We start from the raw sequence: 56,391 nt of genomic DNA on the forward strand, positions 1-56,391 counted from the left end.
GACGTTGCCGACGACCGCGCCCGCCCCGAAGTCGAGTTGCACGAACGAGTTCTGGTAGGTCAGCGTGCCCAGGGTCTGGGTGGCGTCGGCCGGTCCGCCGTCGGTGAGCGCGAGGATCAGGTCGAGGATCTTCACCGTCGACATGAAGCCCAGGACCAGGACGACGGTGATCACCGGCCTGAGCATCGGCAGGGTGACGGAACGGAACGTCCGCCAGGCCGAGGCACCGTCCAGCGAGGCCGCCTCGTACAGCTCCGCGGGAATCTCCTGGAGACCGCCGTAGAGGATGACCATGTTGAACGGGACACCGATCCAGATGTTGACCAGGATCACCGACAGCAGGGCCAGGTGGGGGCTGGTCAGCCACGGGGTGTGGCCGCCGAGGCCGAGCGTGTCCAGGAACGAGTTCAGTACGCCCGTGTCCTGGTCGAGGATCCGCCGCCACACGATGCCGGACACCACCATGGGCACCAGCCAGGGCAACAGGATCAGCGACCGCAGGACGCCGTTGAGCGGGAACCGCCGGCTGAAGAACACCGCGAGCGCGAGACCGGCGCAGAACTGCCCGAGCAACGATCCGGCGGTGAACAGGAGCGTGTGCCACAGCGCCTTGCCGAACAGGGCGTCCCGCAGGACGTGCGACCAGTTGTCGACGCCGTTGAACGGGGCTTTGCCGGTGAAGAACGTCCGCGGCGTGTAGTGCTGGAAGCTCATCACGACGTTGCGGACGAGCGGGTAGCCGAAGAAGAGCAGCATGAAGACGACCGCGGGGGCGACGAACCCCCACTGGGCGAGGTGGCGGCGCAGGCGCAGCCGTCCCGGATCGGGGGCGCCGGCCGCCCGGCTCGCCGTGGGGGCGGCCGGGACGGTGACGGTGGACGTGGTCATGTGCGCGTACCTCGGTTCCCGCTCGTGGCCCGCTGCTGGGCGCGTGTCAGGGCGGCCTTGCTGGACTCGCCGGTCAGTGCGGACTGGAAGGCGCTCTGGAGGGCGAGTGACACGCCCGGCCAGCCTGCGCCCAGCTCGGCCGTGCGGGAACGGGCCGTGGCCACCTGGCCGGCGAGGGCGTCCAGCTCGGGCACCCGCTCGCGCCACACGGCGGCGGCCTTCTCGGCGGCCGGCACCATCCAGCTGTTGAGCGCGTACGTCAGCTGTTCCTTCTCACCGGACAGACAGGCGACGATTCGCCCGGCCATTCTCTCCCGCACCCTGTTTCCGGTGTTCGGGACCGTGAGAACCGCACCGCCGAGGGGTCCCACCGACCTGTCCCCGGGCTTCGGCACAGGGATCCGCGCGATGCCCCAGTGCAGTGACTTGTCGGTGTTCAGCGTCTCCACCTGCCACGGGCCGTTGATCATCATAGCCGCGTTGCCCGCCATGAACTGGTCGTTGACGTCCGCCTGCGTCCAGCCGACCGTCGACCTCGACAGCGAACCGTCGTGCAGCAGGTCTTTCCAGAAGTCCAGCGCCTCGACGACCCGCGGCCCGTCGAGGTGTCTCTCGTCGCCGCCGTTGGACCACATGAACGGCGTGAACTGGAAGACGCCGTCCTCGGCGCCGCCCGCGCTGAGCGCCAGGCCGTACCGCTTGCCGTGGGTCAGTTTCTTCGCCGTCGCACGCAGCTCGGCCCAGGTGCCCGGGACGTCGAGGCCGGCCCTGGCGAGGGCGTCCTTGTCGTAGAACAGCGCGAGCGTGTTCACCGAGCGGGCCGCGCCGTAGTACGTGCCTTCGTAGGAGCCGAAGTCGACGATGCCCCGGGGGACGCCGTCGGTGCGCAGGCCCAGGGTCCTGAGGTCGGTCAGCCCGCCGGCCTCGGCGAACGTCGGCATCTCGGAGGCGTCGAACTGGACGATGTCGGGCAGCGACCTGGAGGACGCCATGCGCAGCGCCTTCGTCATCACCTGCGCGGCCGGGACGCTCCGCTGCTCGACGGTGACGCCCAGCCGACGGCCGCAGCGGGCCATCGCCTGGGCGTCCCAGCGGTGGTAGGTCTCGTCGGTCGAGGAGTTCATCACGGTGTAGACGCCGCTGTCGCGCGGCGAGCCGCATCCGGCCAGGGCCGCCCCGGCGACCAGGACGCAGACGGCGGCGAGCGGCGGCACGGCCCTGCGGGAACGTCCGCGGCGCGCCGCAGCCGGAGTGGTTGCTGTCACGGTGGGTGCCCTTGCGTGGGAGAGGGGAGGACGGCGTCAGCGGGCGTCGCGGAGCTGGCGACGGACTGCGTTGAAGCGCTTCGACATGGTGTGGTCCTTGCTGTCGTGTCGTCGGCGTCCTCGCCGGTGCTTTTGTTTGCTGCGATGACTAATACGTCAGAACTCTGCCGTCCCGCTAGTCCCGTGCAGGCATCCTTTTTCCTGGCCTCCGCGGTGACGTCTCTCGCGCAAATGCGCATAAGGCCAGCTCAGTGCGGGTGTCAGAGGTGTCGTACGCCGACGGGGCCCGTCCGCCCTGTGTACGATCCCCACGCCGGGACGACAGTCTCCGCAGTCCCCGCCGAACAGCCCTGCTCCCCCGAGGAAGACCATGAAGTTCACCAACGGGTTCTGGCGCGTCCGCGATGGCGTTCAGATCGCCTACGCCACCGAGACACGCGACGTACGCATGGAATCGAAGCGCTTCACCGTCTACGCCGCCACGCAGAAGGTGACGCGCAGGGGGGACACGCTCAACGCGCCGCTCCTCACCGTCGACTGCTTCTCGCCCGCCGAGGGCGTCATCGGTGTGCGCGTCACCCACCACGCCGGCCGGACGCGCCCGGGCCCCGACTTCGACCTCGCGGCCGGCCCCGGCGGCGCGGACCCGGGCGAGGTCCGGCAGGACGGCACCGTCACCGAGCTGACCAGCGGCCCGCTGACCCTGCGCCTGGACCGGGCCGCCCCCTGGGCCCTGACCTTCCACGACGCGGACGGACGGGAGCTGACCCGCGCCGGCCGCAAGGGCACCGCGTTCGCCACCACCGACGACGGCGCCCACCACGTCCTCGCCCAGCTCGCGCTCGGCGTCGGTGAGCAGGTCTACGGCCTCGGCGAGCGATTCACCCCGTTCGTCAAGAACGGCCAGAGCGTGGACATCTGGCAGGCCGACGGCGGCACCAGCAGCGAACAGGCCTACAAGAACATCCCGTTCTACCTGTCCTCACGCGGCTACGGCGTCTTCGTCAACCACCCCGGCAGGGTCTCCTTCGAGGTCGGCTCCGAATCCGTCGGGCAGGTCCAGTTCAGCGTCGAGGACCAGACGCTGGAGTACCACATCGTCGCCGGTCCCACCCCGAAGGACGTCCTCACCCGCTACACCGCCCTCACGGGCCGCCCGGCCCTGCCACCCGCCTGGTCCTTCGGCCTGTGGCTGACCACCTCCTTCACCACGGACTACGACGAGCCGACGGTGATGTCGTTCGTCGACGGCATGGCCGAGCGCGGCATCCCGCTGTCCGTCTTCCACTTCGACTGCTTCTGGATGCGCGAGTACCAGTGGTGCGACTTCGCGTGGGACCCCGAGGTCTTCCCCGACCCGGAGGGAATGCTCGCCCGGCTGAAGGCCAGAGGGCTGCGGGTCAGCGCCTGGATCAACCCGTACATCGCCCAGAAGTCCCCGCTGTTCGAGGAGGCCGCCGCGCTCGGCCACCTGGTACGCCGCCCCGACGGAGACGTGTGGCAGTGGGACCTGTGGCAGGCCGGTATGGGACTGGTCGACTTCACCAGCCCCGACGCCCGCGCCTGGTTCCGGTCGAAGCTGAAACCGCTGCTGGACCAGGGCGTGGACTGCTTCAAGACCGACTTCGGCGAGCGCGTCCCGACCGACGTCGTCTGGCACGACGGCTCCGACCCGGAGCGGATGCACAACTACTACACCCACCTGTACAACCGGACCGTGTTCGAACTCCTCGAGAAGGAGCGCGGACAGGGCGAGGCCGTGCTCTTCGCCCGCTCCGCGACCGCCGGCGGCCAGCAGTACCCCGTGCACTGGGGCGGCGACTGCTGGGCGTCCTTCGAGGCCATGGCCGAGTCACTCAGAGGCGGTCTGTCCCTCTCCCTGAGCGGCTTCGGTTTCTGGAGCCATGACATCGGAGGCTTCGAGGGCACCCCCGACCCGGCGGTCTTCAAACGCTGGCTCGCCTTCGGGCTGCTGTCCTCCCACAGCCGCCTGCACGGCTCGTCGTCGTACCGGGTGCCGTGGGAGTTCGGTGCCGAAGCCGTCGACGTCGCCCGGCGGTTCACGCTGCTCAAACACCGCCTCATGCCCTACCTGTACGGTGCCGCCGCCGAGGCCCACCACACCGGCGTACCCGTGATGCGGCCCATGGTCCTTGAGTTCCCGCACGATCCGGCATGCCGCCCGCTCGACCGCCAGTACCTGCTCGGCGCGGACCTCCTGGTCGCCCCGGTGTTCACCGAGGACGGCCGGGTCGAGGTCTATCTCCCCGAGGGCACCTGGACCCACCTGCTCAGCGGCGAGCGGGTCACCGGCCCGCTCTGGCGCACCGAACGGCACGGCTACGACAGTCTTCCGCTCTACGTCCGCGACGGCGCCGTCCTGCCGCTGGCCACCGACGACCAGCGGCCCGACGGCGACTGGCTGGACAACCCCACGCTTCTCGTCCACCCGCCGGCCACCGCCGAGTACACCCATCAGGTCAGCGTCCCCGACCTGACCGGCGCGCCGGCCGCGCGGTTCCGCGTCCGGCGCGAGGGCGGCCTCCTGCGCGTCACCGCGGAGGGCTCCGGCCGGCCCTTCACCGTGCGCGTCGCCGGCGGCGCACAGGGCGAGGGCACGGGCGAGGTCACCGTCCCGCTGCGCTGACCGGCGGGGCCCGGGGGCACTCTGCCGGCGTCGGCCAAGGCCGATTTTCGGTTACGGGTTACCGGCTATCGGGGCAGGGCGCAGGCCGCCGTACCGCCGGGCAGGCGGTGCCGGTTGTGGGCGACGAGGCGGTAGGCGCCGTGGGCGATCCAGCGGACCGGGGGGAGCCGCAGCAGGGCGCCGGGAACGCGCCAGGCGCCGCCCGCGCTCGTCAGCAGCCGGGCGACTGCCTGGGCGCCCCCGTACACGGTTCCGTCCGGGGTAACCCACAGCGCCTCGTACGCGGCTCGCCGAGGGGTGACGCCCAGTTCGTCCAGCGGCGCGCGCTGCTGGGCCACCACCTCGCAGCGAGGCTTGATCCACTTCTGGGCGAAGGCCAGGGAGGCCGTGCAGAAGCCGCAGTCACCGTCGTAGACCAGTACAGGTTGTGTCCGCATGCACCCCATGGTGCCGCACCACCGATCCGTCCCCCCACGGCCACCGGCGGACGGAGCCCGCCGGGTTGGGGGGCCGCTGGTTGGGAGGCGTTCCGCCGGGTTGGGGAGCTGTGCCGGTTCGGGGGAGGCCGATGGTCGGGTGGAGCCCGCCGGGTCGGGGGGAGCTGTGCCGGTTCGGGGGAGGCCGATGGTCGGGTGGAGCCCGCCGGGTCGGGGGAGGCCGATGGTCGGGTGGAGCCCGCCGGGTCGGGGGAAGTTGTGCCGGTTCGGGGGAGGCGGTTGGCCGGGAGGCGCTCCGCCGGTTGGAGGAAAACCTTGGCCGGGAGGAGCCCCGCCGGTTCGGGGAGCCTCGCTGGTCCGGGATCCTCCCGGTTCGGGGCGGTTGCTGCGCGGGGGCCCTGCCGGTTCAGGGGGTCTCCGGCCTGGGGAGTCGACGACCTGGGGAGGCATCCGGCCCGGGGGAGGCATCCGGCCCGGGGGAAGCCACCCGCCCGGGGGAGCCACCGGCCCGGGGGAGGCATCCGGCCCGGGGGAGGCATCCGGCCCGGGAGAAGCCTCCGGCCCGGGGGAAGCCCTCGGTCCTTCGGAAGTTCCCCGGCCCAAGGGAAGCCTCCGGCCCGGGGGAGGCATCCGGCCCGGGGGAAGCCACCCGCCCGGGGGAGCCACCGGCCCGGGGGAGGCATCCGGCCCGGGGGAGGCATGCGGCCCGGGAGAAGCCTCCGGCCCGGGGGAAGCCCTCGGTCCTTCGGAAGTTCCCCGGCCCAAGGGAAGCCTCCGGGCCGGGGAAGCTCCCGCCCGGCAAAGACCGCCGGTTCGGGAGCCCACCGGGTTCGGGGAGCTGTCCGGTCTCATGCCCCGGACCCTCCCCTGACCGTCCCGGCGGAGATGGTTTTCCTCGGTCCCCGAGAAGAACCCTCTCGGTACGCGACCGGGTCGCCCGGCGCCGCTCCGCTCACGCGCGTGGCGCCGCTCCCTCGTCGACGGGCAGGGAGACGGGCTCGTCCGGCGCCGGGGCGTCCGGCCCGCCGGTGCCGGGCGCGGCGCGGTCCTTCCCGGCCGGGGCACCGCGGGGGCCGGTGCGACGCAGGGCCAGGTGGAGCGCCGGCATCAGGACGCAGGTGATCGCGGCGCTGTACCAGAGCAGGGCGTCCAGCCGGCCCGCCGCCAGGCAAGCGCCCGCGGCCACCGCGGCCGCCGCGCACACACCGCGGTCCACGATGCTCTCCACCGACAGCAGCGTGGCCCGCGGCGCGTCGACCGGGATGGCGTCGTTGATGAGCTTGCGCTGCACCGGATAGACGAACCCGGTGATCGCGGCGAACGCGCACAGCAGCGCGACGACGGTCCACGGCCCGCCCACGACGGTGCCCGCCAGCACGGCGGCCAGGGCCACGCTCAGCAGGGACACCCAGCCGGCCGGCGGCAGCCGGCCGCTCAGCCACTGGGGACGGGCCGACGCCACCGCCTCGGCGACCGTCATCGCCGCGAGCACACTGCCGTGCGTGCTCTCCCCGATGCCGTGCTCCAGCAGCACCGGCTGGAACAGGTTGACCTGGCAGATCCGCGACAGCGTGAACACGGCGACGCCCTGCACCATGAGCAGCGCCAGCCACGGTGACGACCACAGGGCACGCAGAGCGGCGCCCGTGTCACGCAGCGGTCCGCCGCCCCGGCGCGCCCGGTCGCGCCGGCGGGTGTCCGTGCCGGGCGTGGCGAGCCGCGGCAGCGCGAGGGCGCAGCCGAGGGAACCGGCCGCGCACACCGCGCTGAGCACGTACGGTGTCTGCGGGGCCAGGGTCATCAGCGGCCCGACGAGCGGCCAGCACACGACCTTGGCGGCGAGCCCGAGGGCGCGCGCCGTGCCCTCCGCCTTCAGATAGTGGCCCTCCGCCCGCTCGGCGCGCAGCCCGTCGTACAGATAGGCGCTCGCCGCGCCCGACGCCAGGGAACGCCCGGCCGCGATGGCGAGGAAGTGCGCGAGGAAGCCGGTGTACGTCGGGGCCAGCACCGGCGCCAGGTTCGCCGCCGTCATGACCACCGCTCCCGCGCGCAGGCAGTTGCGGGCGCCGATGCGGTCGGCGACGATCCCGGTCGGTATCTCGAACAGGCAGAAGGCGATGTAGTAGATGCTCTGGATGCCGAAGATCTGCCCGTCGGACAGGCCCGCGTCCCGCTGGTAGGCGTAGAACACGGGCATCCACCACAGCAGGTTGAACAGCAGCTGGAACCCGTTGTTGAGGCGGATGACGCGGCGCGCGGCCGGGGGCGGTGCCGGTACGGGTGGCGAGGACCGCAGGAGGGACATGCGGCGCCTCACCGGGCGTAGGGGCGGACCTGGACCAGGTGGAAAGCCCCCTCCGCGGTCATGAGCCACTCGATGTCCAGGGCACCGTCGGGATCGTCCTCGCTGAAGTGGGACTGCAACAGGCGCCCCGCGAAGGCGAGTTCGGCCAGTGAGGCGCGTGTCGCCGCCGGGAGGTCCGCGCCCGACGAGCCGATGTCGACCGTACGCCCGCCGCCCTCGACGGTGTTGTAGAGGTACTGCTGCGGCAGCACCGTGCCGTCGACCACCTGCTCGGGCGAGCCGGGCGTGCAGTTCAGGTACACGTTGCGGAAGTCCTCGGGACGGGTGGGATCGCAGGTCACGAGCACGCCCCCCAGACCGGCGGGCACGTACTCCTGGACGATCACCCCCATGTAGGTGTCGTCCAGGGGGATGCCGACCTGGTGCCGCAGGCGCACACTGCGCGGCGACAGCAGCGACGCCCACACCTGCCGTACGGCGTCCATGAGCTGGTCCGTGCCGTGCACGGTGGTCACCGAGTCGTAGATCCCGGCGGCCGAGAAACCGGGCAGGTCCTCGGCGTTGGAGGAGGAGCGCACCACCAGACGGCATCCGTCGGCGGTGAGCGCCGCCACGGAGGCGGTGATCGCCCGCACCACCTCCTCGGGCATCGGCGTACTGCACGTCAGGTGCTGAAGGTGCAGGGACAGCGGGTCGATCACGTCGAGTGCCTCGAGTTCGAGCGCCATCTTCAGCTTGCCGATGCCCTGTTGGAGGGCGGGGGAGGAGGTGAGGAAGAGGTGGTGCAGCCGGAACGGCAACGCCACGCCCCGGGGGGCGCGGACCGTCCGTGCCACGCGTTCGGCCGCCGCGGCGCGCAGCTGCCGCGGTGACGCTCCCGGCTCGCCCAGCCGGGCGGCGAGGTGGCCGAGCAGATCGGGCCGTGGCGGGCGCGGGCGCGCGTAGAACGCCGTCAGGTCCGCCGTGCGGCTGTCCAGGACGTGGTGCAGTTCCCCGAGGTTGGCCGCCTTGGTGCCGTAACTGTCCCGGTCGGCGCACCGCAGCCGGTGCAGCTCCAGGATCGGCGCCTCCTCCAGCAGCGGTGTCTCGATGCGGATGCGCTGCTGGTGCCAGGCGGGCCGCTCCAGGGCCGGTGCGTGAGGCAGCCGCTCCAGCGTGACGGCGCCCTCACGCACGCGGTAGCGCACCCAGGCGCCGTCGAGGCCGTCCTGCCGGACGACGGCGTCCAGGTCGCGGACGATCGCGTTCGGGATCCCCCAGCCCGCCGCGAGGACGTTGGTGTGCGACAGCGGGGTCGTGGGGACCGTGTTGATGAACCCCGCGGTCCGGGGCACGTCGTCGGGCAGCCGGGGCATCGCCACGATGTCCGACCAGCCCAGCTCCCCGGCCGCGCTCTCATACTCAGCCGTGGTGCGGAAGTAGCGCAACCGCCCTTCGGTCTCGCCCGGGTTGAGGCAGGTGCGGGTGCGGTTGCCGAACAGCTCGTGGCTGAGGACGCGCGGCACGCGCGCCTCCCCGATCGCGGCCAGCTCGTGCTCCTGGCCGTGGTTGGCGGGCTTCAGCAGCAGCGGCAGGCGGCCGTCCACCCGTCCGCGCACGTAGTGGTAGAACTCCTCCAGCAAGGGCCCCGGCATCGTGTCCGCCTCGGTCGTCTCCAGCACGAGGAAGGGCCGCTCGGAGCCGTCGGTCTCCTCCTCGCTGTGCAGGGACACCACTCCGAGGAGGAACCGGCGTTCGGGGTCCATGTACACCGACGCGTTGAACGCGTCGAGTTCGGCGTCGAGTTCGTCCAGCGTCATGCCGAGGACACGGGTCGCGATGTAGTCGACGTGGAACGGATGCACCCGGGTGTCGAGCAGATGCCAGGTGTTCTCGGCACGGTCCACGACGACCTTGAGGTACGGGTGTCCGGCCAGTACCCCGGACAACGCGCGGAACAGCGGCAGCGACAGGTTCGCGCCGATGACGGTACGGTCGCCGGCGCCGGCGTCGGGCACGGCCGCCCCGGCCGGTACGTGCGTCATGCGCGAGCCTCCTCGGTGACGTCCGTGGGCAGGATCCGCGGCAGGGCGTCCACCACGGCGGCGAAGTCGCTCACGACGGTCTGCGGCCGGTCGGCCGACAGCAGGCACACGGCCGCCATGGTGTTGGCGCCGGCGGCGGGGTCGTACACCGGCACGGGGGCGCCGTCGGGCAGGGCGCTCTCGGCGACGACGGACAGCGTGCTGCCCGCCCCGACAGGGGCCGAACGGACGACCGTCGCGGAGTCCCACAGATGGCGGCGGGCCCAGGGCGAACCGTCACCGTTCACGGCCAGCACCACCAGGGACCCGGCCGCGCCGACGGCGTCCTGCGGCGTCAGCGTCCGGGCCGGCCAGGCGGGTGAGCCGCCGAGCAGCTGATCGGTGAACATGCCGGCCAGGTCGAGACCGAAGACCTGCTCGATCTGCGGCAGCGTCATCGCGCCGCCGAAACGCGCCGCCGTCTCGATCACCCACATACGTCCGTCCGCGCCCAGCTTGATCTCCGTGTGCGTGCCGCAGTCCTCCAGACCCAGGGCGTCCACGGCGCGCCCGGCCAGCTCCACGATCCTGTCCTGCGCCGCGCCCCCCAGCGCCGCCGGGGTGATACCGGCACGCTCGGTGAACGGTGCAACCGTCGGCATCCGGCCGCTCACGCAGACCGGACGGAACGCACCGCCGACGACCACGCCCTCCACGCTGACGTAGTCACCCCAGCCGGCACCGTCGAACCACTCCTCGGCGCAGCCGCTGACGATCTCCTCGACGATGAAGTCCTCGCCGGCCCCGGCGACATGCAGCTCCGCGAACCCGAGCAGCGCCGACTCCGCCATCACCGCCCGCGACCGCTGCCAGGCGTCCCGCACGTCCCCGGGCGCCTCGATGATCTGGTGGGCGGTCGAACCGGCGCTCCACGCGGCCTTCAACAGCAGCGGGAACGACAACTCCACTGCGGCGCGCTCCAGTTCCGCCGCCGTCGTCACCGCGCGGAACCGGGGCTGCGGTATCCCCCGGCGCTCCCACGCCGCCCGCATCAGCCGCTTGTCCCGGGCCAGCGCGGCGGCGGGCCCGGCGCCACGCAGCCCGAGCCGCCGGGACGCCTCGGCGACCGCCACCACCGCGTACTCCGAGAAGGTGACGACCGCCTCCGCGCTCACCTCCCGGGCCCGGGCCGTGATGACCTCCACGAGGTCGCGCCCCTCCGCAGCGGTGTGCGTGACCACCGAGTCGCACAGGCTCGCGGCCCGTTCCGCCACCGTGGCGGGCAGTTCGCTGAGTGCCAGCAGGTGCACCGCGGACCTCGCGGCCACCCGCGCGAGGGCGTGTCCCACCGGGGGGCCGCCCTTGGCATGCACGTACAGCACCTTGCTCACCGATACCCAACTCCCTTGGTCGTCCCGAAGGCCCGGACGCGGGCCGCGCCCGGACGGGATACGGCGGCCGGCGAAACGCCGCGCCGGTGTGAAGCCGGCTGCCGCGCCGTCTACTTCAAGCGAACCAGCCCCAACTGCCCCCGACTGCGCGCAGACAGGCGAAGCGTTCAGGCAAATGCCTTACTGGTGCGGCTGGTTGTCGGCATGTGAAGACCGCGTGATGCGCTAGTGCCCGGCCGGTGCGCACGTGCGCGGCCTCCGCCCGGTCCGCATGTCTGCTCCGCCACGGGATACGCATGCTGTGTCACTCAACGTGATGTGGTGGACCATTGAAGGAGTTGGGCCGTGGACGAGGCCGATTTCAAGACGCTGCTCGCGCCCCTTCCGGTGTCCTGGTGGGAGGCCGACGACGGGCTGGGAGTGGTCGACAGCGGGGGTGGCGCGTTCGACGACGACGGGGCCGCGCGACGCTTCCTCGAAGCCCTCCGCGCCGACCGCGGTGGGCCGTCCGGCCTCCCGGACGCGCCCTACCGGGTGCGCTTCGAGGGCCGTACATTCCACGTCAACTGGCCGGCCCGCCGCGACGGCGCGGGCCGCGACGGCGGCAGGGGAGCGGCCGTCGAGGTGGGTGGCCGGCCGGAGGACAACCCGTACGCCGCGTTCGCCGACCTCACCCCGGCCGCGGCCTTCGTGCGCGACGCCACCGGCCGCTACCTGTGGGCCAACCACGCGTACGCCCACCTGTACCGCACCACGCGCGACGCCGTGATCGGCCGCCATCTCGCCGAGGTCGACGAACCGGACGACGTCACCCGGTTCCTCACCCTGGACCGGGCAGTGCTCGCCGAGGGCCGGCCCGTACGGCACACCCTCACCTACCGGCGCCCCGACGGAACGTCCGGGCAGGCCGCCGGGTACCGCTTCCCCGTCCGCTGGGGCGGCCGCCGCTGTGTGGCGGGCATCTACGTCGACGTCACCGACTACACCCGGGCGCTGGCCCAGCGGCGCCGGGCGGAGGAGGACCTGAGGGCCCTGCGCGACCACAGCGGCCTCCTGTGCGTCCGACTGTCCACCGACGGACTGGTGGGGGAGGCCGGTACCGCGGTCGCCGAACTCCTGCGCGTCCGCCTCTCCGACCTCATAGGGCTGCCGGCCGACACCCTGCTGGCGAGGACACCCGAACGCACCGCGGTGCACCGGATCTGGCACGACCTCGTCGGCGGCCGGCGCAGAAGCGCCCGGACCTCCGCGGTGCTCGTCGACGGAGACAGCCGGCAGCGCCGCGTGCGGGTCCACCTGAACGCCGTGTGCCACGCCGCGGAACGCGTGCCCAGTATCTGGGCCGTCATCACCCACGTCGGCCTGCGCCACGAGCCCCAGCCGTCACTGACTCCCAGCCAGGTACGCATCCTCGCCCTGCTGGCCGCCGGGCACAGCAACGCGGACATCGCGGGAACGCTGCACCTCTCCCGGCAGACGGTCGACTACCACCTGAGCCGGTTGCGCGACCTGCTGGACGCCCCCACCCGCCCCGCCCTGGTCGCCCGCGCCTACGTGCTCGGCATCCTCTCCCCCCAGGCATGGCCGCCACGGTCCGCCACGGCGGCCCACCCACTGAGTCCGGTGTGAGAGGGCCGCGTCGGGCGCCGCGAAAAAGGGGGGACACGGCCTCGGACGCGTGGCTGGGATCCTGACGATGATCCGCGCGCCGTGCGCGACCGCCACGGCACCGACGCCGCCACCCACCTCCGTGCGGAACCTGCGCCGGCTGGCGCCGGACCTGCCGCGCCGGCGCATGCCCCGGATCCCGCCCGACGGCCGGCTCAGACCGGCCTCACCCTCTCCCTGGCCTGTTGCCGCATTGTGGGAGGGAACCGGCCCCTCGGGACACCACCCGCACCCGCATCCCGACCGCCGTTTCCGGCTCGACCCGCACCGGCACCTACGGGACGCCGGCCGGAGCGGCGAACTCGCGCGGCGGTGCGCGGCGCTGGACTGCGGCAGCGGTGCCGACGGACAGGTACGGCCCTGGGAGCTGGGGCCCGACGGGGCTCGCGGCCTGAGCGGGCAGCAGCGGGACGCGGTCCGCTTCCGGGTCGCCGAGGGGATCAGGGCCCGGCCGGGTGACGCGCCGCAGGGACGGCGCCGGTGGGCGGACGAGGCGTTCCACCCGCCGCAGCCGTGGCCGCAGCTGCTGGGCGCGGCGGTCCGCTCGGCGGCGGACGCGCCGGGGGCCGGCGAGATTCACAGCTACCGTCGCCCGTCGCGGCGTTCGGCCGGGGTCCCCGGGGTGCTGCTGCCGGGCCTGCGCCGCACACGGCCCCGGGTCCGTGCCGTCATCGACACCTCCGGCTCGGTGAGCGACGCCGAACCGGGCGGCGCGCCGCTGGAGGTGGCGGCGATCGCGCGGGCGGTGGGCGGGCGGCGCGACCCGGTCCCGGTGATCTCCTGCGACGCGGCGGCCGGGGTCGCGGTCCCCCTGTGCCGCGCCGAGGACATCGAACTGAGCCGCGGCGGGGGGACGGACCTGCGCTCCGGTTTCGCCCGGGCGCTGCGCTCCCGGCCCCGCCCGGGGGTGATCGTCGCCCTCACGGACGGTCTGACGCCGTGGCGGTCCGAGCAACCGTCCTGCCGCACCGTCGTCGGCCTCTTCACCCGCCTCGCGCGTGCTGTGGACGAGGAGAACGCCGAGTACGTCCCGGACACCCCGCCACCCTGGGCGCGCGTCGTCACCATCAGCCGAGCGGCGCGGTGGGGTGGGGGAGGACGCCGGGCGCGGCCCGCCCGTCGGCCCCCTACTCGACGGCCGGGTCCTCCTGGCCCTGCCGGACAGCCTTCTGCACGGCCTGTTCCACCTCGTGCTCGTCGGCCCCCGTGGCCTCGGCGCGCCGGGTGACGGCCGCCCGCGCCGCCTCGGACGCCGCCCGCCAGCGACGCCACTGCGCCTCGTACTCGTCACCGGTGAGGCCGGCGAGCGCGGCCCGTTCCTCCTGGGCGCATCGTTCCAGCCTGACCAGCTCATCGGGGACGTCTGCCACGGGGACAGATCCTAGTCGGCGCGCGTCACGCGCCGGCCATCGGACTCATCGCCCGATCGGGTAGACCTGCGGTCGTCCCCCGTCCCGGGCGGTGCGTCCCCGGGCAGGGGGAGTGAGACACGGACCGCCGGGCATGTGCTTCTGCGGGCTCGTCCGGCGAAGCCCGCACCCATCCGCACCCCCGGCCCTACGGAGTACCTGCGTGATCCTCGACGGCATACCGGCAGCTCCCGCCCGTGGCACCGCGTCCGACGCGGCTGCCCGCAAGCAGCGCCTGCGCCGCCGTCTGGAACGGCTGATCGGCATCGCCGCCACCGAGGGCAACGAACTTTTTCCGCTGCGCAACGGCGATCAGATCTTCCCCGCGATGCTGGGGGCGATCCGGTCGGCCCGGCACACGATCGACATGATGACGTTCGTGTACTGGCGCGGCCAGATCGCCCGTGATTTCGCGACCGCCCTCGCCGAGCGCGCCCGCGAGGGGATACGGGTGCGCCTGCTGCTCGACGGCTTCGGTGCCAAGGAGATCGAGCGGGACCTGCTCGACCTCATGGACGAGGCAGGCGTTCAGGTGGCCTGGTTCCGCAGGCCCGTCTGGCTGTCGCCGTTCAAGCAGAACCACCGCTGTCACCGCAAGGCCCTGATCGTCGACGAGGACACCGCGTTCACCGGCGGTGTCGGCATCGCGGAGGAGTGGTGCGGCGACGCCCGCGGGCCGGGTGAGTGGCGCGACACCCACGTCCAGGTGCGCGGTCCGGCCGTGGACGGCATCGCGGCGGCGTTCGCGCAGAACTGGGCCGAGTGCCACGACGAACTCTTCGACGACCGCGACCGCTTCACCGAGCACCGTCAGGCCGGCTCGTCGGTCGTGCAGGTCGTGCGCGGCTCGGCGAGCATCGGCTGGCAGGACATGCAGACCCTGATCCGGGTCATGCTCACCTCGGCCGAGGAGCGCTTCCGCCTCGCCACCGCCTACTTCGCCCCCGACACCTACTTCATCGACCTCCTGTGCCAGACCGCCCGGCGCGGTGTGCGCGTGGAGATCCTGCTCCCCGGCCCGCACACCGACCAGCGCGCCTGCCAGCTCGCCGGCCAGCACCACTACACCCGACTCCTCCAGGCCGGCGTGCACATCCGGCAGTACCGGCCGACCATGATGCACGCCAAGATCATCACGGTGGACTCGGTCGCCGCCCTCATCGGTTCCACCAACTTCAACCGCAGGTCCATGGACCACGACGAAGAGGTCATGCTCGCCGTCCTGGACGAGACGTTCACCGCCGAACTCGACCGCGACTACGACGAGGACCTGCGGCAGAGTGTGGCCATCGACCTCGCCCGGTGGAGACGGCGCGCGGTCCTCCAGCGTGTCAAGGAGGCCGCCGTTACCCCGGTCCGCCGGTTCCTGTGACCTCCGGGCCCGGCGCCCGGCCTCGTCGGGGCTGCCGGACGGAGTCGGCCCGCCTCCTGCCCGGGCACGGACGGGCACGGACGGGCACGGACGGAGAAGTTTCCCTCAGACAATAGTTGTCGGCCGGGAATGAACTGTTCCGGTCACCTCAGCTCATACGATGGCCCGGCCGGCGGTGCTTGCCCGGCGGCTCGTCGGGTAACCGCGTTTGAATGAGGGTGGTATCCGTATGGGCAGGCTATTACTGAAAGCGATGTGTTCGTGACTCGTCTCAGTGGCTCGGGAGACGACCGGCCGGGCGGACCGGGGGACGACGACCCTCTGTCCGTCGCGCGGGAGATCGCCGATGCCGCGGACGGTCTGGCGAACCTGTGGTCGGTGGCCGCCCAGGGCGCGAGCCTGCGGCTGTCACCCCACCAGCTGCGGGCCCTTCGGATCCTGGAGTCACAGCCGGGGCTCAATCTCACCGCTCTGGCCGAGGGGATGGAGATAGGGCCGCCGACCGCCAGCCGGCTGTGCGACCGGCTGGAGGCGGCCGGTCTCCTCGAACGTCTGCTGCATCCGCACAGGCGGCGGGAGGTGCGGCTGGTCCTCACCGGTCCCGGTCGGCACGTCCTCGGTGAAGTGGCCGCCCGCAGGTCACAGGCGCTCGCCGCGGTCCTCGCGGCCATGACACCCGGCGAGCGGGACGCGCTGAGCCGGGGGATGCGGGCGTTCCTGGCCGCTCAGGCCGGCCCCGGCCGGGGGACCGACGGCCCCGGACCCTGAAGCGCCGCACGCCGGCCCACGCTGCCGCTCGGCGTCAGGCCGGCGGGCCGTGCCAGTCGAGGCAGACCACGGCGGCGTCGGACATCAGCTCCTTGCTGCCGTGGTGCTCGATCAGCCCGGCGACGACCGCGCGGGCCGTCTCGTGCGGCGGTGCGGGGCGGGTGGCGCCGAGGATCAGGCGCAGGGCCTGTTCGCCGAAGAGATCGCCGCCGGCGGACCGGGTCCCGTGCACACCGCTGCTGACCACGAGGAGCCGGTCGCCGGGCTCGACCTGAAAGCTCTGCTCCTCGTAGACCGTCTCCTCGAACATCCCCAGCGGCATCTGCGCCTCCAGCTCGATCCGCTCGGTGTGGCCGTCGCGCTGGCGGAACAGCTGGGGCGAGCCCGCGTCCACCGCGCGTGCCGCGCCGGTGGCCAGGTCGAACGCCAGCAGCAGGGTGGAGGCGTACATCTTGCCGCCGTACTGGGCGTAGACGGCCTGGTCGGCGAGGGACGCCTGGTCGGCCAGGCCGATGCCGGCGCGGCGGGCGTTGCGCAGCGCACCCACGGTGAGGCTGGTGAGCAGCGAGGCGTCGATGCCCTGCCCCATGCCGTCGGTGACGGTGAGGACGAGGCGGTCTGCGGTGGTCGACCAGTCGAAGTTGTCCCCGCCGATCGCGTAGGCGGGCTCGAGATGGGCGCCGATGACGTACTCGTCGCGGGCGCAGCCCCGGCCGGGCAGCAGCTGCCACTGCATCTCCGCGGCGAGGGTGAGACGGCGGGTGCGACGCGCCTGGAGATAGAGGTCGGTGTCGCGGCCGGCGGTGGTGACCTCATGCCCCAGCGCCGTGGCGAAACCGCCGAGCTGGAGCACGGTGTCCGGGCCGGCGGCCCCCGCCGGCAGGCGCACGGAGAGCACGCCCAGACGGTCGCCGCGCACCGTGATGGGCAGATGCACCAGATGGCCGGCCGGCTCCTGGAGGACCTCGATCACCGGGTTCTGGGTGAGGAAGGCGCTGCCGGCGGGACCGTCGTGGGCGGAGACCGGGGTGCCGGTGTGCGGCAGGTGGGACACCGGTTGCAGAACCGTCAGGCCGTAGTCGGCGAGCAGGAGGGTCACCTCCTGCGCTCCGACACCCTCGGCGAGGATGCGGCGGGCCGTGGCGACCAGCGCGTGGGGCGCGGCCGCGCGCAGAAGGGCCTCCGCCGACGGGAGCGGTTCAGAAGCTTTCACTGCATCCACCCTCTCGCCTCGTGTCCTCCACGCTACCCCGAGAGCGTCCGCCTCCAGGACGCCGGGTGGGCGACGGACGCCGGTCCGCCTCTTCCCGTCCGGACGGTGACATGGTGTGGCACATCAGCACGCAGACGTCGTCGTCGCGTTCTGAGTCGTGCAGCAGGGGCTTGAGCAGCGCGTCGGCCACGGCGTCCAGATCCTGTTCCAGCTCGGCCGTGCTCAGCGCGCCCAGCGCCCGGCCGAGCCGCTCGATGCCGGGGTCGATGCCCTGTGCCCGGCGTTCGACCAGGCCGTCGGTGTACAGCACCAGGGACGAGCCCGCGGGCAGGTCCGCCCGGTGGTCCGCGTACGCGTAGGGCACGGGGATACCCAGCATCACACCGGGCTTGGCGTTCAGCACGCGTACGGTGCCGTCGGCGTCGCGCACCACGGCGGGCGGGTGACCGGCCGACGCCCAGACCACCTCCGGCTCACCCGGCCGGAAACGGGCGATCATGGCGGTGGCGTACAGCTCCGGCTGCAGGTGCCGGAGCATGCGGTGCAGGTGCGTGAGGATGTCGCCGGGGCTGTCGTTCTCGACGGCGTACGCCCGTAGCGCCGTACGCAACTGGCCCATGACCACGGCGGCGTGCAGACCGTGCCCGGTGACGTCGCCTATGACGGCCAGCAGGCTGCCGTCCGGCTGGAGGAAGGCGTCGTACCAGTCGCCGCCGATGTTCAGACCCCGGGTGGCGGGCAGGTAGCGCGCGGCCAGGAGCAGACCGGACACGGTGGGCAGGTCGGTCAGCTGAGCGTGTTGCAGGGTCTCGGCGGTGTCGCGGTACTGCTCGTAGCGGCGCGCGTTGTCCAGGGCGACACCGACCCGGCGGGCGAGTTCGACCAGCATCACCGTGGTGTCCGCGTCGAAGCGCGGCCCGGGCGCGGTGAGGGTGAGGACCCCCAGCTGACGGTGCGCCACCAGGGGGATGGCCAGCACCGGGCGCTGCGGGGACGGGGCGGACGGCGGAAGGTCCCCGGTGCCGGGCAGCCTCCCGGGGTGGGCGGCGGCGTGCTGGGGACGGCCGGTACGGGCGGCGGCGACCGCGGCGTCCGGACGCTCCCGCACGCGGTGCGCGTCCGCGCCGTACTCCTGCTGCTCCCCGTCCTCCTCGTCGAAGAGCCATACGTCGAGGTGCTCCGCGTACCCCGGGACCAGCATGTCGGAGAGGCGGCGCAGGATGGCCGTATGGCTCAGCGACGCCGTGATGGCGGCGCTGGCGTCCCCGAGGAAGGTCAGCAGCCGCCGGGCCCGCTCGGCCTCGGCGCGCGCGGTCCGCTCGGCCTCGAGGAGTTCGCGCTGGGCCAGCGCCGCGGCCTCCAGGTCGGAGTGCAGCGCCAGGACGCCCTGGTTGGTCTGGTGCAGCTCCTCCAGGTGCAGCCGGACGAGGCGTTCCCGTTCGTCCAGGACGTCCAGTACGGCCGCGGTGTTCTCGTCGGCGCGCAGCAGGGCCTCGGGCAGCGTCGTGTCGTCGGCCGGGCCGTCCGGGGCGGGCCGGTGCGGCAGGGGGCAGACGAGGGCCGGCTCGTCGTCCGGGCCCGGCACCGGTGAGCCGGCCCGCCGCAGCGAGACCTCGAGCCGGCCTTCCCGGCCGGCCGTGCTCTGCCGGGCGTGGAGCCGGAGTTCCCACGTGCCGCCCTGGTCGAGGCAGCGGCGCAGCCGTGCCGTCAGGGACGTCAGCAAGCGGGCGCGGTCCAGCACCGGCGCGCCGCCGTCCGTGGCGACGCGGTCGACGGCCACGCGGGCCCGGGCCGCGTCGCCGACGGACGCGATCTTCCAGACATCAGGGGTTGCGGTCATGGACGTCCGTCCGGAGGTCAGGGGTCAGTACGGCCACACTGCTGTCGTCGCGCGGGGGGCGTACGGCGTCGCCGGCGTCCCGGGGGACCCGGCGTGCCGCCGGCACGTCCGGGAGGCCCGGCCCGTGGCCGGGCGAGGCGATGCGTACGCACGGTGCGCTGTCCGCGAGGGTGCCCGACGGGCCGGCCGTGCGGACGCCGGTGTGGCCGCCGCTCGCGGGTTCGGCGAGGCCGGTCACCGGCTCGCCGGCGGTCGGCGCCACGACCGCCACGGCTCGCGCGTTCATGACGCACCGGTACGGGGTGAGGGCAGGCAAAGAGCCCAGTCGGTGATGGTGACGGTGGTGCCCCGGTCCGGGCCGGTGTCGAGGGCGAACTCCCGGACGAGCCGCCGGGCCCCGCTCAGACCGAGGCCCAGGCCGCCATTGGTGGTGTACCCGTCGGTCATCGCCCGTTCGACGTCCCGTATCCCGGGGCCGGCGTCGACGAAGGAGAGCCGCAGTCCCCGGCGGGCCCCGTCCCCGAGCAGCGTCATCTCCATGTGTCCGCCGCCCCCGTGGACGAGGGTGTTCCGGGCCAGTTCGCTGGCCGCGGTCACCAGCTTCGTCTGCTGGACCAGCCGGAAACCGAGGTCGGCGGCGGCTTGACGCACCCGCTGGCGCACCCGGGAGAGATCCGCGTCCGAATCGATGGGCAGGCGCGCGGTCGGGGAGAGGGGGTCATGCATCACGCACCCTCTTCCGGGTGACCTGGGTGACTGGGTGAGCCAGGCGACCCGGGCGACCCGGGTGAGCGGGCAACGCTTCCGGAACCGTGTCCCTCAGCGGCGACAGGGCCCTTCCGGCGTCCAGGGCGGTGACCGGGCCGGGCAGCGTGAGCCCCGGCTCGACCAGGGTGTTGGCCGCGGCCGGACGCATGCCGGCCGGCACGGTCCGCGTGGCCGGCAGGCGCGTGCTCCCCGCGGTCTCGGCGAGGATATGGCCGAGGAAGGGGGCGACCATCTCCACACCGGAGACGTCGATCACGAAACCGCCCACCGGGGCCGGTGCGGACCCGATGCGATGGACGATGCCGGACCGCGGTCGTCCGGCCGTCTCGTCGTGCGGCCGTCCTTGCAGGGTGACCAGCGGGACGTCTCCCAGCGCCGGTACCGGCACCGGACCCGGACGGGGGGCGGGCGAGCGGGTCACCGCGGGATCGCTCCCGCGGCCGGGGCCGGAGAGACGACGAGGCCCTGCCGGCCGAGCGCGTACGCCAGCGCGTCGGCGAGGCCGGCCCGCGTGATGATCGACCCCAGGTCGATGCCGAGCTGGACGATGGTCTGCGCGATGGCGGGACGGATACCGGAGACCACACACTCCGCGCCCGTCAGACGGGCCGCGGCGACCGTCCTCATCAGGTGCTGGGCCACGCCCGAGTCGACGGTCGGCACACCGGTGATGTCGAGGATCGCGAACCGGGCCCGCTGGTCCACGATCGCTTCCAGCAGGCTCTCCATGACGATCTGGCTGCGGGCGCTGTCCAGGGTCCCGATCAGCGGTACGGCGACGACGCCGTCCCACAGCCGGATGACCGGAGTGGCCGCCTCCAGCAGCTGATGGCGCTGCCGGGCGATCAGTTCCTCGGCCGCGCCGACCGTCGTCTCCAGGACCACCAGACGCAGCGTGCCCATGAGCACCGTGAGCGCGAGCCGGCACGCGTGCGCCTGCTCCTCACCGGGGTCCGCGAACTCGGCGTCCAGCAACGCGGTCACCGGTGCGCGCAGACCGGCGACCTCACCGGCGATCTGCGACGGGGTGGACCCGGCCCGGGCCCGGGAGGCGGACATGCGGCCGAGCTGCTCCCTCACCGTGCCGAAGCCGGACGCCCCGATGTCCTCCAGCCGCCCGGTGCGGGCCACCTCGGCCAGGGCGTCCACCACCGCCTTGCACGCCTCGACCGCCTCGCCGCGGGAGACTGTGAAGACGGTACGGAACAGGGTGGCGTCCGCCCACCGCTGGGCGATCTGCTCGCGGCGCCGTTCCAGGAAGCCGCCCAGCCGTTGCGCCACCTCGGAGGCCGTCTCGTGCTCCGCCACCTGCATCGTCTCCCTGTTCTGGGCTCCTGCGGCCGGCCGAACGACGAGCCATCAAACAATTATTGCTTTATGGCAAACATTAGCGTGAGCGCTGTCGGGGAACAACACGCGATCGTCACAACCGCGCGCCCGGTCACCGGCCGGCCGGCCTCCCGTGCCAGTCCAGGCAGACGGTCACCGCGTCGTCGTCCGGCATGGCCTCGCCCCGGTGACCGGCAAGCTCGCGCAGGATGGCGCGCGGCACGTCGGCCGCGGGCAGCAGCCGGGTCGACTGGATCGCCCGCGCGAGAGCGGCCTCCCCGTACGCCTCTCCTTCCGGGGAGGCCACGGCATGCACCCCGTCGCTGACGAAGACCAGCCGGTCGCCGGACTCGGCCCGGAAGTCCTGGGTCACGTAGTCGGTCTCCTCGAACATGCCCAGCGGCAACTGGGCCTCGAACCCGACGTGTTCCACGACGCCGTCGCGCAGCCGCCACAGTTGGGGAGAGCCCGCGTCCACCACCTCCGCCCGGCCGGTGCCCAGGTCGAAGTCGATCAGCAGGACCGACACGTGGCAGCGTCCGCGGTAGTGGGCGTAGACGGCCTGGTCGGCGAGGGCGGCCTGGTCGGCGAGGGGGATGCCGGCCCGGCGGGCGTTGCGCAGGGCGTTGATGGCGAGGTTGGTCAGCAGGGACGCTTCTATGCCCTCGCCCATGCCGTTGGTGACGTACAGCATCAGGTGGTCGGCGGTGGCGGACCAGTCGAAGTTGTCGCCGAAGATGCCGTAGGCGGGCTCCAGTTGGGCGCCCAGGTCGTACTCGGCGCGCGAGCAGGAACGGCCGGGCAGGAGCTGCCACTGCATCTCGGCGGCCAGGGTCAGCCGGTCCTTGCGCCGCGCCTGGAGATACAGATCGGTGTCCCGCTCGGCGACCAGCAACTCGCGCCCCAGCACCTCGGCGATCTCGCAGAGTTCGGTCTGATGGCGGCCGGCGTCAACCGCGGCCAGGGTCACGGACAGCACACCGAGCCGGTCCCCGCGCACGCTGACCGGCAGGTGCAGGCACGCCCGCCCGTCCCTGAGGTCCTCGCGGTAGCACTGCCGGGAGCCGAACGCGCGTCCGGCGGGGCTGTTGTGCACCGACACCGGCTCCAGCGTGTGCGGCAGCACGGACACCGGCTGGAGCACGGTCAGACCGTAGTCGGCCATGAACAGCTCGACGGCCTGCGCGCCGTACCGTTCGACCAGTACGGCGCGCAGGACGCCGAGCAACTCGTGGGGAGCCGCCGTGCGCAGAGCACGCTCAGCGGCCACACATCCGTCCATGAGGAAAAGCACCCATCCTTCGCCGGTCGACGTACGGCCGCGGCACACCGGCCGAGCTTGTGAAGGGGCTGCGACGGTCGCCCCGGATCATCTTCAGCGGGCGCGTGCGCCTAGTACGCTGACAGGCGCCCCAGTGCCTGCGAGAGTGTGACCGTGACTGCCTTCCGCCGCCGTCCAGAGCCCGATGAGGTCGCGCGTGTGACCACCACGGCCGTCGAGCTGCTGGAAGTCGTGTGGGGCCGCGCCTCCACCGCGCCCACCTCCGCGTCCCAGTTGCGGGTGCTGCACATCCTGGAACACCACGACGGCATCAACCTGCGCACCCTCGCCGAGTCTCTCGCGTCGACCCCGCCGTCCACCAGCCGTCTGTGCGACCGGCTGGTGGCCGCCGGGTTCGTGGAGCGGGTGGTGAGCGCGCAGGACAGGCGTGAGGTGCGGCTGCATCTCAGCGGCCGGGGCCGCGCGTTCCTCGTCGACCTGCGCGGCCGCAGGGAGAGGGAGCTGCGCAAGGTGCTGGCGGATATGCCCGCGGTCAAGCGGACCGCGCTCCTGGAGGGGCTGGAGGCGTTCTGCGTCACCGCGGCGACGCAGATCTTGGACGACGACGCCCCTGACTCCGGCAGCCGGACCGCCTGAACCGCCGGCCGCCCAGCCGCCAGCCCCGCCTGCCGGCACGCGGAGCGCTGCCCGTCCGACGGGGGCGTACCCCGTCCCCACGCTGTATCCGTCCGGCACCGTCCCATTGTTGCCCGAGGGCCACTATTGTCAATCGCAACAATACGGCCCATTTCCGGCGATACCGCACGCAATCCGTCCCCCGGCCCGCGTCCCGTGCGCCGTCACCGCCACCGGTGGAGCGCCGGCCACGGTACAGCCGGGGACCGCGGACAGCGCACCGGCTGCGGCGATCGCTCGCCACACTACGAAGGCACACCCCGGAGACGCATCCCGGAGACGCACTCCGGAGACGCACCCGAAGATCCGGCCTTTGCCGCGCCCGGCCTGCTCCATCCCTGCGGCCCTGACAGTCCCTCGGGGATGCTGCTGACGAACACCGCTGCCAACGTGACCAGGCAAGGGGACCGCCGACAACAGGGGCCGCCCCCGGTCAGCACGCCTCCGCCCCGCCAACGCTCTCTTCGCTACGGCCGGATGACGGCCCGCACGCAGCCGTCGTCCTTGTCCTTGAACATCTCGTACGCCCGCGGCGCCTCGCCCAGCGGCACGCTGTGGGTCGCCAGATGCGACGTGATCAGCTCCCCGGCCGCCATCCGGTCGAGCAGCATCGGGATGTAACGCTGACCGTGCTGCTGGGCGCCGCGTACGGTCAGGCCCTTGTTGATCACCGCACCGAGCGGGAATTTGTCGACCGCGCCCGCGAAGACACCGAGCACGAAGACGGTGCCGCCCTTGCGGCAGGCGTGGATGGCCTCCCGGACCGCGGTGGGGCGGTCCGTCTGGAGCCGCAGCTGCTGCTTCACCTGGTCATAGGCGTGCACCAGGGTGTCGCTGTGCGCCTCCATGCCGACCGCCTCGATGCACACGTCCGGGCCCCGGCCGCCGGTCCGCTCGCGCAGCTCCGCGCCGACGTCGGTGGCCGTGTAGTCGATGACCTCGCTGCCGATGTGCCGCTCGGTCATCGCCAGCCGCTCCGGGATGCGGTCGATGGAGATCACGCGTTCCGCCCCGAGCAGGATCGCGGCCCGCGCCGCCATCTGCCCGACAGCCCCGCAACCCCATACGGCGACCACGTCACCGGGCTGCACCCCACCCAGGTCGGCGCCCATCCAGCCGGTCGGCACCGAGTCCGACACGAACAGCGCGCTCGTGTCGTCGATACCCTCCGGCACGGGGAAGGCGCCGTAGTCGGCGAACGGCACGCGGACGTACTCGGCGTGGCTGCCGCGCAGACCACCCATGGCGTGCGAGTAGCCGAAGATCCCGCCGGTGTCGGCACCGAAGAGTGCCTGACCGATGCCGGGATTGGTGTTGGTGTTGTCGCACAGCGACCACAGGTCGTGCGAGCAGTACCAGCACCGGCCGCAGCCGACGAACGAGGCGACGACCACCCGGTCGCCCACGCGGTGCTTGCGGACACCCGGACCGACCTCGACGACCTCGCCGAGGAACTCGTGCCCGATGACGTCCCCGGCCCGCATGAAGGGGATGTAGCCGCCGATGAGATGCAGGTCGGATCCGCAGGTGGTGCCCGCGACGAGCCGGACGATCATGTCCTGGTCGTTGTGCAGCACCGGGTCGGGGACGTCTTCGACGGCGAGCTTGTTCACGCCTTCCCAGCACAGGGCCTTCACAGCACTCCCTCCCCGCCGGCGCGCCGGCTCAGCAGTCCCACCAGTTTTCCGCCCGGAGTGTCGTGCGTGGTGGACGGTGTGTCCGGCTGCATCACCTCTCCCGTCTCCAGCAGCGCCTTGGCCTCGCGCAGGGCGCGCCGCAGATCCTGACGCGGGTCGGCGCCGGCGAGCCGGGCGGGCAGGGAACGGGAGGCGGCGGTGCCCGGTTCCCTGAGACGTACGGCCAGTTCCGTGCCCCGGTCACCGGGCGCGGGAAGAATCCGTGTCTCGATACGGCCGGCGTGCTCCCGCAGCGGGGACGGCAGCTTCTCGGGGTCCAGGTCGCCGGGTTGGCAGTTGACCGTGACCGTCAGCCAGCGGTTGTCGTCGGCCGTCGCCGACCCGGACCGCACGGCCGCCCGCCGAACGGCGACGGCGGCGGCCCCGGCGGCGAGACTCACCCCGGCGGTCCACATCACCTTCCGGGCGGTCACCGGCGATCATCTCCACCAGCGGGTACGGGGCGCGCGTACGTTGTCATGACCATCCAGCCCTCTCTTCCACCACAACGGCGGGAACGTCTCGCGCGGCGGGTACCCCACCGGTGCGGCGCAACCCCCGCGGCGGCGGAGCGCCGCATCAGGCACCGGGCTCCCCGCCGGGACCACGTCGCGCCGGGCAGCAGAGCGGACGTCGCGCCGGGCGGCAGAGCGGGCGTGCAAGGGAGTTCCGCCGAAGGAGGCAGCCACTCCTGGCCGGGGAAGACTGTTACGGCGGGCCAGGCAGCGGCCCGCCGGGGGGAGGGAGGTCAGACCCGCGCCAGGCGCCGGTGCGGCTCGCTGGGAAGCTCCACCCGGATCGTGTCGCCCGGACGCACCGCACCGCCCTCCCTCACGACGCTCATGATCCCGGCCTTGAGCACGAGGCGCCCGGCTTCGTCGCGGCCGACCACCCGCTTCAGCAGTCCGTCCTGGAAGCGGTCGATCTGCCGGCACGGGTTGCGCAGGCCGGTCACCTCCAGCACCGCCTCGTCGCCGATGCGCAGCAGCGTGCCGACCGGCAGGCCCAGCAGATCGATGCCGCTGGTGGTGATGTTCTCGCCCAGGTCACCGGGTGCCACCCGGAACCCCTCCGCACCGACCTCGGCGAACAACTCCTCATGGATGAGGTGGACCTGACGAAGGTTCGGCTGGGTGGGGTCCTGGGCGACCCGGGAGCGGTGCTTGACCGTCACACCGGCATGCACGTCGCCCTCCACACCGAGCCCGGCGAGCAGCGTGATGCTGTCCCGGTTCGGCTTGGTGAACGAGTACACGCCGTTGCTGCTGACCGCCGTCACTGTCCCGCTCATCCCCGGTCCCCTTCCTCGGTGACAATGCCCGACCACGACTCTAACGCCGGTCGCGGGCCCCTCACCGCAGTGGAACGGCAGGCCCCGGTACCACCGTACGGCGCGAGCGTGACCGGAGGCTTTCGCTCCCTTCACCCACGCGTGACCGGCAAGCACTCCCTCCCGGCCCGGACCCTGCTCACCACCCTGCTCACCACCCCGCTCAGCCGGCCGCCGACGCGTACGCGGCGTCCCGCCCCGGCCTCGACAGGCGCAGCCCCGGTACCTACGGCACCAGATCCGCCATCACGGCTGCGGGGAGCGAGGGGTTGGCGGCTGCCGCTTGCGCCACTCGCCAGTCGTCGTCGGCGAGCAGCCCGACGATGACCTGCGGCGGCAGCGCCGGGTGGCCGGCGGCTGCGGGCCGTGCCTGCGCGTCCGCCAGACAGGCGAGCAGGGCCGTACCGGTCGCCCGGGGATGCCGGGCGACCTCGCGCAGGGCCTTGTGGGCCGGCGGCACCTGTCGGGCCAGGTCCTCCAGCAGCGCGGCCGGTGCGTCCGGATTCGCCGCCACGCCGGCCGCGACCCGGACACCGTGGCGCTCGACCATGGCCCGCAGCCGGGTCTCCGAGAGCCCCGGATGCCGCGCGATGGACTTGATCACCTTCACGTCGGGGTCGGCGGCCAGCGCGTCCCGGATCGCGGCCGGCAGATCGCGCCGGGCGGCCACGAGCATCCGCACCTTCGGATCCGACGACGCGGACAGCTCCGCGACCTCGGCCGGAGTGGCGGCGGCGATACGCGGCAGCAGAGTCGGGCCGATCCTGACGGTGGCGGCCAGGCGGGAGAGGACATCGAGCGGCACGCGGGGATGGTGGGCGAGTCCACGCCGGACGGCGTGGTCACGGTCGGCGGCCAGCACACGCATCAGCGTGTCACCGATCGCCGGGTTCTCCGCGAGGTCGGCACGAACGCCGGGTGCGGGATCAACGGCGAGCCGGGCGGCCACCTCCGGCGGCAGGTCGCGACGGGCGGCGAGCTGAAGACGCAGCAGCACCGACGGGTGTTCGGCGAACCGGAGGACAGCCTCGACGGGTGTCGCGGGGTTCCGGAGCGCCAACTCGGCCGTCTCATGGACGGTGGACTCGTGGGAGCCGTCGCACGAGGCGCCGGCCCGAAGCTCGCAGTCGAGCCTCGGGCACTGCCGGTCGTGCGTGTAAGGCGTCTCCTCGCTGTCGCAGACCAGGCACCGCTCCGCCGGTTGGAGCCCTTCGCCCGTGACCAGCATCGCCAGCACCTCCGGTGGCGTCACCTCGTTGGCCGCCACCGCGCGGCGGACCTCCGCATGCGGGTGCCGCGCGAGACGCGCCGCCAGTTCCGCGGTCGTCCGCGACGCGAGTTCCGCGACGACGCGTATGTCCGAATCCACGGCAAGGGTCTCCCGTACATCGTCCGGAAGGCCGGGACAGGCGGCCAGCTTCGCCCTGCGCTCGACGTCCGCGTCCCGGGCGAGGAGCCGGGCCCACTCGGGGTCGCCGGAATGCTCGTCGAGCAGGGCGAGCGCGGCCCGCGGCTGTGTGACGGGGTCGACGTCAGCGGCGGTCAGCAGACCCTCGTACGCGAGTCGCACCGCGCTGTCCGGGAACCGCGCGGCCAGGTCGACCGCCTGGTCATGGCTGAGGCCGGCGCGGTCGGCGAGTGCGTCGGCGATGTCCGGGTCGGCGACCGCGATCAGACGTCCGACCAGTTCGCAGGGCAGAGCCGGGTTGACGGCGAGCCCGCACAGTACATGCTTCACGGAAAGACATACTGACCGGACCGCCGGCCGAACGGCCCATGGTTTTCGACAGGGCATGGAGTAGCCGCGCACGGCCCGGCCGGTGACCGGGGCACGCCCGATGGGCCGGCAGAGATCCTTGGCACCCCACCCGGGGGATCGCTCACCCGGGGGAGGGCCGGGCCGCCCCCACGTGCGGACCGGCCGCGGCGTCCATAGCCTGAGGGTGCTCGGGGCGTCTGCGGAAGGACAGCCATGCCCCGAACGATCTGGTCCGGCGCGATCTCCTTCGGTCTGGTCACGGTGCCGATCAACGTGGTCAGCGCCACCGAGGATCACAGCATCCGGTTCCACCAGTACCACCTGCCCGACCAGGGCCGGGTCCGCTACCGCAAGGTGTGCGAGCTGGAGGACCGCGAGGTCGCCCAGGAGGAGATCGGCAAGGGATACGAGCTGACCAAGACCATGGTCATCCCCATCACCGACGAGGACCTGCGCAATCTGCCGCTGCCGACCGCGAAGGCGATCGAGATCGACGCGTTCGTGCCCCTCGACTCGGTGGATCCGATCCGGATCGCCGAGGGCTACTACCTCCAGCCGGCCGGACAGGTCGCGGCCAAGCCGTACAAGCTGCTCGTCAAGGCGCTCAGCCGCTCGGCCAAGGTGGCCGTGGCGAAGTACGCCTGGTCCGGTCGGGAACGGCTGGGACTGCTGCGGGTGCGCGACGACGTCCTGGTCCTGCACGCCATGCACTGGCCCGACGAGATCCGCGAGCCCGCCGAGCTGCTGCCGCCGCCGGTGGAGGTGTCCGAGGGCGAGATCGAGGGCGCGCTCGCCCTCATGGACACCATGACCGTCGACAAACTCGAAGGGGAGGAGTTCCAGGACCGGTACACCGAGGCCATCGCGCGGATCATCGAGGCCAAACGCGAGGAGAAACCGCTGCCGGAAGCCCCGGCGCCGGAGCAGCCGGCCCAGGTACTCGACCTGATGGCGGCGTTGCAGGAGTCGGTGCAGAAGGCCAGGGCGTCCCGCGCCGGGGAGGCGGGCCCGGCCGACGTGCACGAGCTTCCCACGCCGAAGAAGAAGCCGGCCGCGAAGAAGCAGCCGGCCAAGAAGGCGACGGCCAAGAAGACCGCGGCCAAGAAGACGGCCGGACGCCGGCCGAGAAGTGCGTGACCGTATGAGCGTCCGCGGGCCGGTCCGGCGACGTGGGCCCCACCGCACATGACCGGCTCCGGCCGCTACCATCTGCGGCTCTCCGCCGACGGCAGACCGGTGCAGCACGGCTGGTGGGGCAGTGAGGAGACCGCGCGGGACAAGTTCCGGCGCTGGGTCGGCGAGTACGGCGGCATGCCCGGCGCCCGTGTCACCCTCACGGACGAGGAGACCGGCGACGTGCTGGCCACCTGGCCCGACCAGCGATAGCCCACCGCGCGACACCGCACCTCACCGGGTCAGCGATCAGTAGCGCTGCGCCTTGGCGAGAACGGGCGTCAGCTTCGGCTCCGGTGGCTCATGACTGAACGCGATGGGCTGTTTCTTCTCTCCTGGCTTCAGGTGTTCCGCGCCCACGTACCGCGTCTCCACCACCTTGCCGGATGCGTTCTTGAAGTCGATCTGCACGGCGTAGGAGGCTTCGCTGCCGCTCTTGTTGGTGATTTTGACCAGAACGGCGAGTACTCCGCCCGTCTCCGCTTTCGGCATCCCGGTCACAGCGACTTCGGAAAGCGCGTTCCCGTGTCCTTTGACATCTTTCAGAGCTTTTTGCGCCGCCGTGCTCCTGCGCTGGGTCTCGGCGTCCACGGATGCCTCGAACTCGGAGGCCCGAGCCGACGCAGACGACGCCGCGGCAGAGGCGGCAGCACGGGCGGAGCTGATCGCCGAAGAGGCGGCGGACGCCAATGCCGACGGCGGAGTCCCGGAGAACGACGAGGCGTTCGGCGTAACGGGAGCGCTCGCCGGGGACGAAGAACCGCCGCCCTGACCGCTTCCGCCGCCACAGCCCGAGAGCCCGCCCGCAAGCAGAAGGATGCCGAGGGCACTCCCCAGGGCGATCCGGCGCCGGGCCCTGCCGAAACCTCTGAGTCGTCTCACCGACATGCTGCCGTCCAAGGAATCGATGGTCGTGTCGCTCCATCCTCAGCGCCCAACCCACCACTCGCGACTCGGACACCGACCCCAAACCCCCGTCGGCCGGACCCCGTCCCTCTTCCGCCGACTGCTGTCGGCACTCCGCGCGGCGGGGGAGGGCGGGACGTGTCCGCAGGATCGCGGTGCGTCCGGCTCCGTGGCGCAGGTCGGAGGTGAAGGCGGCCCTGATGCTGGCCGCCTTCGCCTTCAACACCGCCGAGAACCTGCCCATCGGCCTCCTGGATCTGGTCTCCGAGAGTCCGCGCGTGCCGGTGCCGGCGGTGGGGCTCCTGATCACCGGTCACGGCGTGACGGTGGCCGTCGCGTCCTTCCGCTCGCGCACGTCACCCGTGCCGTGCCCCGGCGTCTCCTGGCCGTGCTGGTCGTGTCCGGTCCGGTCGCGGCGCCGGCCACCTCCCTACTGGCTGCTTCTCGTAGCGCGGCTGCGGACCGCGCTCGCCCAGGCGCTGTTCTGGGCCGTGATGGGGCCGGTAGCGGTGTGCCTGTTCGCGCCCGGGGTGCGCGGCCGTTTGCTGGGGGCGCTGTCCGTCGCCGGTTCGCCCGCCCTCGTGCTCGGTGTTCCCGCCGGGACCTGGCTGGGCCGGCGGAGTGACTGGCGGATCCCCGTCGCCTTGCCGGCCGTTCCAGGACTCGTCTGCATGGCGACGATCGCCGTTCTGCTGCCGACCTCACGCCCGGAGGAAGCACCCGCCGCGTACGGAAGCAGTCCCGACGCCCGCCGGTTCGGGACGGTGCCGGCAGCCGGGAGGCTGTCCGCCACCGGGGCGTTCGCGGGCTGCGCCTACATCGTGCGGTTCCTGGGCGGTGTGAGCGGCTTCTCCCGACGCGGCCACCGTCCTGCTCGTGGCGTTCGGTGGTGCGTGTCTGGCCGGGGTGAGCATCACCGGGGCGCTGCTGGACCGCTGGCCGCGGGCCGCGCTGACCGCCGCCGTAGCCACGCAGGCGGCGGGCATGCTCGGCCTGTACGCGACCGGCACCCGCCCCGTGGCGGCGGTGGTGTTCCTGGTCCTGATGGGCGGCGCGCTCGCACCGGTGTTCATGACCACCCAGAACGCGATGCCGCACTGCGCACCGGGCCGCACGGATATCGCACTCGCGGCGAACTCCGGTGCCTATAACGCCGGAATCGCGGCAGGGGCCATGCTCGGCGCGCTGATCCTGTCGCTCGCCGACGTGTGCGATACCTTCCTCGCCGGCGGACTGCTGACCGCCGGTGCCTGCGCGGTGCTGTCCTACGCGGGGCTGCGCAGGATCTCCCGGATGACGTACCGGGCGTTGGCCGAGATGATCGGATTGGTCGTCCGGTAGTACGGCAGTTGGATGACCGCCATGGACAGCGCCCAGCCCCGGCCGCGCGCCCAGGTCGCCTCGTCCACATCCACCGCCTCGCGGTACGCCGGACGCGCCGAGGCGGGCAGCAGGTTCCAGGCGGGGATGAGATCGGTGGCCGGTTCGCCCATGCCCACGGTGCCGAAGTCGATGACCGCCGAGAGGCGGTCGCCGGTGAGCAGCAGATTGCTCGGCATCAGGTCGGAGTGCGTCCAGCAGGCCGCGCCCGTCCACCGTGGTGCCGCGAGAGCCTCCTCCCAGGCCGCGGTGATCTCGTCGGCGTCGAAAGGTTCGTCGGTGCGGCGCAACGCCTCGATCGACGCCCGCATCTCCTGGTCCGCGGCGATCAGCGGCTCGCCCCGGTGGGCGCGCGGACCGCCGGGTAGGCCGATCTTGCGGAGGGCGACGGCGAACTCCGCGAGGTCACGGGCGACGAGCCCCGGCTCGACCAGCTCACCCTCTACCGGGTTGCGCCCCTCGATCCACCGGTGCACCGCCCAGGGCAGGGGGTAGCCCTCGCCGGGGACGCCGGTCGCCACCACCTCCGGGACCGGCAGCGGCAGCAGCGGGGCCAGCCGAGGCAGCAGCCGTGCCTCCAGCGCGACGGCCTGGGCGCCGCCGGGGCGCAGCGGCAGCCGGACGGTCAGGTCCTCGCCGAGCCGGTAGATCGCGTTGACCGTGCCTCCGGAGGCGAGCCGGGAGACCGGCAGGTCGGCCCACTCGGGGAACTGGGCACGCAGCAGCCGCCGGACCAGGCCGGCGTCGCTCTCCGCCTCGTCCGCGTGCATCGTGCCCATCCACCCACCTGATCTCTTCGCTCGTGCCGGGATCATCGCGCAGCCGGACCGAAGCCCGGAGCCTCTTTTTTGTCAGCTGGTCGGTCCGGTCGGTCCCGTCGGTCCCTGGGGCCCTGTCACTTGCGCCAGAACAGGTAGTGCGTCACGCCGCTCGGGCTGGGGACGACGTCCAGGTGGAACCGGTCGAGCAGCTCATCGGGTGACTCCCAGAGTCGTAGTCCCGAACCGAGCTTCACCGGTGAGACCGCCACATGCATGGTGTCGACGAGGCCGGCGTCGAGGAACTGCCGGATGGTGGTGACCCCGCCGCCCAGCCGGACGTCCTTGCCCTGCGCCGCCTCCCGCGCCCGCTGGAGGACCGCGGCCGGGTCGCCGCCGACGAAGTGGAACGTGGTGTCGGAGAGCGTGAACGACGGACGTACGTGGTGGGTCATGACGAACACCGGGGTGCGGAACGGCGGTTCGTCGCCCCACCAGCCACGCCACTCGTCGTCGTGCCAGGGCCCGCGCTGGGGCCCGAACTTGTTGCGCCCCATGATCTCGGCACCGATATTGCGTGCGTAGTCCCGTGTGAAGTAGTCGTCGAGACCCCGGCTGCCCCCGGCATCGGTGCGCATGGGCCAGCTCGCCGTGGCGCCGGCCCAGGCGAACAGCCGCTCCGGGGAGACGTTTCCGAACGGACGCTCGAGGCTCTGGTCCGCGCCGGCACCGATGCCGTCGCTCGACACGCTGAAATTCTGGACTCTCAGCAGCTGAGGCACGTGTTCCTCCTTTTGGTGGTGATGACGGTGAGGAGACTCTCCGGCCCGGGAAAACTCATCGCCGCGCCCGGGCCGCCCGGGCCGTCACTGCGGCCGAAGGTTCAGTACGAGGTCACGCGGCAGGCCGTAGGTGTCGTGGAGGTGGTGGAAGTCCTCCTCGCTCAGCGGGCCCCGGAAGCGCGGCCGGGCCAGTACCTGCCGGCCACGTTCCAGGAGGCGGCCGAAACGCTTCTCCTCGTCCAGCAGGACCCGGCGCACGACGTCCGGATCCTCATCCTGACGGAAGAGGTCCAGGGTGTGCCGGATCAGCTCGTCCGGCAGGTCTCCGAGGCCGCGCGACGGATCGTCCCGCCGCAGCACGGTGAGCACCCGCCGCAGCAGACGGCGCAGTACGTAACCGCGACCGGTGCCGGCCGGGCGGACCCCGTCACCGATCACCACGATGGCTGAGCGGATGTGGTCGCAGACCAACCGCAGCGACACTTCGTCCAGCTGCCACAGGGCCGGCAGGAGGCGCCGCCAGGGGTCGAAGACGTCGCAATCGAAGACCGACGTCCGGCCCTGCAACAGCGAGGCCAGTCGTTCCAGGCCGAGGCCGGTGTCGATGTTGTGCTGGGGGAGTGGCACGAGCGAACCGTCGGCGAGGCGCCGGTGGCGCATCATCACGTGGTTCCACACCTCCACCCAGCGTTCGTCACGGGTGGGCGTCGACTCCGGCGGGGTGTCGCCGGTCCACAGGAAGATCTCCGAGTCGGGGCCGCACGGGCCGGTCGGTCCGTTGGACCACCAGTTGTCCTCGACGGTGAGTTCCACCGGCACCCCGCGCCCCTGCCACAGCTCCAGGGAAGCGGTGTCCGGACCGGCCTGGCCGTCGCCACCGAAGACCGTGGCATGCAGCAGTCCCGGATCGATGCCGAAGCCCTCGGTGAGCAGGTCGTGGCCCCAGCCGAGGCTCGACGGACCCCCGTAGTCACCGAGCGACCAGGTCCCGAGCATCTCGAAGACGGTCAGATGGGTGTCGTCGCCGATCTCGTCGAGGTCCGTGGTCCGCAGACACCGCTGTACGTCGACCAGCCTCCTGCCGAGTGGATGCGGGCGCCCCTCCAGGTAGGGGGTGAGCGGGTGCATGCCCGAGGTGGTGAACAGCACGGGGTCACCCGGCGGCGGCAGCAGAGTCGAGCCGGTGATGCGGCGGTGGCCGCGGTCCTCGTAGTACTCGACGAACGTGCGTACGATCTGGTCGGTGTGCACGGGGTGGCTCCTTCGCGTGTGCGGGGGAGGCACCGGACAGCACGTCCGCACGGGCGTCGGAACCGGGCGGAAGACGCCAGGGAACCACCGGCGGACCGTGTCCGGTCGCCGGTGGGACTGGGAAGTACGTCAGGCGGCGGCAACCGGCGAGCTGGTCGCTCGCGCGGTCGCGGTGCTGCTTCGGCCCGTGACGTTCATAGCGCAGAAGGTAACGCGTCCCGGCTCCCCGGGCATCCGCTTTTCTTCCCGCCCGGACAGCTCACCGGCACCGAGTGCCGTCATCGGCGCTCACCGACCGGCCGGACGCACGGGAGCGAGGGTGAGTGGACCAAGGCGTGACGCGCTAACGGTCTCTCGGCGGCAGGCCACTGACGGGCCTCCCACGGAGCTTGCGGACCAGCATCACCAGCAGCGCGTAGAAGCACACCAGCCCGATGCCCGCGAAGGCCGCGACCACCTGCGCCACCTGAGGATTCAGCTGCCCCGGCCAACTCATCGCCGGGCCGCCTTCCGGGCGAGGTTCATGCTTCCAGGGTCGTACGGCCGCGGCCGGACGCCAACTCAGAAGACCGGCCGCGCACCCGCTGAACCGGCAGGACCGACGAGGCCCGACGCCTCGCCCACCGCTCCCACCAGCCCACCGGCCGGTGGGCTGAGTCGCCGCAGGCGCAGATCAGGCGCAGTATCGGACCACACCCGTCCCACGGCCCGAGGCGGTGAGAAGTGAGGTGAGACGTCGCTCGTTCCGGAGCGCGGCGCAGTCGATCGGCGAGCCGCTGCCGAAGGAGCGGGTCGGTGCGCGTCCTCACCGGTCCGTGCGCGAGGCATGGCCCGCGCTCGCGATCTACGGCGCGACCACGCTCCTGCACCTCGCCGTCCTGGCTGTCATGAGCCCGCCGGACGGGCCCGGCCTCCGCGACCGCCTGCTCGCCTGGGACGGCCGGCTGTACACGGAGATCGCCGCGCACGGCTATCCCGACGGTTTCACCTATGCGCCCTCCGGCCGGCTCGCCGGCAACGATCTCGCGTTCTTCCCGCTGTTCCCGCTACTGATCCGTGCCGTCCACACGGTGACCCGCCTCGACTACGGTACGGCCGCGATCGTCACCGCCAACCTGGCCTTCGCCGCCGCCCTGATCCTCGTCGACCTGCTGCTGACCCGGCTCCACGGACGGCGTACGGCACTCATCGCGGTCGTACTGCTCGCCGCGGCGCAACCCATGGCACTCGTCTTCGTCATGGCCTACAGCGAATCACTGTTCCTCGCGCTGTCCGCCGCCACCTTGCTGGCCGTCCGACGGCAGGCGTGGCTCACCGCCGGTGCCGCCGCCATGCTGGCCGGCCTGACGCGGCCGGCCGGCATGGCGGTCGTGGCGGCCCTCGCCGTCGCCGTCGCCCTGTCCCTGGCCAGGACACGCCGACCCGCCTGGCGCCCCCTCGCCGCCGTCGCACTCGCCTGCACGGGCACGCCCGGCTACCTCTGGTGGGTGGGCCGGCGGGCCGGCCGGCCGGATGCCTGGTTCCGCATCGAGCAGGCCGGCTGGGGCACCCGTTGGGACAGTGGCAGGTCCTTCCTGCGTTTCCTCGGTGAGACGCTGGCGCACGGAGACGGATGGGTGCCCGTCAGCACCGCGGTCCTCCTGCTGGCCCTGGTCGACGCCACCGCCGTCACCTGGCGCCGGAACACCTGGCCGCCCCTCCTCGTCCACGGCTCCGGCATCCTGATCCTGACGCTCGGACAGACCAGCTTCTACCACTCCAAGCTGCGCCTGATGCTCCCCGCCGTACTCTTCCTCGTCCCCCTCGCCCGCGCTCTCGCCCGGGCACGCGCCACCACGGTCGCGATCGCGGTGACCGGCGGCGCGCTGTTCGGCTGCTGGTACGGCGCGTACATGCTCACCGTCTGGCCGTACGCCATCTGACGGGCGTGCGCCCGCCAGGGCGATTCCCCGTAGGGTCGGGTGCATGCTCTTGTGGATCAACGGCCCGTTCGGTGGCGGCAAGACGCAGACCGCCTACGAACTCCGACATCGGCTCACGGACAGCGTCGTCTGCGATCCCGAACACGTCGGCTTCGGACTGCACCGGATGACGCCCCCGTCCTTGCGCGGAGACTTCCAGGACCTCGCGGCCTGGCGGCAAGGGGTGTTCGAGGTACTGGATCACGTCCTGAGCAGGCACCACGGGACGGTGATCGCGCCGATGACGGTGGTCGAGCCGGCGTACTTCCGGGAGACCGTCGGCCGACTGCGCGAGCGCGGTCACGAGGTCCGGCACTTCGCACTGCTGGCCGGGCGTGAGACGGTGCTGCGACGGCTGCGCCGCCGCGGCTTCGGACACGCTGCCCAGCTGATCGCGGGGAAGGACGCCCCCTTGCGCCGGGAGAGCTTCGCCGTGTCGAAGCTCGACCTCTGCCTGGAGCGCCTGCGTGCGGAGGAGTTCGCGGAGCAGGTGTGGACCGACCACCTCACCGTGCCCCAGGTCGCCGAACACCTCGCCGCGAGCGCGGGCCTGGCGCTCGTCCCGAACGGCGAGGGACCGCTGCGGGGGAGCGCGCGGCGGGCCTGGACAGGAATCAGGCACATCCGTTTCGACTGAGCGCACGGCGGCCGCTGGTCAGGGCACGGGCCGGGCCCTGCGTCCTCTCCGGTGCGGCACCGCGCTCACCGATGGTGCGCTGAGGGAAGCTGCTCGCGTACCCATGCGGGGTCGGGGTTGACGTGCGGTACGCCCGCCATCATGACGGTCGGCACGGTTTCATCGCCGTCGTTGACCGCTCTCACCGCAGCCGCTCCGGCCGGGTCCCGCCATATGTCGACCCAATGCAACTCACGGGCCCTACGGCCCAGCCGGATGCGCAGCCGCAGGCAGTACGGGCACCCAGGCCGCCAGAACACGACCGGCCGGCCGTCGACCGCGCCACGGCGCTGTGCCTCCAGCGCGCCCATCGACCTCGGGAAGACCAGAGGCGAGTTCACGGCCGCGAACAGCACGAACAGCAGCAGGCCGGATGCGGCTGGGCCGGGGCTCCCGCTGGAGACCAGCCCAGCCGCAACGACTGATCCGCAGAGCAGCAGCAGTACCGGTAGGAACCAGGCTCGCGTCATGGTGAGGCAGGCTAGCGCGAGGCCGGAACACTCCTCGGACCAGGTCACCTATCCGACGGCTCAGAGCATGAACGGCTAGGGCATGAAAAGGGCGAGGAGTACGACCACCACGGCTATCAGCAGGATCACCATCCACACCGACTTGCCGCCCCGGTGATTCCTCCGGTGGGTGTCTTCCGGGCCCCCGCCCCTCGGGCGGTCCTCCACGTACTGCGGATTGTCCGGGCGATCACGTGTGTAGAAGTCGTCGTCAGCCATATCGGGCTCCCCTCGTCTCTGGGAGCCGAGTGCCCCATCAGGGACGGCGTGCACATCGATTCACGGCGGTCAGCCGGGCAGTTCCGTATGGAGGCGGATCGTGGTACCGGTCTGCGGGGTGGAGCGTATCTCGACGAGGTCGCACAGGTGGTGTACGAGCCACAGACCGCGTCCGCCGAGCTGCGTGCCGGTGGGCCTGGAGCGTCCGGCGAGGGGGTCCTCGATGTACCCGGCGTCGCGGAACTCGCAGATCAGCCGGCGCTCCTCGCTCCAGGTGCGCAGCACGCCCTCGCCCCCACCGTGCCGGATGCTGTTCGCGGCGACCTCTGTGGCGGCCAGGTGGAGTTCGCGCAGCCGCCGGGCGCTCAGCCCGTGGCGTTCGGCGCAGGCCGTGATCTTCTCCCGCAGCGCGGGAAGGCTGCCGCGGGCGTAGGGGAATTCGTCGTACGGGTCGCAGGGGTCGGTCAGCGCGGCGAAGTCGAACGGGGCATGCGGGCTGTAGTCCGGGCACGAGGTGGTGCGGCCGTCCGCGCGGATCTCGGGGTGGCAGCGCGTCATGCTCTCCAGCGCGGCCCTCTCGCCGGCGGTGTCGTAGGGGCACAGCAGCCACCAGGCGGGGCTGTGCGCGAAGGCCTTGTTGAGCAGCCACTCGTGATAGCGCAGTTCCTCCACCTCGGCCTGGCTGCGGGCCTCCTCCCAGGGGGATTCGCCGATGCCGCGCACCGGGCGCCCCTGGGAGACGTACTCCTCGATCCACTCCTGCCAGGCTCCGATGAGCCGCCCCGGATGGTGCGCCGTGGGGGTGGTGTCGACGTAGCGCACCGCCCCGTCGTCGGGGATCTCGGCACGCAGCAGGGACGCCTTGTCGTGCGGGACGGCCACGACGACGGCCTCGCCCTCGTCGAGTGCCTCCTGGATGAAGCCCATGGTGCCCTCGACGAACTCGTCCCTTCCGCGGTACGGGTACAGCTCGTGCCGGTAACCGGTCCCGGAACCGGAAGACGTGGAGGCGGGGCGGGAGGAGGTCACGGCGTCATCACCACCGGGACTACGGGCGCGGCGAACCCGGAGATTTCCCAGGCCAGCCGCACGGTCTCGTTCGTTCCTTCCAGGACGACCTTGCGGTCCGGCAGATGTCCGGCGGCGTCTGCCAGGGCGCTCATGCCGGCGGCGTCCAAGAAGTCCAGGGCCTGACAGTACAGGCGCACCGTCGCCGTGCGGGCGAGCAGCGTCCGAAGGATGGCGGCGAAGGCCGGGGCGCCTTCGGCGTCGATAACCCCGTTCACCGTCCAGCCGTCCTTTCCCGTCCGGTACACCTGGAATGCGGGTGATGCCGGACGGCTGCCCAGGTGGTGGGGGTGCACGCATCTGACTTTCTCCAGTGTAGACGCGCCCCAGTCGGCACTGCTGTAGGCGCACACCACCAGAGCACCGCTGTCGGCGGCGAACTCCTCCAGGTCCAGCTCACTGCGCAGCAGCTGCTCGGACTGCGTCGGCGAGCCGTCCGGGGTCACGTGGTGGAGCACCCGAAGCGAGCGGAACCCCTCCCGCCCGGCACTGACGGCCTCGCGGCGCACCGCGGCGAGGAGTGAACCCTCCAGCCGGGCCGGATCAAGCACCTTGGGGGCGAACTCGCCGGTCGCATCCGCGGCCGGGCCGACGATCACCACCTTGTCGCCGAACAGGGCTCCGTCCGCGACGAAGGCCCGGCTGCGGTCCATGACATCGTCCGCCGGACCCAGCAGCTGGCAGACGTGGTCGCCAGTGCCGACCTCGTCGAGTCTCGCCAAAGTGCGCGCCGCTCTCACCGCTCCTCCCCTCAGACTCTCACCCTACTGGCACGCACCACGCAGCCCGCCGCCGACTCGTCGCGGTCGACATCAGCCGCTCACTCCGGACGAGCGAACCTGGCGACGGCGGCCGCGGTGACCGGGGTGAAGAAGTTGACGAGGTTGCCGTCAGGGTCCCGGAGGAGGAGCGAGCGGTTGCCCCAGGGCATCGTGGTGGGCGCCTGGACGAAGTCCTCCACGGACCCCGTCAGGTTCTGGTGCACGCGGTCCACATCGTCGACGAGGAACTCGATGATGACGCTGTGGTTGTCGGCCGGCCGGGCGGCGCCCGGCGCGAACAGGGGCACGGTGCGGACGCCCGCGATGGCGAGGGTCGCCGAGGCGGTCCTGAGCTCGGCGAAATCCTCGGTGGACCAGTCCGCCCCCACGCCGGTGGCGCGCTCGTAGAAGTCGACGAGGCGGGCGACGTCGCCCGTGATGATGCGGATCGAAACGAAGTTCACGGCTCTCTCCAGTGCTCGGTGCTTGTGATCACACGCTAAAGCGGATACCGGACAGGATCCGCCCGGTATCCGCGAGAGACTTCTCGGCATGTCACGACCCACCGCGCGCGTGCTCACCCTGCTGGAACTCCTGCAGTCGGGCGGTCTGCGGACCGCGGCCGAACTCGCCGCCCGGCTCGGCGTCGACGAGCGCACGGTGCGGCGGTACGCCGATCACCTCCTCGACCTCGACGTCCCCGTCGAGTCGGTGCGCGGCCGCCACGGCGGCTACCGGCTCGCCTCCGGCTATCGCATGCCTCCGCTCATGCTGAGCGACGACGAAGCCCTCGCCGTACTGCTCGGCCTGGTCGCCGGTCGGCGGACCGGTCTGATGACCGCCGCGGGCACGGCCGGCGAGACCGCAGCGGCCAAGATCCGGCGGGTCCTGCCGGAACGGCTCGGCCGCAGGCTCGACGCCGTCCTCGGCTCCCTCACCTTCACGGCCCCGTCCGGCACGTCACCGGCCCCGGAGACCGGCATCCTGCTCGCGGTCGCCGACGCGGTGCGCCATCACCGGCCGATTTCGATCCGGTACATCGCCGTCGACGGCCGGCGCAGCGAGCGCACGGTGCACCCGTACGGACTCGTCGCTCACTCGGGCAGGTGGTACGTGACCGGTGAGGATCGCGCTGCGGGCGCGGAACGCACGTTCCGGTTGGATCGCATCGCCGGTGCGAGGACCCTGCCCGGCACGTTCGACCCGCCCGCGGGGTGGGATCCGGCGGAGCGCGTCCTGTCGGGACTCGCCACCGCTCCGTACCGGCACGAGGTGACGGTGCGGGTCCAGGGGACGGCCGAGCACGTCCGGGCCCGGCTTCCCGCCGGTATCGCGATCGTGGAGGAGCTGCCGTCCGAGGGCGGCCCGGAGCTGCCGTCCAAGGGCGGCCCGGAGGCGGGGACCGAGCGCTGGTCCCGCGTCGACATGCGCGTGGACCGGCTCGACTGGCTGCCCGCCGTGCTCGCCTCGCTCGACCGTCCGTTCGTCATCGAGCGACCGGACGAACTCCGCGGACTCGTCACCGCGTTCGCCGCACGGCTCGCGGACTCGGCCCGGCGGAAGCCGCCTCGGGTATGACGTCCGGCCCGGCGTTTGCACCCGACGGGGTGGGGTGATCGGTCACCGAGTTCAGGCCTTCGCTGCCCCGGGGATCATCGACATCGGCCGACTCCGTGCTCGATGACGGGCAGTCACGACCGCCGTCGCCGTCGCCGTCGCCGTCGCCGTCGCCGACGAGGCCGGGGCGGTGTGCGATGCAGCTCGTCGGCATCAGGACGCGTGAGGTCGCTGGAGTCCCTGGAGGAGGAGAGCGATCAGGCGTCGGGGGTCGTAGCGGGGGTCGTCGTCGCGTCCGATGCAGAGGTTGCCGATGCCGCGCATCAGCTCGTACGGCTGCGTACCGGGCCTGATGTCGCCGGACTCGACGGCGGCGTCGAGCAGTTGGTCGCAGACGGGCAGCAGACGGTCGAGGAAGTAGGCGTGCAGCGCGGCGAAGCGGTCGTTGTCGGACTGTAGGGCGTCGGCGAGTCCGTGCTTGGTGACGAGGAAGTCGACGAAGAGGTCGATCCACTGGCGCAGTGCGTCGAGCGGGGAGCCGGCACTGGCCAGCAGGTCCGGGCCGGCCTGGACGCATGCCTCGATCTGGTGGCGGTAGACGGCTGTGACGAGGTCCGCCCGGGTCGGGAAGTGGCGGTAGATCGTGGCCATCCCGACACCCGCCCTGGCCGCGATCTGACGGATGGGTGCGTCGACGCCGGAGGTGACGAACACCTCGGCGGCGGCAGTGAGCACCACCTGCCGGTTGCGCTGTGCGTCGGCCCGCTTGCCTCGGGACGGCGACTCTCCTGGGGGGCCGTCGGTGGCCATCACGCACTCCTCCACATCGATTGACAAAACGGAGCGATGCTCCGAATATTAACCGGAGCGACGCTCCGGTTCAGGTTAGCCGAAGCGGGTCGCTCCTGACCGCCCTGCCCTTCGTCGGTCGCAGTAGACCGGCGGACGGCGGGTGCCACCGAAAGGGAATCCACATCGTGAGCACACCGCCTGCCACCAGCACCGACGCCCCGGACGCGCCCGTCCCGGTCCTGTCCTTCGGCCCCGTAGTCCTCTCCGTGCCCGGACGTCCCGTGGACCTCCGGTTACGCGTCTCCGCACCCGCGACCGGAACCGGCCTTGCCGTCATCCTGCTCTCCCACGGCCAAGGCCCCTCGAACAACCTCTCCTCGCTCAACGGTTACGCGCCGCTCGTCAACCTCTGGGCCGCCCACGGATTCGTTGTCATCCAGCCCACCCACCTCAGCTCCAGGGCGCTGAGACACCTGGTCGCCGATGCCCCCGGGGCGCCCTTCTTCTGGCGCTCGCGCTCCGAGGACATGTCGCACATCCTCGACCGACTCGACCTGATCGAGAAGGCCGTGCCGTCGCTCTCCGGGCGGATCGACCACACCAAGGTTGCCGTTGCCGGGCACTCGTTCGGCGGCTTCACCTCCAGCCTCCTGCTCGGTGCCCGGGTCACCGACCCCGACGAGGGGGGAGAGGTGAGCCTTCTCGAACCCCGGATCAAGGCGGGCGTGCTGCTCGCCGCGCCCGGCAGGGGTGATGTCCTCAAGGGACCGATGGCTGACGCACTGCCGGCCTTCCGGACCATGGACTTCTCCACGATGACCGCACCCGCGCTTGTCGTCGCCGGCGACGAGGACGACTCCCGGCACTTCACGGACATGGGACCCGACTGGCACGCCGACCCCTACACCCTCGCCCCCGGGCCCAAGACCCTGCTCACCCTGTTCGGCGCGGAGCACGGACTCGGCGGGATCGCGGGATACGACGCCGCCGAGACCACCGACGAGAATCCCGAGCGGGTCGCCGCCCTCGCCCGCCTCACCGCGGCCTACCTCCACACCCGGTTCCATCCCGGCACCTCGGAATGGCAGGCCGCGTGCGAGGCACTGACGACCGGGCCGGACCCGGTAGGACGAGTGGAAAGCAAGTGAGCCCCCACGGCCACGGCCCCACGGCCGCGCGGTCCGGGCCGGCATGTGCAAGCCCCGTCGCACTCGCGTCACGTAAGACGGCCTAAAGGTCCAAGCCCCGCCATAAGGGCGGACCTTGCAGACTGATCAGGACACGATCTGCGGCGTCCTCGTCCCCCTGGAACGGCTGATGCCGGTGCGGCCGGTTTCAGGACCAGGCGATCTCGCCATGGCGGGAGAGGAAGCGTCCGGTGCCGGAGCCGGGCTTCTCGGTGGCGAGGGCGACGATCGCGTCCGTGCCCTCTGCGACGGTCTGAGGGCCGCTGTGACCGTTGAGGTCGGTCGCGGTGTAGCCGGGGTCGGCGGCGTTGACGCGGATGCCGTTGAGCGCTTTCGCGTACTGCGTGGTCAACATCGTCAGCGCAGCCTTCGAGGACGTGTACAGCGGCGCGATGACGTGCGACTCGGGCCGGTCGGGGTCGTGGGTGAGGGCGAGGGAGCCCATGCCGCTGCTGACGTTGACGATCACGGGGTCGTCCGATCGGCGCAGCAGCGGCAGGAACGCGGTGGTGGTGCGGACGACCCCGATGACGTTGACGTCGAGGACGGCGAGAGCGTCGGCGGCGGTGAGGTCGCTGGGATCTCCGACGGGGCCGTGGACACCGGCGTTGTTGATCAGGACGTCGATCCTGCCTTCGTGTCCGGCGACGTTCGCGGCCGCGGCGGCCACGGACGCGTCGTCGGTCACGTCGATGGGGACGTAGCGTGCGCCGAGCGCGGCGGCGGTCTCCTCGCCCTGCTCGCGGTTGCGAGCGCCGACGAGCACGGTGTGGCCACACTGGATCAGGCGGCGGGCGGTCTCGCGGCCGAGGCCCTTGTTGGCTCCGGTGATGAAGGTGATGGTCATGCGTTCGATGCTTGCCTCTACGAGGGAAGCGGACCAGGGACGCTTCGGCGGTAGGAGGACCAGTACCACCCTCGTGCCCATCCGCACGACCGGCGGTGCAGGAGGATGGAGATCATGTCGACGACACCCGGGACCGGACTGGGCGCGATGATCCGCACGTGGCGGGAGCGGCTGCCCCCGTCGGCCGCCGGGCTGCCGGTGGCCCGCGGGCGCCGGGCGGCCGGGCTGCGGCGTGAGGAACTGGCCGACCTGGCCGGGGTGTCGGTCGACTACATCGTGCGCCTGGAGCAGGGACGGTCCACGACACCCTCGGCGTCGGTGGTGGCGTCCCTGGCGCGCGCCCTCCAGCTGTCCACCGCCGAGCGGGACCACCTCTACCGGCTGGCCAAGCTCGTACCGCCGACGGGCGGCGCGATCTCGGACCATCTTCCGCCCGGCATGCAGCGGGTGCTCGCCCGCCTCGGGGACGTGGCGGTCGCCGTGTTCGCGGCGGACTGGCAACTGGTCTGGTGGAATCGCGGGTGGGCCGCCCTGCTGGGCGACCCCTCCGCCTCGCCGCCGCGGCTGCGTAACTTCGCCCGTGACAGGTTCCCGGTGGACGCCGGCCCCGCCCGCCTGGCGCTGTGGCCGGTGACCGAGGCGGATCGCGACGCCACCGACGCCGCCGTCGTCTCCGACCTGCGCCGCGCCACCGGCCGCTTCCCTCAGGACAGCCGCTTGTCCACGCTGATCCGTGAACTGAACGCGGGTAACAAGAGGTTCGCCGAGCTATGGGCGACTGGAGGGGTGGCCGCGCACCGCGAGGACCACAAGACGATAGACCACCCCTCGGTGGGCCCTGTCACGGTGGACTGCGACGTCCTGGCCGACGGCGACTCCGAGCTCAAGATCGTCATCATGACCGCCGTGCCCGGCAGCGAGGACGAGACCAAGCTCCGACTCACCGCCGTCACCGGCCCACCGGCTACCAGCCGCGACTGATCCGGCCCGAGCGCCTGATCAACGGCTCAAGGCCTGGTGAGCCACCACGGCACCGGTCACGGCCACTGCCCCCCGCCGCGGTAGATGGCGCCCGGCCGTCAGCCGGTGCGGTGCCCCGGGGTGGGCCGACTCCCGTACCGGCGTGGCCCACTGCTCCCTTACCGGGCGACGTATCCGCCGTCGACGGGCAGGGCGACGCCGATGACGAAGCCGGCGCCGGGGCTGCACAGCCGTAGGACGGCCTGGGCGATCTCCTCGGCGGTGCCCAGGCGGCCGATGGGCTGGCCCGCTTCCGCCTCGGCGCGGTCGAGTTCTCCCTTGGCGATCATGTCGCTGACCATGGGCGTGTCGATCGTGCCGGGGCAGACGGCGTTGATGCGGATGGTGCGCGGGGTGTATTCGAGAGCGGCGCTGCCCGTCAGGCCGATCACGCCGTGTTTGGAGGCTTGGTACGAGGCGCGGCCGGGGATGCCGACGAGCCCGCCGAGAGAGGAGCAGTTGACGATGGTGCCGCTGCCCTGGGCGCGCATGTGACGCAGCTCGTGATTCATGCCGGCCCAGATGCCGCGCAGGTTGATGGCGTCGACCCGGTCGAACTGTTCGGCCCGGTCGCCAGGCCCATGCCGGAGGAGGCGCCGGTGATGAACGCGGTGCTGCCGTGGAAGTCGTAACTGACGTTCACGTTCGTTCTTCTTCCTGGGCGATGGCTGGTCGGGGTCAGGAGGTGGCTTCGACGCGGACCCGGCCGGCCGTGGCGAGGCGGCCGGTGCCGCGGCTGTCGGTGAGGCGGCCGAGGATGACCAGGCCGGGGGAGTGCTCGCCGTCGCGGTAGAAGAACGCGAGGTTGCCCCAGGGGGCGTAGTAGGCGAGGTCGCCGGCCTTCGGCGTGACGGTGTCCGGGGCGCCGGAGGTGTCCAGCTCGCGCGGCGGGTCGCCGATCCGTTCGGTGTGGTGGAAGTCCTTCAGCTCCACGGTGAGCGGGAGCAGCGCGGCGAAGTCGCGCGCCGCGGCGCTGTCGTTCAGGGTGGCGTCGATGCTCTGACCGTCGATCGTCAGGCGGATGGTCGTCACGGCTCTCCTCTCGGACGGTGCGCCCGGTGTGCCTGGCACCGGCACCGGCCGCGGTCCCCACGACAAGGACCTGCACGACCTCGTCGGCGAGCTGTCCACCCGCAGCGACGCCTTCCGCACCCGCTGGGGCGCCCACGACGTCCGCCATCACGGCACCGGCACCAAGCGCTTCCACCACCAGGCCGTCGGTGACCTCACCCTCGCCTACGAAGGTCTGGAGATGGCCGCCGAACCCGGACTCACCCTGACCATCTACACCGCCGAACCCGGCTCCCCGTCCGCAGAAAGCCTTCGCCTGCTCGCTTCGTGGGCCGCGGCTCAAGAAGCCGGCGTCTCCTCACACGGGGCAACCGGCTGACCGTCCCGCCAGTGGATCGGGGCTGACCGGTCTCCCCGAGCCCGCGCGCGCCCGGTCAGCGGCGGATGAGGCCGAGGCCGATGGCGGTGGCGACGGCGGCGGTGCGCGAGTCGACGCCGAGCTTGACGTAGACGCGGGCCAGGTGGGACTTGACGGTCCCTTCCGTCAGGTGGAGCCGCTCGCCGACGGCCTGGTTGGACAGACCGTCGGCGACCAGGGCGAGGACTTCGGTCTCGCGCCGGGTCAGTGCGGTCCTCGGCGTGCGCAGCCGGTTCAGCAGCCGGTCCGCGACGGTGGGCGCCAGCGTGGTACGTCCCGCGGCGGCGGTGCGGACGGCGGCGGCCAGGTCTTCGGGTGGGGCGTCCTTGAGGAGGTAACCGGTGGCGCCGGCCTCGATGGCGGGCAGGGTGTCGGCGTCGGAGTCGTAGGTGGTGACGATGAGCACGCGCGGTGCGGACGGACGGGCGGTGATCCGGGCGGTCGCTTCGGCACCGCCCATGCCCCTGCCGAACTGGAGGTCCATCAGGACGACGTCGATGTCGCCTTCGGCGGCACGCGTGACGGCGTCCTCGGCGGTGGCCGCTTCGGCCACGACGACGAGGCCGGGTTCGGTTTCCAGTACGGCGCGCAGCCCGGCGCGTACGACGGGGTGGTCGTCGGCCAGGAGGAGGCGGACAGGTGCGTCGTCGGTCATGTGCGGGCCCCGGGCTCGGTCCGGGTGAGCGGGGTGCGGGGGAGCCGGGCGGCCAGGGCAGTGCCGTGACCGGGCGCGGACTCGATGACCAGGGTGCCGCCGAGGACGTTCACGCGGGCGCGCATGGCCGCCAGGCCGAAACCGCCGCCCTCGGGGTCGGGAGCGGGCAGCCGGCCGGGATCGAAACCGTGCCCGTCGTCGACGACGTCGACGGCGACACGGTCGCCGAGGTAGCTGAGGGTGACCTCGGCGGCGGTGGCCTGGGCGTGGCGGACCGTGTTCGCGAGGGCGGACTGGGCGACGCGCAGCAGGGCGACCTCGTGGGCGGTCGGCAGCACGGTGGGGTCGCCGGTGAGGCGGAAGCGTGCGGTGAGGCGGTGGCGGGTGCTGGTGGTGGTGCACAGGCGTTCCAGGGCGTCGGCCAGGGTGGTGCCTTCCAGGGTGGGCGGGGTGAGGGCGGCGACGAAGCGGCGGGCCTCGGCGAGGCTGTCCACGGCGGCCTGGCGTGCCGCGTCGACGTGGAGGGAGGCGGTGTCGGGTCGGCCGGGCAGGGCGCGTTCGGCGGCGCGCAGCAGCAGCTGGATGCTGGAGAGGCCCTGGGCGAGGGTGTCGTGGATCTCACGGGCCAGACGCTCGCGTTCGGCGAGCACACCGGCGGTGTGCTGGGCCCGGGCCAGATCGGCGCGGGTGGCGGTGAGCTCCTCGATCAGCTGCCGGCGTTGTTCGCTCTCCCGGTACAGGGCCTCGTATCCCCACACCACCGCGACGGCGACAGCGGCGCCGAGCGCGGGGCCGATCGCCATGGCCGGGCCGAAGGAGTGCTGGTGGGCGGCGAAGCCCGCGATGGCCGCCGCCGCGGTGGCGGTCACAGCGGCGAGCCCGGACCGGCGCGGCAGCAGGTGGAGCTGGAGGAAGTACAGCGGGAACGCCACCCATACCGCGTCGGGGGACAGGGCCAGCAGCACCAGCCATACGGCGCCCACGGCGGCCAGCCACCAGGCCGCGGCCCGCCGGGAGGCACGGACGCGGGGCAGGAGCGGCCCGGCGGCGTACACCAGGCCGCACGCCGCCACCGCGGCGACGACCGGTCCGGCGTGCGGCCGGCCGTCGGTCACGGCCCGGCCGGCGGCCAGCGCGAGCAGGCCGACGACCAGCAGGTGCAGGCACCAGGCCAGGGCCCGGGTGGTCGGGGTCAGGGCAGGGGCGGCGGTGTTCACAGTGCGTCCCAGGTTACGGAGGCCGGCGCCCGGGGGCCTCCATCGAAAGTTGGAACCCGTGTGCCGCCTTCCGGCCCGCGAAGTGCCGTCCTGTGCCAGGCGCGGACACGGAAGGGTTGCCGCGACGGTGGAGTCGTACCGCTTCCCCACCGGAAAGGACAGGCCGATACCGTGTTCGTCGCCTGGAGAGATCTGAGGTTCGCCAAGGGGCGCTTCGCCCTGATGGGAGCCGTCATCGTGCTGATCACCCTGCTGGTCGGGCTGTTGTCCGGGCTGACGGCCGGACTGGGCCGGCAGAACATCTCCGCGATCACGGGACTGCCCGCCGACAAGATCGCCTTCCAGGCCCCCGGCGACACTCAGGACCTGTCGTACGCCGACTCCACCGTCACCCGGCAGCAGTGGCGGCGGTGGGCCGAGGCGCCCGGCGTCGAAAGCGCCGAACCCCTGGGGATCACCACGACCAGGGCCACCGCCGGTGACAGGAGCACCGGGGTCTCGGTCTTCGGCGTACGGCCCGGCTCCCGCCTCGCCCCGGACGGCAGCAGGATCACCGAGAGCGCTGTGGTGCTGTCCACCGCGGCCGCCGACGGCCTCGGCGTCAAGGCCGGGGACTCCCTCACCCTGGCCGGTCGGCAGCTGAAGGTGGCCGCCGTGCGGGGCGACGCCCTCTTCAGCCACACCCCCGTCATCTGGACCAGCCTCGGTGTCTGGCGGAAGACCGCGCCGCCCACCGCCACCGGCGACGGCCCCGTCGCCACCGTCATCGCCCTGAACACCACGTCCGCGGCCGACGTGGCGGCCACCGACCAGCAGGCCGGCACACGGACGGTCTCCACCGAGGACTCGTTGTCCGCGATCGGCTCCTACACCTCCGAGAACGGCTCCCTCCAGCTGATGCGCGGCTTCCTGTTCGCCATCTCCGCCCTCGTCATCGGGGCCTTCTTCACCGTGTGGACCATCCAGCGCAGCGGTGACGTCGCCGTCCTGAAAGCGCTCGGCGCCTCCACCGCCGACCTGCTCAAGGACGCCCTCGGCCAGGCCGTCGTCCTGCTCGCCGGCGGCACCCTGACCGGCACCGGCATCGCCGCCGCCCTGGGCGCCCTCCTGGCCGGCTCGGCCGTGCCGTTCCTCCTCACGCCCACCACCATCCTGCTCCCGGCCGCCGTGATGGTCCTCCTCGGCGCCCTCGGAGCCGCCCTGTCCATCCGCCGCATCACCTCCGTCGATCCGCTGACCGCCCTGGGGAGCACCCGATGAGCCTTGACCTGACCGGCATCACCCTCACCTACCCCGACGGCGACACCCTCCTGACCGCGCTGGACCGGGTCAGCCTGGTGGTCCCCAAGGGCAGCATGACCGGAGTGGTCGGCCCCTCCGGCTCAGGCAAGTCCAGCCTGCTGGCCGTCGCCGCCACCCTGATCACCCCCGACGCCGGCACCGTCACCATCGACGGCACCCCCACCACCCGCCTGTCCCGCGGGGAGCTGGCCGAACTGCGCCGCCGCAAGATCGGCATCGTCTTCCAGCAGCCCAACCTGCTGCCCTCCCTCACCGCCGCCGAACAACTCCAGGTCATGGCCCAGATCGACGGCCGCAAACCCCGCACCGCCCGCGACCGCGCCCTGGAACTCCTCGACTCGGTCGGCCTGGCCGACCAGGCCGACCGCCGCCCCCACCAGCTCTCCGGCGGCCAGCGCCAGCGCGTCAACATCGCCCGCGCCCTGATGAACGACCCCACCGTCCTCCTGGTCGACGAACCCACCAGCGCCCTCGACCACGAACGCGGCGCCGCCGTCATCGACCTGATCACCCGCCTCACCCACGAGCGGGCCACCGCCACGGTCCTCGTCACCCATGACCGCACCCACCTCGCCGCCGCCGACCGGACCGCCGAAGTCCACGACGGCCGCCTCCACCTGCCGGCACCCACCCGCTGAAACAGCAGCGCCACGTATGCCGTGCCCGCCGACACGGCGCCGGCCGAGGTGCCGCGCGCCCGGCTTCCGCTGCGTGCCGTACGACGGAGTCGCCCGGCCGTTCCCCTCCCGCTTTCCCTGGCCGGCAGCGGGCCCGTGCTGCCGGACGCGGGCACCCGAAGCTCATGGAGCGCCCTCGTCGTCCCCTGCGTCGTCCTCAACGACAAGCAGACCCGCACGGACTTGGCGGTCCGTGTGCAGTACGGCCCGCAGTCCAGCGACATCGTGTCCCGTCCCCGCGGCCCGGTCCACCGGTGTCGGCCGGGCCACTGCGACGACCGGCCGGGGCAGCACCGGTGCGGACACGGCGACGTTCACCGCGTACGTCATGCCCGACGCCGCGAAGCCGTTCCCGCCGCGGTACGCCGACTGCGATTCCGGCGGCTCTGGCCTCCGCCGGCTTGCGGAGGCCAGAGCCGGCCACCTGGCTTCCGGCGTCGGCTCGGCACCCGCCGGGGCCCGGGCCACGCCGCCCACCGAGGGGAGTGCGCGGCGGGCGTCAGGCCCACCCGTTGGGGCATCGGACCGCCCGCCCCGGGTACGCGACTGCCGCACTGCTCACCACTTGGGAGGCGACATGGAACACCAGGATTCGGATCAGCCGGTCAACCGGTACTGCAAGGCCTGCGGAACACCGGCCGGAGAAGCCGACATATGCCAGCGTTGCGGGACCGTCCTGACGCTGCCCGACGGCGCGGGGCTGACGGAGGACGATGGTGCCGTCGTACGACGGGACTTCGAAGGGCGCGGCCAGTAGCGGACGCGCTGCCGCCCCGCCCCTGGCCGCGGGGCGAGCTGAGCCATTTTGGGCGTACGCCGGGGCACAAGCGCCGAATGGTCCCCGAGGCCGGTGACTCCCTGGCAGCGTGGGCCGTACGGCGGATACGACCGGTCCGCGCCTTCTGCCCGGCCGCCGTACACCTGTTGGTCGCGTCGGCCGTCGGGCCGCGGCGATCGACGGCTGCGATGCCGTTGTCAACCTGGCCGGACGCAGCGTCTCCTGCCGATACACCGCCGAGAACCTGCGGGCCATGATGAACTCCCGGGTGGATTCGGCGCGGGTGGTCGGCAAGGCGATCGCCGCCGCCGAGCGGCCACCGCGCGTCTGGCTCCAGATGAGCACGGCGACGGTCTACGCCCACCGCTTCGACGCGGCACACGACGAGGCGACCGGCGTGATCGGCGGCTCGGAGGCCGGGGTGCCCGACTACTGGGCGTACAGCGTCGAGATCGCGGAGAGCTGGGAGCGGGCGCAGGCCGAGGCGCCGACTCCCGCGACCCGCAAGGTGGCGCTGCGCTCGGCGATGGTCATGAGCCCGGATCGGGGCGGTGTGTTCGACGTACTGTCACGGCTGGCGAGACTCGGGCTGGGCGGTCCGGTGGCCGGCGGCGCGCAGTACGTCTCCTGGATCCATGACGAGGACTTCGTACGAGCGGTGGAGTTCCTGATCACCCGGGACGACCTCGAGGGACCGGTGAACCTCGCCTCTCCCGGCCCCCTTCCGCACCGCGCATTCATGCGGGCGCTGCGCACTGCATGGGGCGTCCCGGTGGGGCTGCCGGCGACGCGCTGGATGGCCGAGCTGGGGGCGTTCGCGTTGCGCTCCGACACGGAGCTGCTGCTCAAGAGCCGTCGTGTGGTGCCGGGCCGACTGCGCGCGGCCGGGTTCGGCTTCACGTATCCCGAGTGGGAGGAGGCCGCTACGTCCCTCGTACGGCGGGCCAGGCCGGGGCGTGCGGCATCGGGCCGACCCCGTTGATCGAGCAGCCACGGTGTGCGGGCGACCACAGATGAAAGGGGCCGGAGCATTCTCCGCGGGACGGGCGGGGGAGCGGTGGCACCGAAACCGTCATCGCGCTTCTGGTCACTGCCCGCTCGTGGCTGCCGCGCGGACCGGTCTCTGGTCTCCGGTCTCCAAGGCCCCACTCCACAACCCCCGTCCTCGCGGAGCCTCGGAGGCGAAGGGGTCAGCGGGTGGGTGGGACGAACTCCGGCTGGTCGAGCAGGCGCAGCCAACTTCCGTCGGGCTGGCGCCTGACGACCTGTGCCCGCGCGCCGGCCCCGTCCTTCGGCGGGGTCGAGGTGAGGGCGATGTCGCCGCTGATCAGTGTGGGCAGCGGTTGTTCGAGCGCGAAGCGGGGACCGTTGGCCAGCACCTTCTCCCACAGCACGCGGATCGCCTCCCGCCCCACCGTCAGCTCGCCGGGCGGGTAGGCCATCACGGCAGCCTCTTCGTAGAGCGCGGCGACCCCGGCCGCGTCACCGGCGTTGGAGCGCTCGACGAACAAGCGGGTGATGTCCTCGGGCCGCATGGGCTTCTCGTACTCCGCCTCCGGCATGGGTTCCTCCTGACGTCGGGTTCCGGCGCTTCTCAGCGTGGTCGCCCGCCGCCCAGAAGTCCAACAGATGGATCTTCTGCGAACTAGAATTCGCAGTCATGGAGCTTAGGCAGCTGGAATACTTCGTCGCAGTCGCCGAGGAGCAGAACTTCACCCGCGCGGCTGAGCGGGTGCACATCAGCCAGTCCGGCGTCAGCGCCCAGATCCGCCGGCTCGAACGGGAACTCGGTGCCGAGCTGTTCGACCGGTCGGCGCGCAGCGTCACCCTCACCGTCGCGGGGAAGGCCGCACTCGAACACGCCCGCGCCGCACTCGCCGCCGCTGAGGCGGTCGGCCAGGCGGTGGGCGAGGTGACCCACCTGATCCGGGGCCGGCTCACCGTCGGGATGGTCATCGGCTGCACCCTCACCCCGCTGTTCGACGCGCTCGCCGCGTTCCACGAGGCGCATCCCGGTGTGGAGATCACGTTGCTGGAGGACAGCTCCGACCGGCTCGTCGAAGGGGTGCGTAGCGGCGCCGTCGACCTGGCACTCATCGGGGCCGCGACCGCCACCCCCGACGGGCTGGAAGCGCTGACGATCATCAGTGAACGACTGGTCGCGGCAGTCCCGGCCGGGCACCCCTTGGCGAAGCGGCGGCGGGTCAGCCTGCGCGACGTGATCGCCTACCCGATCGTGTGCATGCCACGCGGCACCGGCCTACGCGCGGTGTTCGACCGGGCTTGCGCCGCGCAGGGCCTTCAACCCGCCATCGCGCTGCAAGCCAGCGCCGCGGATGCCATCGCCGATCTCGCCGCCCGCGGGCTCGGCGTCGCCGTCCTCAGCAACTCGATGGCCGGGAGCTACCGCGACCGGCTCGCCGTCCGCACCGTCGATGATGTCGAAACACCGGCATTGCTCGCCCTGATCTGGAAGAGCGCGCACCATCCCTCAGTGCGCGAGTTGCTCGTGCACAGCCGACGGGCATTCACCGAGTCCGACCCCAACCAGCCGTAGCACCTCGGACTCGCCGCCGCCGTCGACGCGATCGTGTGCGCCGCCCGCGGTACGTTCGCCCGCCGCCGCGTCCTGGCCGGAAGCCCGCCGGCACCGTCCGGGCGCCCTGCGCGGCCGCGCATTCGTACCCAGCCTGGACGATCACATCGCCGATGGGGTCCCCGTGCGCACCGACGATGCAGTTGCTTCCCTTGGACACCGATCGCAGCAGCCACCGTCCGTCGCCGCCGCGCACGGCGACACCCGCGTGTCCCGCGGAGTGACCGGGCAGCGGCACCGAGAGCAACTCGCAGGCCAGCCCCTGCGGCCGGGCCACGCCGAGGAAGCCGAACCACTCCGTGCGCTCGCCGCCGAGTGCTCGGCCTGGCCGGCGTCGGTGGTTGCCGCGACCGGCGAGGTGCCGGCCGCCTGGCCCGACCGGTGGACCCCGAGTCCGGCGTGAGCGGTCTCGCTGACGAGGAGTCCCCGCAGCTGATCGCACCGAGCGCGGGTTCCCGCTGCTCACCGAGGGCCGGGGACGCACAGGAGCCGGGACCCGTAGGGGGAGAACCCCTGGCAGGCGGTCGGCCCGGCAGGGGTCCTCGCGGGTGCGGCGTGCGTCAGCCGTCCGACTCCGGCGACGGGATGTAGGCGCCGGGTACGTCGTTCGGGGCGTGGATCTTCTTCTCGCCGGGGTACGGGCGCGTCCAGTTGTGGGTCTGGTACCAGGTGAGGTGGTTCATCTGGGCCGGGTTGGCGTAGTCGGGGATGGCGTGGGGGCCGGTCAGGTGCTGCTTGGACTTCCAGGCGTCCCACGCGGCGGCGAGGGACTTCTTGTCCGCCGGTACCTTCGCCGACGGTACGGCCGCCGCCTTGGGGTCCGGTGCGGCGGGGGTGTCCACGCCGCAGGCCGGCGGGGTCTTCAGACCGTCGGTCAGTGGGGTGCGGTTGGGCAGGGCGGTGAACGGGGTGTAGTCGGGGTGCCGGGTGAACGCGCCCCGCATGGGGGTGGCCGCGCTGTCCTTCTGGTTCATCGGGTGGATGCCGAGGATCTGCTCGATGGTGCGGATCATCGTGATCTGCGAGTAGTAGTGGCTGTCGACGGTGCTGTGCCGGGCCCAGGGGCTGATGATCTGGACCGGGGCGCGGTGGCCGTCGACGTGGTCCAGGCCGGCCTGGGAGTCGTCCTCGACGACGAAGATCGCCGAGTCCTTCCAGTACTTGCTGTGGGAGATCTTGTCGACGATCCTGCCGGTGGCGAGGTCGTTGTCGGCGACCTGGGCCGCCGGGCTCGCCGGGCCGCCGGTGTGGTCGCTGGAGAGCCAGAACATGTTCAGGTTCGCCGGGCCGTTCTTCTCGAAGTCCTGCTTCCAGATCTGGTACCGGTACAGGTCCGGGACGCTGGTGTCGAACTTGGGGAAGCCGGGCACCGAGACGCTGTTGAGCGACGGGATCGGTGAGGAGGAGTTCAGGGGGTAGGCGGTGGCCTGGCCGGTCGCGTCCATGTTCTTGGCGTCGCAGTACAGGTTCTGCCAGCTGGCGCCGGACGGCTTGGTCAGGAACTGCTGGAACTCGCCGAAGTCCCGCACGCTTCTGCCGGCCGCCTGCGCGCCGGTCCATAGGAAGCCGGTCTTCTGGTGGCCGAGGGCGTCGTCCTCGGTGTCGTAACTGCGCTTGTACTCACCGGCCGAGGATTCGGTGTACTCGGGATTGTCGGCCTGCATGAGCCAGTTGTGGCCCTCGGCGGAGTTGGTGCCGATGTCGTAGGTGTTGTCGTACAGCCCGAACTGCTCGGCCAGGGCGTGCTGGTTCGGCGTCACGTTCTCGCCGAACTGCGTCAGCGACGGGTCGCCGTTGCCCTGGGGGAGGTCGCCGAAGACCTGGTCGTAGGTGCGGTTCTCCTTGACGATCAGGAAGACGTGCTTGATCGTGGACAGGTCGCCGATCCGAGCCGGGACCGGCTGCGGCTCGGCGTGGCCGTGGCCCTTGGCCACCGGGACGGAGCCGGCGCTCCAGCCGTTCTGCTGGAAGACCTCGGCGGTCCGGGAGCGGATGACACGGTCACTGGGCAGGGTGAACTGCGTCAGGCTGGAGGTCGTGTCGTGGGTGCCGCGGCCGGCGCTGTCGGGGCGGCGGGCGTCGACGCCGCGGGTGTTGGAGACGACGACCTTCTTGCCCACGGTGGTGATCTCGGCGGGGAAGTAGTCCGTCGGCAGGAGGCCGATGTAGCTGACCGGCTCCTGCGGGGAGGTGTACCGGTACACGGCGACGGCGTTGGCGCGGCCGAGCGTCACCAGCAGGTGGCCGTCGTCGGTGAGGGTCACGGCGTCGGGCTCGTAGCCGACCGAGGCCTCCGGCCACGGCTGGGTGGAGATGGTCTGTACGACCTTGTCGTCGGCGGTGTTGATGACCGACGCGTTGTTGTCGGCGGTGTTGGTGACGAACACCGCGCCGCGCCGGGCGTACACGGCGGTCGGGTGCAGGCCGACGTCGATGGTGCCGACGGCGGCGGACGGGTCGGCCAGGTCGATGACGCTGACCGTGCCGGTGGTGGTGGCGCCGGTCGTCGGGTCGGCCGGCACCTGGGTGCCGTAGGAGTTGAGCGTGGAGTCACCGGCCTTCGCGGGCCGTCCGCCCTCGTTGCCGACGTAGAGCTTGTCGCCGGCCCGGGCCATGCCGCGCGGGGCGTTGCCCACCGCCCAGCTCCGCTTGACGGCCCCGGTCGCCGCGTCGATCGCCACCACCCGGTTCTGGCCGTTGACCGCGGCGTACACGGTGGAGCCGTCGGCGGAGAACACCGCCGCGGCGACCAGGGCCTGCTTGCTGCCGTCGGCCGGGATCCTGACGGTCACCGGGTCGGCGAGGGTGCCGTCCGCGGTCACGGTGAATCTGGTGTATCCGTCGGCCTGGCCCAGCCACAGCTGC

Annotated in this window: 50 protein-coding genes and 5 pseudogenes (2 of these 55 only partly in view); 19 read left to right on the plus strand and 36 right to left on the minus strand. The window is 72.2% G+C overall.

Features of this window, described 5'->3' with window-relative positions:
* Both ABZ117_RS27340 and ABZ117_RS27345 read right to left on the minus strand, forming a co-directional pair.
* Positions 1-888, minus strand: the 5' portion of a protein-coding gene (locus tag ABZ117_RS27340; protein ID WP_356824455.1) for a sugar ABC transporter permease. It extends 66 nt beyond the left edge of the window; only the first 888 of its 954 coding nucleotides appear in the window; the start codon lies at positions 886-888; its stop codon lies off the left edge, out of view.
* Positions 885-2,153 (minus strand): sugar ABC transporter substrate-binding protein, encoded by a 1,269-nt coding sequence (locus ABZ117_RS27345; protein ID WP_356824456.1) that lies wholly within the window; start codon positions 2,151-2,153, stop codon positions 885-887. Before ABZ117_RS27345 ends, ABZ117_RS27340 begins: the two co-directional genes overlap by 4 nt.
* A 370-nt stretch (positions 2,154-2,523) precedes the next feature.
* Between ABZ117_RS27345 and yicI the strand changes: the two genes are divergently transcribed.
* The gene (gene yicI, locus ABZ117_RS27350; protein ID WP_356824457.1) at positions 2,524-4,800 is read left to right on the plus strand and encodes an alpha-xylosidase; all 2,277 of its coding nucleotides are present in this window, start codon (positions 2,524-2,526) and stop codon (positions 4,798-4,800) included.
* A gap of 65 nt (positions 4,801-4,865) precedes the next feature.
* Here yicI and ABZ117_RS27355 read toward each other — a convergent pair whose 3' ends face one another.
* The 4 genes from ABZ117_RS27355 to ABZ117_RS27370 all read right to left on the minus strand — a co-directional run bounded on the left by ABZ117_RS27355 (position 4,866) and on the right by ABZ117_RS27370 (position 10,936).
* Positions 4,866-5,237 (minus strand): DUF393 domain-containing protein, encoded by a 372-nt coding sequence (locus tag ABZ117_RS27355; RefSeq protein WP_356824459.1) that lies wholly within the window; start codon positions 5,235-5,237, stop codon positions 4,866-4,868.
* A 952-nt stretch (positions 5,238-6,189) separates the two neighbouring features.
* Entirely contained in the window at positions 6,190-7,542 is a 1,353-nt protein-coding gene (locus ABZ117_RS27360) for an MFS transporter (RefSeq protein ID WP_356824460.1), read from the minus strand.
* Between the two features lie 8 nt (positions 7,543-7,550).
* The gene (locus ABZ117_RS27365; protein WP_356824461.1) at positions 7,551-9,566 is read right to left on the minus strand and encodes a PEP/pyruvate-binding domain-containing protein; all 2,016 of its coding nucleotides are present in this window, start codon (positions 9,564-9,566) and stop codon (positions 7,551-7,553) included.
* Complete coding sequence (locus tag ABZ117_RS27370; protein ID WP_356824462.1) at positions 9,563-10,936, minus strand: ATP-grasp domain-containing protein; 1,374 nt, start codon at positions 10,934-10,936, stop codon at positions 9,563-9,565. Before ABZ117_RS27370 ends, ABZ117_RS27365 begins: the two co-directional genes overlap by 4 nt.
* Positions 10,937-11,281: 345 nt before the next feature.
* Between ABZ117_RS27370 and ABZ117_RS27375 the strand changes: the two genes are divergently transcribed.
* Complete coding sequence (locus ABZ117_RS27375; RefSeq protein WP_356824463.1) at positions 11,282-12,565, plus strand: PAS domain-containing protein; 1,284 nt, start codon at positions 11,282-11,284, stop codon at positions 12,563-12,565.
* Between the two features lie 310 nt (positions 12,566-12,875).
* Positions 12,876-13,832: pseudogene (locus tag ABZ117_RS27380) on the plus strand (VWA-like domain-containing protein); the annotation flags it as partial.
* On the opposite strand, the gene ABZ117_RS27385 reads toward ABZ117_RS27380, so the two are convergent.
* Positions 13,732-13,974 (minus strand): hypothetical protein, encoded by a 243-nt coding sequence (locus tag ABZ117_RS27385; protein WP_356824464.1) that lies wholly within the window; start codon positions 13,972-13,974, stop codon positions 13,732-13,734. The pseudogene ABZ117_RS27380 and the gene ABZ117_RS27385 overlap by 101 nt on opposite strands.
* A 202-nt stretch (positions 13,975-14,176) precedes the next feature.
* Between ABZ117_RS27385 and ABZ117_RS27390 the strand changes: the two genes are divergently transcribed.
* Both ABZ117_RS27390 and ABZ117_RS27395 read left to right on the plus strand, forming a co-directional pair.
* Positions 14,177-15,385: a phospholipase D-like domain-containing protein gene (locus tag ABZ117_RS27390; RefSeq protein ID WP_356824465.1), complete on the plus strand. Its 1,209-nt coding sequence runs from the start codon at positions 14,177-14,179 to the stop codon at positions 15,383-15,385.
* 261 nt (positions 15,386-15,646) lie between these two features.
* Positions 15,647-16,153 carry a MarR family transcriptional regulator gene (locus ABZ117_RS27395; protein WP_356824466.1) on the plus strand — a complete coding sequence of 169 codons (507 nt, stop codon included), beginning with the start codon at positions 15,647-15,649 and terminating at the stop codon, positions 16,151-16,153.
* 34 nt (positions 16,154-16,187) lie between these two features.
* Here the strand turns inward: ABZ117_RS27395 and ABZ117_RS27400 are convergent, their stop codons facing one another.
* The 7 genes from ABZ117_RS27400 to ABZ117_RS27430 all read right to left on the minus strand — a co-directional run bounded on the left by ABZ117_RS27400 (position 16,188) and on the right by ABZ117_RS27430 (position 22,585).
* The gene (locus tag ABZ117_RS27400; protein ID WP_356824467.1) at positions 16,188-17,375 is read right to left on the minus strand and encodes a PP2C family protein-serine/threonine phosphatase; all 1,188 of its coding nucleotides are present in this window, start codon (positions 17,373-17,375) and stop codon (positions 16,188-16,190) included.
* Complete coding sequence (locus tag ABZ117_RS27405; protein ID WP_356824468.1) at positions 17,353-19,206, minus strand: SpoIIE family protein phosphatase; 1,854 nt, start codon at positions 19,204-19,206, stop codon at positions 17,353-17,355. The genes ABZ117_RS27400 and ABZ117_RS27405 overlap by 23 nt, the downstream gene beginning before the upstream one ends.
* Positions 19,190-19,492, minus strand: a complete 303-nt coding sequence (locus tag ABZ117_RS27410) for a hypothetical protein (protein ID WP_356824469.1) — start codon at positions 19,490-19,492, stop codon at positions 19,190-19,192. The genes ABZ117_RS27405 and ABZ117_RS27410 overlap by 17 nt, the downstream gene beginning before the upstream one ends.
* Positions 19,489-19,932, minus strand: coding sequence for an anti-sigma regulatory factor (locus tag ABZ117_RS27415; protein WP_356824470.1), 444 nt, complete (start codon positions 19,930-19,932; stop codon positions 19,489-19,491). Before ABZ117_RS27415 ends, ABZ117_RS27410 begins: the two co-directional genes overlap by 4 nt.
* On the minus strand, positions 19,925-20,230 hold the full coding sequence (locus tag ABZ117_RS27420) for a hypothetical protein (protein WP_356824471.1): 306 nt from the start codon (positions 20,228-20,230) through the stop codon (positions 19,925-19,927). The genes ABZ117_RS27415 and ABZ117_RS27420 overlap by 8 nt, the downstream gene beginning before the upstream one ends.
* A gap of 161 nt (positions 20,231-20,391) precedes the next feature.
* Entirely contained in the window at positions 20,392-21,288 is an 897-nt protein-coding gene (locus ABZ117_RS27425; protein WP_356824472.1) for an STAS domain-containing protein, read from the minus strand.
* Positions 21,289-21,415: 127 nt separating this feature from the next.
* On the minus strand, positions 21,416-22,585 hold the full coding sequence (locus ABZ117_RS27430; RefSeq protein WP_356824473.1) for a PP2C family protein-serine/threonine phosphatase: 1,170 nt from the start codon (positions 22,583-22,585) through the stop codon (positions 21,416-21,418).
* A 198-nt stretch (positions 22,586-22,783) separates the two neighbouring features.
* Between ABZ117_RS27430 and ABZ117_RS27435 the strand changes: the two genes are divergently transcribed.
* Positions 22,784-23,221, plus strand: a complete 438-nt coding sequence (locus tag ABZ117_RS27435; RefSeq protein ID WP_356824474.1) for a MarR family transcriptional regulator — start codon at positions 22,784-22,786, stop codon at positions 23,219-23,221.
* Positions 23,222-23,727: 506 nt separating this feature from the next.
* Here the strand turns inward: ABZ117_RS27435 and ABZ117_RS27440 are convergent.
* From ABZ117_RS27440 to ABZ117_RS27455, 4 genes are all read right to left on the minus strand, one after another.
* Entirely contained in the window at positions 23,728-24,897 is a 1,170-nt protein-coding gene (locus ABZ117_RS27440) for a zinc-dependent alcohol dehydrogenase (protein ID WP_356824475.1), read from the minus strand.
* Positions 24,894-25,370 carry a hypothetical protein gene (locus ABZ117_RS27445; RefSeq protein ID WP_356824476.1) on the minus strand — a complete coding sequence of 159 codons (477 nt, stop codon included), beginning with the start codon at positions 25,368-25,370 and terminating at the stop codon, positions 24,894-24,896. The genes ABZ117_RS27440 and ABZ117_RS27445 overlap by 4 nt, the downstream gene beginning before the upstream one ends.
* 314 nt (positions 25,371-25,684) lie before the next feature.
* Positions 25,685-26,227 carry an MOSC domain-containing protein gene (locus ABZ117_RS27450; RefSeq protein WP_356824477.1) on the minus strand — a complete coding sequence of 181 codons (543 nt, stop codon included), beginning with the start codon at positions 26,225-26,227 and terminating at the stop codon, positions 25,685-25,687.
* A gap of 265 nt (positions 26,228-26,492) precedes the next feature.
* The gene (locus ABZ117_RS27455) at positions 26,493-28,004 is read right to left on the minus strand and encodes a hypothetical protein (protein WP_356824478.1); all 1,512 of its coding nucleotides are present in this window, start codon (positions 28,002-28,004) and stop codon (positions 26,493-26,495) included.
* 234 nt (positions 28,005-28,238) lie between these two features.
* Here ABZ117_RS27455 and ABZ117_RS27460 point away from each other — a divergent pair, with 234 nt between their 5' ends.
* Positions 28,239-29,162: a Ku protein gene (locus ABZ117_RS27460; RefSeq protein WP_356824479.1), complete on the plus strand. Its 924-nt coding sequence runs from the start codon at positions 28,239-28,241 to the stop codon at positions 29,160-29,162.
* A 48-nt stretch (positions 29,163-29,210) separates the two neighbouring features.
* Positions 29,211-29,411, plus strand: coding sequence for a hypothetical protein (locus ABZ117_RS27465; RefSeq protein ID WP_356824480.1), 201 nt, complete (start codon positions 29,211-29,213; stop codon positions 29,409-29,411).
* Between the two features lie 36 nt (positions 29,412-29,447).
* Here the strand turns inward: ABZ117_RS27465 and ABZ117_RS27470 are convergent, their stop codons facing one another.
* A complete protein-coding gene (locus ABZ117_RS27470) occupies positions 29,448-29,789 on the minus strand; it encodes a hypothetical protein (protein ID WP_356824481.1) in 342 nt (113 codons plus the stop codon).
* A 515-nt stretch (positions 29,790-30,304) separates the two neighbouring features.
* Here ABZ117_RS27470 and ABZ117_RS27475 point away from each other — a divergent pair.
* Positions 30,305-31,445 (plus strand): annotated as a pseudogene (locus tag ABZ117_RS27475) (MFS transporter).
* On the opposite strand, the gene ABZ117_RS27480 reads toward ABZ117_RS27475, so the two are convergent.
* From ABZ117_RS27480 to ABZ117_RS27495, 4 genes are all read right to left on the minus strand, one after another.
* The gene (locus ABZ117_RS27480; RefSeq protein ID WP_356824514.1) at positions 31,370-32,254 is read right to left on the minus strand and encodes an aminoglycoside phosphotransferase family protein; all 885 of its coding nucleotides are present in this window, start codon (positions 32,252-32,254) and stop codon (positions 31,370-31,372) included. The pseudogene ABZ117_RS27475 and the gene ABZ117_RS27480 sit on opposite strands and share 76 nt — an antisense overlap.
* 125 nt (positions 32,255-32,379) lie before the next feature.
* On the minus strand, positions 32,380-33,024 hold the full coding sequence (locus ABZ117_RS27485) for a dihydrofolate reductase family protein (RefSeq protein WP_356824482.1): 645 nt from the start codon (positions 33,022-33,024) through the stop codon (positions 32,380-32,382).
* Between the two features lie 84 nt (positions 33,025-33,108).
* Positions 33,109-34,275 carry an alanine--tRNA ligase-related protein gene (locus ABZ117_RS27490; protein WP_356824483.1) on the minus strand — a complete coding sequence of 389 codons (1,167 nt, stop codon included), beginning with the start codon at positions 34,273-34,275 and terminating at the stop codon, positions 33,109-33,111.
* A 343-nt stretch (positions 34,276-34,618) separates the two neighbouring features.
* Positions 34,619-34,771: a hypothetical protein gene (locus ABZ117_RS27495; protein WP_356824484.1), complete on the minus strand. Its 153-nt coding sequence runs from the start codon at positions 34,769-34,771 to the stop codon at positions 34,619-34,621.
* A gap of 232 nt (positions 34,772-35,003) precedes the next feature.
* Between ABZ117_RS27495 and ABZ117_RS27500 the strand changes: the two genes are divergently transcribed.
* Entirely contained in the window at positions 35,004-36,197 is a 1,194-nt protein-coding gene (locus ABZ117_RS27500; protein ID WP_356824485.1) for a hypothetical protein, read from the plus strand.
* Positions 36,198-36,240: 43 nt separating this feature from the next.
* On the plus strand, positions 36,241-36,873 hold the full coding sequence (locus tag ABZ117_RS27505) for an AAA family ATPase (protein ID WP_356824486.1): 633 nt from the start codon (positions 36,241-36,243) through the stop codon (positions 36,871-36,873).
* A 65-nt stretch (positions 36,874-36,938) separates the two neighbouring features.
* Here ABZ117_RS27505 and ABZ117_RS27510 read toward each other — a convergent pair whose 3' ends face one another.
* The 5 genes from ABZ117_RS27510 to ABZ117_RS27530 form a co-directional block, all read right to left on the minus strand.
* On the minus strand, positions 36,939-37,382 hold the full coding sequence (locus ABZ117_RS27510) for a glutaredoxin domain-containing protein (protein ID WP_356824487.1): 444 nt from the start codon (positions 37,380-37,382) through the stop codon (positions 36,939-36,941).
* Positions 37,383-37,457: 75 nt separating this feature from the next.
* The gene (locus ABZ117_RS27515; RefSeq protein ID WP_356824488.1) at positions 37,458-37,640 is read right to left on the minus strand and encodes a hypothetical protein; all 183 of its coding nucleotides are present in this window, start codon (positions 37,638-37,640) and stop codon (positions 37,458-37,460) included.
* A gap of 69 nt (positions 37,641-37,709) precedes the next feature.
* Positions 37,710-38,669 (minus strand): sensor histidine kinase, encoded by a 960-nt coding sequence (locus ABZ117_RS27520; protein WP_356824489.1) that lies wholly within the window; start codon positions 38,667-38,669, stop codon positions 37,710-37,712.
* The gene (locus tag ABZ117_RS27525; RefSeq protein WP_356824490.1) at positions 38,666-39,448 is read right to left on the minus strand and encodes an MEDS domain-containing protein; all 783 of its coding nucleotides are present in this window, start codon (positions 39,446-39,448) and stop codon (positions 38,666-38,668) included. Before ABZ117_RS27525 ends, ABZ117_RS27520 begins: the two co-directional genes overlap by 4 nt.
* Before the next feature lie 80 nt (positions 39,449-39,528).
* The gene (locus ABZ117_RS27530; RefSeq protein WP_356824491.1) at positions 39,529-39,933 is read right to left on the minus strand and encodes a VOC family protein; all 405 of its coding nucleotides are present in this window, start codon (positions 39,931-39,933) and stop codon (positions 39,529-39,531) included.
* 88 nt (positions 39,934-40,021) lie between these two features.
* Here ABZ117_RS27530 and ABZ117_RS27535 point away from each other — a divergent pair, with 88 nt between their 5' ends.
* On the plus strand, positions 40,022-41,047 hold the full coding sequence (locus ABZ117_RS27535; RefSeq protein ID WP_356824492.1) for a transcriptional regulator: 1,026 nt from the start codon (positions 40,022-40,024) through the stop codon (positions 41,045-41,047).
* Positions 41,048-41,239: 192 nt separating this feature from the next.
* On the opposite strand, the gene ABZ117_RS27540 is transcribed toward ABZ117_RS27535, so the two are convergent.
* Entirely contained in the window at positions 41,240-41,836 is a 597-nt protein-coding gene (locus ABZ117_RS27540) for a TetR/AcrR family transcriptional regulator (RefSeq protein WP_356824493.1), read from the minus strand.
* Between the two features lie 167 nt (positions 41,837-42,003).
* On the opposite strand from ABZ117_RS27540, the gene ABZ117_RS27545 reads away from it, so the two are divergent.
* Entirely contained in the window at positions 42,004-42,966 is a 963-nt protein-coding gene (locus ABZ117_RS27545; protein WP_356824494.1) for a chlorophyllase, read from the plus strand.
* 187 nt (positions 42,967-43,153) lie between these two features.
* On the opposite strand, the gene ABZ117_RS27550 is transcribed toward ABZ117_RS27545, so the two are convergent.
* Positions 43,154-43,852 (minus strand): SDR family NAD(P)-dependent oxidoreductase, encoded by a 699-nt coding sequence (locus ABZ117_RS27550; protein ID WP_356824495.1) that lies wholly within the window; start codon positions 43,850-43,852, stop codon positions 43,154-43,156.
* Positions 43,853-43,957: 105 nt separating this feature from the next.
* On the opposite strand from ABZ117_RS27550, the gene ABZ117_RS27555 reads away from it, so the two are divergent.
* The gene (locus ABZ117_RS27555; RefSeq protein ID WP_356824496.1) at positions 43,958-44,833 is read left to right on the plus strand and encodes a helix-turn-helix transcriptional regulator; all 876 of its coding nucleotides are present in this window, start codon (positions 43,958-43,960) and stop codon (positions 44,831-44,833) included.
* Between the two features lie 158 nt (positions 44,834-44,991).
* Here the strand turns inward: ABZ117_RS27555 and ABZ117_RS27560 are convergent.
* A pseudogene (locus tag ABZ117_RS27560) lies at positions 44,992-45,441 on the minus strand (SDR family oxidoreductase); the annotation flags it as partial.
* A 109-nt stretch (positions 45,442-45,550) separates the two neighbouring features.
* A complete protein-coding gene (locus ABZ117_RS27565) occupies positions 45,551-45,904 on the minus strand; it encodes a cyclophilin-like fold protein (RefSeq protein ID WP_356824497.1) in 354 nt (117 codons plus the stop codon).
* Positions 45,905-45,950: 46 nt separating this feature from the next.
* Here ABZ117_RS27565 and ABZ117_RS27570 point away from each other — a divergent pair.
* Positions 45,951-46,262, plus strand: a pseudogene (locus ABZ117_RS27570) (transcriptional regulator); the annotation flags it as partial.
* A gap of 55 nt (positions 46,263-46,317) precedes the next feature.
* On the opposite strand, the gene ABZ117_RS27575 reads toward ABZ117_RS27570, so the two are convergent.
* Both ABZ117_RS27575 and ABZ117_RS27580 read right to left on the minus strand, forming a co-directional pair.
* Positions 46,318-46,956: a response regulator transcription factor gene (locus tag ABZ117_RS27575; RefSeq protein WP_356824498.1), complete on the minus strand. Its 639-nt coding sequence runs from the start codon at positions 46,954-46,956 to the stop codon at positions 46,318-46,320.
* Complete coding sequence (locus ABZ117_RS27580; protein WP_356824499.1) at positions 46,953-48,173, minus strand: sensor histidine kinase; 1,221 nt, start codon at positions 48,171-48,173, stop codon at positions 46,953-46,955. Before ABZ117_RS27580 ends, ABZ117_RS27575 begins: the two co-directional genes overlap by 4 nt.
* 171 nt (positions 48,174-48,344) lie before the next feature.
* On the opposite strand from ABZ117_RS27580, the gene ABZ117_RS27585 reads away from it, so the two are divergent.
* The 3 genes and pseudogenes from ABZ117_RS27585 to ABZ117_RS27595 all read left to right on the plus strand — a co-directional run.
* Positions 48,345-49,433, plus strand: a complete 1,089-nt coding sequence (locus ABZ117_RS27585) for an ABC transporter permease (RefSeq protein WP_356824500.1) — start codon at positions 48,345-48,347, stop codon at positions 49,431-49,433.
* Positions 49,430-50,113, plus strand: coding sequence for an ABC transporter ATP-binding protein (locus ABZ117_RS27590; protein ID WP_356824501.1), 684 nt, complete (start codon positions 49,430-49,432; stop codon positions 50,111-50,113). The genes ABZ117_RS27585 and ABZ117_RS27590 overlap by 4 nt, the downstream gene beginning before the upstream one ends.
* Before the next feature lie 989 nt (positions 50,114-51,102).
* Positions 51,103-51,912, plus strand: a pseudogene (locus tag ABZ117_RS27595) (DUF1731 domain-containing protein); the annotation flags it as partial.
* Positions 51,913-52,120: 208 nt separating this feature from the next.
* Here the strand turns inward: ABZ117_RS27595 and ABZ117_RS27600 are convergent.
* Positions 52,121-52,492 (minus strand): nuclear transport factor 2 family protein, encoded by a 372-nt coding sequence (locus tag ABZ117_RS27600; RefSeq protein ID WP_356824502.1) that lies wholly within the window; start codon positions 52,490-52,492, stop codon positions 52,121-52,123.
* A 98-nt stretch (positions 52,493-52,590) separates the two neighbouring features.
* On the opposite strand from ABZ117_RS27600, the gene ABZ117_RS27605 reads away from it, so the two are divergent.
* A complete protein-coding gene (locus ABZ117_RS27605) occupies positions 52,591-53,487 on the plus strand; it encodes a LysR substrate-binding domain-containing protein (RefSeq protein WP_356824503.1) in 897 nt (298 codons plus the stop codon).
* Positions 53,488-54,086: 599 nt separating this feature from the next.
* Here the strand turns inward: ABZ117_RS27605 and ABZ117_RS27610 are convergent.
* Positions 54,087-56,391 carry the 3' portion of an alkaline phosphatase family protein gene (locus ABZ117_RS27610; protein ID WP_356824504.1) on the minus strand. The gene runs 446 nt beyond the window's last position, so 2,305 of the gene's 2,751 nt are visible here — the last part of the coding sequence; its start codon lies beyond the right edge, outside the window; the stop codon is at positions 54,087-54,089.

The organism is Streptomyces sp. NPDC006309, assembly GCF_040613095.1.
Classification (GTDB): domain Bacteria; phylum Actinomycetota; class Actinomycetes; order Streptomycetales; family Streptomycetaceae; genus Streptomyces.

Excerpts from the sequence above, each read along its gene's own strand:
- ABZ117_RS27465 (WP_356824480.1), top strand. The coding sequence starts at position 29,211 with ATGACCGGCTCCGGCCGCTACCATCTGCGGCTCTCCGCCGACGGCAGA.
- ABZ117_RS27540 (WP_356824493.1), bottom strand. The coding sequence starts at position 41,836 with ATGGCCACCGACGGCCCCCCAGGAGAGTCGCCGTCCCGAGGCAAGCGG.
- ABZ117_RS27605 (WP_356824503.1), top strand. The coding sequence starts at position 52,591 with ATGGAGCTTAGGCAGCTGGAATACTTCGTCGCAGTCGCCGAGGAGCAG.
- ABZ117_RS27575 (WP_356824498.1), bottom strand. The coding sequence starts at position 46,956 with ATGACCGACGACGCACCTGTCCGCCTCCTCCTGGCCGACGACCACCCC.
- ABZ117_RS27590 (WP_356824501.1), top strand. The coding sequence starts at position 49,430 with ATGAGCCTTGACCTGACCGGCATCACCCTCACCTACCCCGACGGCGAC.
- ABZ117_RS27535 (WP_356824492.1), top strand. The coding sequence starts at position 40,022 with ATGTCACGACCCACCGCGCGCGTGCTCACCCTGCTGGAACTCCTGCAG.
- ABZ117_RS27505 (WP_356824486.1), top strand. The coding sequence starts at position 36,241 with ATGCTCTTGTGGATCAACGGCCCGTTCGGTGGCGGCAAGACGCAGACC.
- ABZ117_RS27415 (WP_356824470.1), bottom strand. The coding sequence starts at position 19,932 with ATGCATGACCCCCTCTCCCCGACCGCGCGCCTGCCCATCGATTCGGAC.
- ABZ117_RS27510 (WP_356824487.1), bottom strand. The coding sequence starts at position 37,382 with ATGACGCGAGCCTGGTTCCTACCGGTACTGCTGCTGCTCTGCGGATCA.
- ABZ117_RS27365 (WP_356824461.1), bottom strand. The coding sequence starts at position 9,566 with ATGACGCACGTACCGGCCGGGGCGGCCGTGCCCGACGCCGGCGCCGGC.
- ABZ117_RS27425 (WP_356824472.1), bottom strand. The coding sequence starts at position 21,288 with ATGCAGGTGGCGGAGCACGAGACGGCCTCCGAGGTGGCGCAACGGCTG.
- ABZ117_RS27360 (WP_356824460.1), bottom strand. The coding sequence starts at position 7,542 with ATGTCCCTCCTGCGGTCCTCGCCACCCGTACCGGCACCGCCCCCGGCC.
- ABZ117_RS27495 (WP_356824484.1), bottom strand. The coding sequence starts at position 34,771 with ATGAGTTGGCCGGGGCAGCTGAATCCTCAGGTGGCGCAGGTGGTCGCG.
- ABZ117_RS27460 (WP_356824479.1), top strand. The coding sequence starts at position 28,239 with ATGCCCCGAACGATCTGGTCCGGCGCGATCTCCTTCGGTCTGGTCACG.
- ABZ117_RS27480 (WP_356824514.1), bottom strand. The coding sequence starts at position 32,254 with ATGCACGCGGACGAGGCGGAGAGCGACGCCGGCCTGGTCCGGCGGCTG.
- yicI (WP_356824457.1), top strand. The coding sequence starts at position 2,524 with ATGAAGTTCACCAACGGGTTCTGGCGCGTCCGCGATGGCGTTCAGATC.
- ABZ117_RS27355 (WP_356824459.1), bottom strand. The coding sequence starts at position 5,237 with ATGCGGACACAACCTGTACTGGTCTACGACGGTGACTGCGGCTTCTGC.
- ABZ117_RS27405 (WP_356824468.1), bottom strand. The coding sequence starts at position 19,206 with ATGACCGCAACCCCTGATGTCTGGAAGATCGCGTCCGTCGGCGACGCG.
- ABZ117_RS27515 (WP_356824488.1), bottom strand. The coding sequence starts at position 37,640 with ATGGCTGACGACGACTTCTACACACGTGATCGCCCGGACAATCCGCAG.
- ABZ117_RS27430 (WP_356824473.1), bottom strand. The coding sequence starts at position 22,585 with ATGGACGGATGTGTGGCCGCTGAGCGTGCTCTGCGCACGGCGGCTCCC.
- ABZ117_RS27555 (WP_356824496.1), top strand. The coding sequence starts at position 43,958 with ATGGAGATCATGTCGACGACACCCGGGACCGGACTGGGCGCGATGATC.
- ABZ117_RS27410 (WP_356824469.1), bottom strand. The coding sequence starts at position 19,492 with ATGAACGCGCGAGCCGTGGCGGTCGTGGCGCCGACCGCCGGCGAGCCG.
- ABZ117_RS27600 (WP_356824502.1), bottom strand. The coding sequence starts at position 52,492 with ATGCCGGAGGCGGAGTACGAGAAGCCCATGCGGCCCGAGGACATCACC.
- ABZ117_RS27450 (WP_356824477.1), bottom strand. The coding sequence starts at position 26,227 with ATGAGCGGGACAGTGACGGCGGTCAGCAGCAACGGCGTGTACTCGTTC.
- ABZ117_RS27550 (WP_356824495.1), bottom strand. The coding sequence starts at position 43,852 with ATGACCATCACCTTCATCACCGGAGCCAACAAGGGCCTCGGCCGCGAG.